The 55,368-nt window shown below is 72.7% G+C and carries 57 protein-coding genes and 1 riboswitch (2 of these 58 cut by a window edge); of the genes, 26 read left to right on the top strand and 31 right to left on the bottom strand.

Annotated features, from left to right (window positions below; all coding sequences use genetic code 11):
- Together FH608_RS25390 and FH608_RS52945 are read right to left on the bottom strand one after the other, a co-directional pair.
- Window positions 1–464, bottom strand: the beginning of a protein-coding gene (locus FH608_RS25390) for a VIT domain-containing protein (protein ID WP_139633085.1). It extends 1,954 nt beyond the left edge of the window; the window shows 464 of its 2,418 coding nt (coding positions 1–464); the start codon lies at window positions 462–464; its stop codon lies beyond the left edge, outside the window.
- Entirely contained in the window at window positions 461–1,564 is a 1,104-nt protein-coding gene (locus FH608_RS52945) for a helix-turn-helix domain-containing protein (RefSeq protein ID WP_226899873.1), read from the bottom strand. Before FH608_RS52945 ends, FH608_RS25390 begins: the two co-directional genes overlap by 4 nt.
- Window positions 1,565–1,675: 111 nt before the next feature.
- Here FH608_RS52945 and FH608_RS25400 point away from each other — a divergent pair, with 111 nt between their 5' ends.
- The 4 genes from FH608_RS25400 to FH608_RS25415 all read left to right on the top strand — a co-directional run bounded on the left by FH608_RS25400 (window position 1,676) and on the right by FH608_RS25415 (window position 4,747).
- On the top strand, window positions 1,676–2,143 hold the full coding sequence (locus tag FH608_RS25400) for a Dps family protein (RefSeq protein WP_139633086.1): 468 nt from the start codon (window positions 1,676–1,678) through the stop codon (window positions 2,141–2,143).
- Between the two features lie 124 nt (window positions 2,144–2,267).
- Complete coding sequence (locus FH608_RS25405; protein WP_139633087.1) at window positions 2,268–3,005, top strand: TIGR04282 family arsenosugar biosynthesis glycosyltransferase; 738 nt, start codon at window positions 2,268–2,270, stop codon at window positions 3,003–3,005.
- Window positions 3,002–3,613: a class I SAM-dependent methyltransferase gene (locus FH608_RS25410; protein ID WP_139633088.1), complete on the top strand. Its 612-nt coding sequence runs from the start codon at window positions 3,002–3,004 to the stop codon at window positions 3,611–3,613. Before FH608_RS25405 ends, FH608_RS25410 begins: the two co-directional genes overlap by 4 nt.
- 111 nt (window positions 3,614–3,724) lie before the next feature.
- Entirely contained in the window at window positions 3,725–4,747 is a 1,023-nt protein-coding gene (locus tag FH608_RS25415; RefSeq protein WP_139633089.1) for an alkaline phosphatase PhoX, read from the top strand.
- A 36-nt stretch (window positions 4,748–4,783) separates the two neighbouring features.
- On the opposite strand, the gene FH608_RS25420 is transcribed toward FH608_RS25415, so the two are convergent.
- Window positions 4,784–5,377, bottom strand: coding sequence for a TetR/AcrR family transcriptional regulator (locus FH608_RS25420; RefSeq protein WP_139633090.1), 594 nt, complete (start codon window positions 5,375–5,377; stop codon window positions 4,784–4,786).
- A gap of 97 nt (window positions 5,378–5,474) precedes the next feature.
- On the opposite strand from FH608_RS25420, the gene FH608_RS25425 reads away from it, so the two are divergent.
- Both FH608_RS25425 and FH608_RS52950 read left to right on the top strand, forming a co-directional pair.
- A complete protein-coding gene (locus tag FH608_RS25425) occupies window positions 5,475–7,376 on the top strand; it encodes an MMPL family transporter (RefSeq protein ID WP_226899874.1) in 1,902 nt (633 codons plus the stop codon).
- Entirely contained in the window at window positions 7,366–7,680 is a 315-nt protein-coding gene (locus FH608_RS52950; protein WP_226899875.1) for an MMPL family transporter, read from the top strand. Before FH608_RS25425 ends, FH608_RS52950 begins: the two co-directional genes overlap by 11 nt.
- Here FH608_RS52950 and FH608_RS25430 read toward each other — a convergent pair.
- Entirely contained in the window at window positions 7,649–8,497 is an 849-nt protein-coding gene (locus FH608_RS25430; protein ID WP_226899876.1) for a bifunctional helix-turn-helix transcriptional regulator/GNAT family N-acetyltransferase, read from the bottom strand. The genes FH608_RS52950 and FH608_RS25430 overlap by 32 nt on opposite strands.
- A 94-nt stretch (window positions 8,498–8,591) precedes the next feature.
- Between FH608_RS25430 and FH608_RS25435 the strand changes: the two genes are divergently transcribed.
- Window positions 8,592–9,494, top strand: coding sequence for a lactonase family protein (locus FH608_RS25435; protein WP_193318613.1), 903 nt, complete (start codon window positions 8,592–8,594; stop codon window positions 9,492–9,494).
- A gap of 53 nt (window positions 9,495–9,547) precedes the next feature.
- A complete protein-coding gene (locus FH608_RS25440) occupies window positions 9,548–10,912 on the top strand; it encodes a N,N-dimethylformamidase beta subunit family domain-containing protein (protein WP_139633093.1) in 1,365 nt (454 codons plus the stop codon).
- A gap of 54 nt (window positions 10,913–10,966) precedes the next feature.
- Here FH608_RS25440 and FH608_RS25445 read toward each other — a convergent pair whose 3' ends face one another.
- Window positions 10,967–11,692, bottom strand: coding sequence for a Clp protease N-terminal domain-containing protein (locus tag FH608_RS25445; protein ID WP_139633094.1), 726 nt, complete (start codon window positions 11,690–11,692; stop codon window positions 10,967–10,969).
- Window positions 11,693–11,774: 82 nt separating this feature from the next.
- Here FH608_RS25445 and lepB point away from each other — a divergent pair, with 82 nt between their 5' ends.
- Window positions 11,775–12,314 carry a signal peptidase I gene (gene lepB, locus FH608_RS25450; RefSeq protein WP_139633095.1) on the top strand — a complete coding sequence of 180 codons (540 nt, stop codon included), beginning with the start codon at window positions 11,775–11,777 and terminating at the stop codon, window positions 12,312–12,314.
- Here lepB and FH608_RS25455 read toward each other — a convergent pair.
- A complete protein-coding gene (locus FH608_RS25455; protein WP_139633096.1) occupies window positions 12,301–13,776 on the bottom strand; it encodes an FGGY family carbohydrate kinase in 1,476 nt (491 codons plus the stop codon). The genes lepB and FH608_RS25455 overlap by 14 nt on opposite strands.
- Window positions 13,777–13,897: 121 nt before the next feature.
- Here FH608_RS25455 and FH608_RS25460 point away from each other — a divergent pair, with 121 nt between their 5' ends.
- Complete coding sequence (locus FH608_RS25460; protein ID WP_139633097.1) at window positions 13,898–14,923, top strand: 6-phosphofructokinase; 1,026 nt, start codon at window positions 13,898–13,900, stop codon at window positions 14,921–14,923.
- A gap of 396 nt (window positions 14,924–15,319) precedes the next feature.
- On the opposite strand, the gene macS is transcribed toward FH608_RS25460, so the two are convergent.
- Complete coding sequence (gene macS, locus FH608_RS25465; RefSeq protein WP_139633098.1) at window positions 15,320–16,417, bottom strand: MacS family sensor histidine kinase; 1,098 nt, start codon at window positions 16,415–16,417, stop codon at window positions 15,320–15,322.
- 113 nt (window positions 16,418–16,530) lie between these two features.
- On the opposite strand from macS, the gene FH608_RS25470 reads away from it, so the two are divergent.
- The 3 genes from FH608_RS25470 to thiI all read left to right on the top strand — a co-directional run bounded on the left by FH608_RS25470 (window position 16,531) and on the right by thiI (window position 19,570).
- Window positions 16,531–17,400, top strand: a complete 870-nt coding sequence (locus FH608_RS25470) for an MHYT domain-containing protein (RefSeq protein ID WP_193318614.1) — start codon at window positions 16,531–16,533, stop codon at window positions 17,398–17,400.
- Between the two features lie 268 nt (window positions 17,401–17,668).
- Window positions 17,669–18,310, top strand: coding sequence for a response regulator (locus FH608_RS25475; protein WP_139633099.1), 642 nt, complete (start codon window positions 17,669–17,671; stop codon window positions 18,308–18,310).
- A 63-nt stretch (window positions 18,311–18,373) separates the two neighbouring features.
- Complete coding sequence (gene thiI / locus FH608_RS25480; RefSeq protein WP_139633100.1) at window positions 18,374–19,570, top strand: tRNA uracil 4-sulfurtransferase ThiI; 1,197 nt, start codon at window positions 18,374–18,376, stop codon at window positions 19,568–19,570.
- 3 nt (window positions 19,571–19,573) lie between these two features.
- Here thiI and FH608_RS25485 read toward each other — a convergent pair whose 3' ends face one another.
- Window positions 19,574–19,861 carry a YiaA/YiaB family inner membrane protein gene (locus FH608_RS25485; RefSeq protein ID WP_139633101.1) on the bottom strand — a complete coding sequence of 96 codons (288 nt, stop codon included), beginning with the start codon at window positions 19,859–19,861 and terminating at the stop codon, window positions 19,574–19,576.
- Between the two features lie 164 nt (window positions 19,862–20,025).
- Between FH608_RS25485 and FH608_RS25490 the strand changes: the two genes are divergently transcribed.
- From FH608_RS25490 to FH608_RS25500, 3 genes are all read left to right on the top strand, one after another.
- A complete protein-coding gene (locus tag FH608_RS25490; protein WP_226899877.1) occupies window positions 20,026–20,622 on the top strand; it encodes a molybdopterin-dependent oxidoreductase in 597 nt (198 codons plus the stop codon).
- A 55-nt stretch (window positions 20,623–20,677) separates the two neighbouring features.
- Window positions 20,678–21,838 carry a sensor histidine kinase gene (locus FH608_RS25495; protein WP_139633103.1) on the top strand — a complete coding sequence of 387 codons (1,161 nt, stop codon included), beginning with the start codon at window positions 20,678–20,680 and terminating at the stop codon, window positions 21,836–21,838.
- A 66-nt stretch (window positions 21,839–21,904) separates the two neighbouring features.
- Window positions 21,905–22,645, top strand: a complete 741-nt coding sequence (locus tag FH608_RS25500) for a LytR/AlgR family response regulator transcription factor (RefSeq protein ID WP_139633104.1) — start codon at window positions 21,905–21,907, stop codon at window positions 22,643–22,645.
- Between the two features lie 581 nt (window positions 22,646–23,226).
- Here FH608_RS25500 and FH608_RS25505 read toward each other — a convergent pair.
- From FH608_RS25505 to FH608_RS52955, 15 genes are all read right to left on the bottom strand, one after another.
- Window positions 23,227–24,066: a deoxyribonuclease IV gene (locus FH608_RS25505; RefSeq protein WP_139633105.1), complete on the bottom strand. Its 840-nt coding sequence runs from the start codon at window positions 24,064–24,066 to the stop codon at window positions 23,227–23,229.
- A gap of 72 nt (window positions 24,067–24,138) precedes the next feature.
- On the bottom strand, window positions 24,139–25,098 hold the full coding sequence (alc, locus tag FH608_RS25510; protein ID WP_139633106.1) for an allantoicase: 960 nt from the start codon (window positions 25,096–25,098) through the stop codon (window positions 24,139–24,141).
- Window positions 25,099–26,403 (bottom strand): allantoinase AllB, encoded by a 1,305-nt coding sequence (gene allB / locus FH608_RS25515; protein WP_139633107.1) that lies wholly within the window; start codon window positions 26,401–26,403, stop codon window positions 25,099–25,101.
- A complete protein-coding gene (locus tag FH608_RS25520; RefSeq protein WP_139633108.1) occupies window positions 26,403–27,653 on the bottom strand; it encodes a glycerate kinase in 1,251 nt (416 codons plus the stop codon). Before FH608_RS25520 ends, allB begins: the two co-directional genes overlap by 1 nt.
- A gap of 127 nt (window positions 27,654–27,780) precedes the next feature.
- Entirely contained in the window at window positions 27,781–27,993 is a 213-nt protein-coding gene (locus tag FH608_RS25525; protein WP_139633109.1) for an EF-hand domain-containing protein, read from the bottom strand.
- 23 nt (window positions 27,994–28,016) lie between these two features.
- The gene (locus FH608_RS25530; protein WP_139633110.1) at window positions 28,017–29,453 is read right to left on the bottom strand and encodes an 8-oxoguanine deaminase; all 1,437 of its coding nucleotides are present in this window, start codon (window positions 29,451–29,453) and stop codon (window positions 28,017–28,019) included.
- 56 nt (window positions 29,454–29,509) lie between these two features.
- A complete protein-coding gene (locus FH608_RS25535; RefSeq protein ID WP_139633111.1) occupies window positions 29,510–29,983 on the bottom strand; it encodes a (2Fe-2S)-binding protein in 474 nt (157 codons plus the stop codon).
- A complete protein-coding gene (locus FH608_RS25540; protein WP_139633112.1) occupies window positions 29,983–30,843 on the bottom strand; it encodes an FAD binding domain-containing protein in 861 nt (286 codons plus the stop codon). Before FH608_RS25540 ends, FH608_RS25535 begins: the two co-directional genes overlap by 1 nt.
- 6 nt (window positions 30,844–30,849) lie before the next feature.
- Complete coding sequence (gene pucL / locus FH608_RS25545; protein ID WP_139633113.1) at window positions 30,850–31,710, bottom strand: factor-independent urate hydroxylase; 861 nt, start codon at window positions 31,708–31,710, stop codon at window positions 30,850–30,852.
- A complete protein-coding gene (gene uraH, locus FH608_RS25550; RefSeq protein ID WP_139633114.1) occupies window positions 31,711–32,010 on the bottom strand; it encodes a hydroxyisourate hydrolase in 300 nt (99 codons plus the stop codon).
- Window positions 32,007–32,507 (bottom strand): 2-oxo-4-hydroxy-4-carboxy-5-ureidoimidazoline decarboxylase, encoded by a 501-nt coding sequence (uraD, locus tag FH608_RS25555; protein ID WP_139633115.1) that lies wholly within the window; start codon window positions 32,505–32,507, stop codon window positions 32,007–32,009. The genes uraH and uraD overlap by 4 nt, the downstream gene beginning before the upstream one ends.
- A gap of 163 nt (window positions 32,508–32,670) precedes the next feature.
- The gene (gene pknB, locus FH608_RS25560; RefSeq protein ID WP_139633116.1) at window positions 32,671–34,698 is read right to left on the bottom strand and encodes a Stk1 family PASTA domain-containing Ser/Thr kinase; all 2,028 of its coding nucleotides are present in this window, start codon (window positions 34,696–34,698) and stop codon (window positions 32,671–32,673) included.
- 127 nt (window positions 34,699–34,825) lie between these two features.
- Window positions 34,826–35,581 carry a thiazole synthase gene (locus FH608_RS25565; protein WP_139633117.1) on the bottom strand — a complete coding sequence of 252 codons (756 nt, stop codon included), beginning with the start codon at window positions 35,579–35,581 and terminating at the stop codon, window positions 34,826–34,828.
- Complete coding sequence (gene thiS, locus FH608_RS25570) at window positions 35,574–35,774, bottom strand: sulfur carrier protein ThiS (protein ID WP_139633118.1); 201 nt, start codon at window positions 35,772–35,774, stop codon at window positions 35,574–35,576. Before thiS ends, FH608_RS25565 begins: the two co-directional genes overlap by 8 nt.
- Window positions 35,771–37,180: an FAD-dependent oxidoreductase gene (locus tag FH608_RS52955; protein WP_226899878.1), complete on the bottom strand. Its 1,410-nt coding sequence runs from the start codon at window positions 37,178–37,180 to the stop codon at window positions 35,771–35,773. The genes thiS and FH608_RS52955 overlap by 4 nt, the downstream gene beginning before the upstream one ends.
- A riboswitch (TPP riboswitch) is annotated at window positions 37,170–37,285 on the bottom strand. (Overlaps the previous gene by 11 nt.)
- Window positions 37,286–37,338: 53 nt before the next feature.
- Here FH608_RS52955 and FH608_RS25585 point away from each other — a divergent pair.
- Genes FH608_RS25585 through thiE form a run of 3 tightly spaced genes read left to right on the top strand, consistent with a single transcriptional unit; the run spans window position 37,339 to window position 39,541 of the window.
- A complete protein-coding gene (locus tag FH608_RS25585; protein ID WP_317135582.1) occupies window positions 37,339–38,508 on the top strand; it encodes an NAD(P)/FAD-dependent oxidoreductase in 1,170 nt (389 codons plus the stop codon).
- Window positions 38,509–38,538: 30 nt separating this feature from the next.
- Entirely contained in the window at window positions 38,539–38,913 is a 375-nt protein-coding gene (locus FH608_RS52960; RefSeq protein WP_226899879.1) for an Rv2175c family DNA-binding protein, read from the top strand.
- Window positions 38,891–39,541 (top strand): thiamine phosphate synthase, encoded by a 651-nt coding sequence (gene thiE, locus FH608_RS25590; protein WP_226899880.1) that lies wholly within the window; start codon window positions 38,891–38,893, stop codon window positions 39,539–39,541. Before FH608_RS52960 ends, thiE begins: the two co-directional genes overlap by 23 nt.
- A 241-nt stretch (window positions 39,542–39,782) precedes the next feature.
- Here thiE and FH608_RS25595 read toward each other — a convergent pair whose 3' ends face one another.
- Window positions 39,783–40,850: a polyprenyl synthetase family protein gene (locus FH608_RS25595; RefSeq protein WP_193318616.1), complete on the bottom strand. Its 1,068-nt coding sequence runs from the start codon at window positions 40,848–40,850 to the stop codon at window positions 39,783–39,785.
- 180 nt (window positions 40,851–41,030) lie between these two features.
- Between FH608_RS25595 and metF the strand changes: the two genes are divergently transcribed.
- A complete protein-coding gene (metF, locus tag FH608_RS25600) occupies window positions 41,031–42,011 on the top strand; it encodes a methylenetetrahydrofolate reductase [NAD(P)H] (RefSeq protein ID WP_139633121.1) in 981 nt (326 codons plus the stop codon).
- A 431-nt stretch (window positions 42,012–42,442) separates the two neighbouring features.
- Window positions 42,443–43,786: a sensor histidine kinase gene (locus FH608_RS25605; RefSeq protein WP_139633122.1), complete on the top strand. Its 1,344-nt coding sequence runs from the start codon at window positions 42,443–42,445 to the stop codon at window positions 43,784–43,786.
- A gap of 292 nt (window positions 43,787–44,078) precedes the next feature.
- Here FH608_RS25605 and FH608_RS25610 read toward each other — a convergent pair whose 3' ends face one another.
- Both FH608_RS25610 and FH608_RS25615 read right to left on the bottom strand, forming a co-directional pair.
- Window positions 44,079–44,639 (bottom strand): GNAT family N-acetyltransferase, encoded by a 561-nt coding sequence (locus FH608_RS25610; RefSeq protein ID WP_139633123.1) that lies wholly within the window; start codon window positions 44,637–44,639, stop codon window positions 44,079–44,081.
- A gap of 10 nt (window positions 44,640–44,649) precedes the next feature.
- On the bottom strand, window positions 44,650–45,126 hold the full coding sequence (locus FH608_RS25615; RefSeq protein ID WP_139633124.1) for a YbaK/EbsC family protein: 477 nt from the start codon (window positions 45,124–45,126) through the stop codon (window positions 44,650–44,652).
- A gap of 122 nt (window positions 45,127–45,248) precedes the next feature.
- On the opposite strand from FH608_RS25615, the gene FH608_RS25620 reads away from it, so the two are divergent.
- Both FH608_RS25620 and FH608_RS25625 read left to right on the top strand, forming a co-directional pair.
- Window positions 45,249–46,079: a L,D-transpeptidase family protein gene (locus tag FH608_RS25620; protein ID WP_139633125.1), complete on the top strand. Its 831-nt coding sequence runs from the start codon at window positions 45,249–45,251 to the stop codon at window positions 46,077–46,079.
- A gap of 112 nt (window positions 46,080–46,191) precedes the next feature.
- Window positions 46,192–47,925: a hypothetical protein gene (locus FH608_RS25625; protein WP_139633126.1), complete on the top strand. Its 1,734-nt coding sequence runs from the start codon at window positions 46,192–46,194 to the stop codon at window positions 47,923–47,925.
- On the opposite strand, the gene FH608_RS25630 is transcribed toward FH608_RS25625, so the two are convergent.
- Window positions 47,922–48,443, bottom strand: a complete 522-nt coding sequence (locus tag FH608_RS25630; RefSeq protein WP_139633127.1) for a hypothetical protein — start codon at window positions 48,441–48,443, stop codon at window positions 47,922–47,924. The genes FH608_RS25625 and FH608_RS25630 overlap by 4 nt on opposite strands.
- A 48-nt stretch (window positions 48,444–48,491) precedes the next feature.
- Window positions 48,492–49,112 carry a TetR/AcrR family transcriptional regulator gene (locus FH608_RS25635; RefSeq protein WP_139633128.1) on the bottom strand — a complete coding sequence of 207 codons (621 nt, stop codon included), beginning with the start codon at window positions 49,110–49,112 and terminating at the stop codon, window positions 48,492–48,494.
- 96 nt (window positions 49,113–49,208) lie between these two features.
- On the opposite strand from FH608_RS25635, the gene FH608_RS25640 reads away from it, so the two are divergent.
- The 3 genes from FH608_RS25640 to FH608_RS25650 all read left to right on the top strand — a co-directional run bounded on the left by FH608_RS25640 (window position 49,209) and on the right by FH608_RS25650 (window position 51,438).
- Window positions 49,209–50,390: a cytochrome P450 gene (locus tag FH608_RS25640; RefSeq protein WP_139633129.1), complete on the top strand. Its 1,182-nt coding sequence runs from the start codon at window positions 49,209–49,211 to the stop codon at window positions 50,388–50,390.
- Window positions 50,391–50,396: 6 nt separating this feature from the next.
- Window positions 50,397–50,588, top strand: a complete 192-nt coding sequence (locus tag FH608_RS25645; protein ID WP_139633130.1) for a ferredoxin — start codon at window positions 50,397–50,399, stop codon at window positions 50,586–50,588.
- A gap of 463 nt (window positions 50,589–51,051) precedes the next feature.
- Window positions 51,052–51,438 (top strand): SAV_6107 family HEPN domain-containing protein, encoded by a 387-nt coding sequence (locus FH608_RS25650; protein ID WP_226899881.1) that lies wholly within the window; start codon window positions 51,052–51,054, stop codon window positions 51,436–51,438.
- Between the two features lie 694 nt (window positions 51,439–52,132).
- Here the strand turns inward: FH608_RS25650 and bldD are convergent.
- The 3 genes from bldD to arcC all read right to left on the bottom strand — a co-directional run.
- Window positions 52,133–52,627, bottom strand: a complete 495-nt coding sequence (gene bldD, locus FH608_RS25655) for a transcriptional regulator BldD (protein ID WP_055503136.1) — start codon at window positions 52,625–52,627, stop codon at window positions 52,133–52,135.
- Between the two features lie 322 nt (window positions 52,628–52,949).
- On the bottom strand, window positions 52,950–54,404 hold the full coding sequence (locus FH608_RS25660; RefSeq protein ID WP_226899882.1) for an amino acid permease: 1,455 nt from the start codon (window positions 54,402–54,404) through the stop codon (window positions 52,950–52,952).
- A 51-nt stretch (window positions 54,405–54,455) separates the two neighbouring features.
- Window positions 54,456–55,368, bottom strand: the 3' portion of a protein-coding gene (gene arcC, locus FH608_RS25665) for a carbamate kinase (protein WP_139633133.1). Its footprint extends 23 nt past the window's final position; the window shows 913 of its 936 coding nt (coding positions 24–936); its start codon lies beyond the right edge, outside the window — the gene reads right to left on this strand; it ends in the stop codon at window positions 54,456–54,458.

Genomic DNA, 55,368 nt, shown 5'->3' on the forward strand with positions numbered 1-55,368 from the left:
CTGAACGTGGCGGCGCCGTCCTCGTACGGCAGCGGCTGGCTCATCGTCAGCCTGACCGAGACGCGCTCGCCGGGCAGGATGTTGCCCACCCGGATCGTGAACACGTCCGGCCGGTCCTCCTCGGCGATGGCCGCCCGCCTGCCCTCGCTCAGCGCCCGGTCGTAGTCGGCCCTGGCCTGGGCGCGCTCCTTCAGCACGCCCTCGATCACCCGGTCGTCGGCCTCCATCCTGAAGCCGGTGACGGCCGCGCGGTCGGGCAGCGGGAAGACGTACGTGGCCTCCAGGGTGACGTCGAACGGGTTCCTGAACCCCTGCGTGACCTCGACCCCGGCGATGAGCCCTGAGATGTCGGCGGCCACGTCCACGCTCTCCAGCGGCAGGTTGCCGCGCTCCGTCAGCAGCGCGCCGAACCCGGCGTCCGGCACCGGCAGGCACCGTGCGGGCTCCAGCGAAGTGATCTTCATGTCAGCTCCCTCTCTTCGAGCACCGCGAGCAGCGGCGCCGCCGCCGCCAGCACCGCCTGAACGTCCTCCTCGGACGGGGCCCGGCGGGCGTCCAGCACCAGCCGCACCCCGCCGGCCAGCCTCACCCCTGTGACGGTCCCGGCCTCCACCTGCCTTGCCGCTTCACCATGTGCCGCGTCCGGCCGCTCGCCCACCCGCGCCGCCGTGACGCGCCGCCCGGCCACGCGGGCTTCCCTGTCGGCCGCGTGACCGCTCGTCTCGTGCGCCCCCGCCGCCGGCCGCTCAGCCCAGAAACGCTCCCGCACCTGGCCCCGTACATCCGCGTCGCTGTCCGAACCTGCACCGTGCCCTGGAATATCAGCTGTTCCCGCACCATCTCGCGAAATGTCGGCCGAGACCGCGCCCTGTCGCGCTGGCCCATGTCGGGAAATGTCGGTCGGTCCCGCACCGCCGGTCGTCCCGGCGCCATGTCCGGAACCGGCGGTCGTCCCGGCGCCGTGCCCCGAGCCACCGGTCGTTCCCGCGCCGTGCCCGACCCCGTCTGCCGTCCCCGCGCCGATGGCCGGTGGGCCGGGCGGTGGTGCGCCATGGTGCGGCGGGTCCGGGTGCGACGCGGAAGGGACGGCCGGCCGTCGTGGGCCGGCGGGGACGCCTGGCCTCAATGCCGGGGAGGGGTCCGGGCCTGGCCCGTCCCGCATCCCGGTGCCAGGCCCGCCCCGAGCGCCGGTGTCAGGAGTGCCGCGCGCGCCGGTGCCAGGTCCACCGCGCGCCCCCGTGGCCGGGGGGAGGCCGGCGGCCGTTTCGAGCATGCGGTCCGTCGCGCCCGCCAACATCACCTGGATGTCGGCGATCGAGTGGCCGGACGCCTGCAGCCGCTTCACGGCCACGAGTTGCAGCAGGTGCCTCCGACCGTACTGCGCGATCCTGCCGCGCCGGGTCAGCGGCGGGTCCACCAGCCCGATCGTCGTATACCACCTGATCAGCCGCTCCCCGGGCACGTCGCGGACCCGGCCGTTGACGGGCGCCGCGCCGTCCGCGCCCCGGCGCAGCGCGAGGGCGGCGCGCTCGGCCAGTTCGCCGATGGTCCAGGTCTCGCTCATACCTCGACAATGACACTGTCACTATTACACTGTCAACAAGAAGGAAGAATGCCCGCCGTCATGTCGTTCTAAATAACGAAAAGTCCGACCGACGGGGAGGAACGAGAACACATGGCCACGATCACTGGCCCGCTTTCGGGAGACGCCAAGAACACCGTCGCGGAGGCCCTGCAGGGCGCCCTGGTCGATCTCATCGACCTCTCGCTCGTCGCCAAACAGGCACACTGGAACCTCATCGGCCCGCACTTCCGCCCGATCCACCTCCAGCTCGACGAGCTCACCGACCTCGCCAGGACCCACATGGACGCCATCGCGGAGCGCGCCGTGGCGGTCGGCGTCAACCCGGACGGCCGCTCCACCACCGTCGCCAAGTCCACCAAGCTCCAGCAGCTCGAGTCCGGCTGGCTGGAGGACGGCAAGGTGGTGGCGACGATCACCGACCTGCTGGACGGCGTGAGCAAGCGCATGCACGAGCGCGTCCGGGCCACCGACGAGCCCGACCCGGTCACCCAGGACCTGCTCATCGCGGTCGCGCAGGACATCGACAAGCAGCACTGGATGTTCCAGGCCCAGTCCTGACCGGCCCGAACACGATCCGAACGGTGCCGGGGAGCCCGGGTACCCCCACGGGGGCCCGGGCTCCGGCATGACGTAAGCGGCACGTAAGAGCTGGCCGCCCCTTGTGGATCTAGCGTGCCGGGATATGAACGACCGCACGCAGATCGTGGTGCTGGCCAAGCGGCCGCGTCCCGGGCACGTGAAGACGCGCCTGACGCCCCCGTACACGCCGGAAGAGGCGGCCGATCTGGCCGCGGCGGCACTGGCGGACACCCTGGACGCCGTCGCCGCGACCCCCGCCGCCGCCCGGGTCCTCGCCGCCGACGCCGGCCCGGACGACATCGGCCCGGACGACCTGCCCCCGGGGTTCGAGCTGGTACGGCAGCGCGGCGGCGGCCTGGACGAGCGGCTCGCCTGGGCCTTCCACGACGTCCACGCCCGCCGCCCGCTTCCCGTGGTCCTCGTCGGCATGGACACCCCCCAGCTCACCGCCGGCCTCCTCACCCGGGCCGCGGCGGCGCTGGAGGAGCACGACGCGGTGTTCGGCCCCGCCGCCGACGGCGGGTTCTGGCTGCTCGGCCTGCGCCGCCCCGATCCGGCGCTGCTGCTCGGCGTGCCCATGTCCAGGCCGGACACGGGCGCGGCCCAGCTGCGCCGGCTGAGCGGGCTGTCGGTCGCCATGCTGCCCGCGCTGATCGACGTGGACGACGCCGCCGACGCCCGCGAGGTCGCCGCGCTGGCCCCGTACACCCGCTTCGCCGCCACCCTCGCCCGCTTCGGCACCCGGCCGCCCGCTCCTCTCGATGTCCCGCCCGGTGATCCGCACGATGCCCCCCCAGGGGTCGCCCTCGCCGCACGTCTCGGTGCGGGAGCCGCCAGGTGATCGGTGAGCTGTACGAGGAGTCGCTGCAGGGCGCCGAGATCGACATCGAGTACGCCGACGGCCGCCGCGAACCCCTCCGGGCCATGCGCTGGCTGCGGCCCATCGACGGCGACGAGGCCATGCTGTCCCGCTGCACCGGGCCCACCCTCGACGTCGGCTCCGGTCCGGGACGGCTGACGGTGGCGCTGGCCGCCCGCGGCGTCGCCGCGCTCGGCATCGACGTCACCCCGCACGCCGTACGGCTGACGCTCCAGGCCGGCGGGATGGCGCTGTGCAGGGACGTGTTCGGACGGGTGCCCGGCGCGGGCCGGTGGGCGACGGCCCTGCTGGCGGACGGCAACATCGGCATCGGCGGCGACCCGGTGGCACTGCTGCGCCGCATGCGCCAGCTCGTCAGGCCGGGCGGCGAGGTGATCGCGGAGGTCGCGCCCCCGGGCACCCCGAGCAGGATCGACCGGGTGCGCCTGCGCCAGGGCGAGGTGGCCGGCGAGTGGTTCGGGTGGGCGGACGTCTCGGCCTCCGACGCGCCGTGGCTGGCCGGGGAGAGCGGGTTCGAGGTGACGGAGTGCCACGAGGAGGCGGGCCGCTGGTTCGTGTACGCCCGTTAGCGCGCTGATCGCGCGGAGGGGCCTCGGGGTTTGCGCAGAGTTTGATGTCGCGAGTCCTTGCCATTCATGTCCGTGCGGTCGACTAGCGTGGCACCTAGAGGGAGGCCCACGATGTCCCACAAGACTCTCCTCCGCACGGGCCCGCTCTTGCGGGGCGGCACCAGCCCGTACGGCCCGCTCGGGTTGCCGGGCGCCTGCGGTCTCGCGCTGCCCTCCGGCTTCACCGGCAGGGTCGTGGCGCGCTCCGGCCACAAGGTCGCCGGGCTGACCTGGCACGCCGCCCCTGACGGAGGCGCCTGCTTCCCCGACGGCGCCGGCTGGATCTACGTCTCCAACTCCGAGCTGCCGCTGCTCGGCGGCGCCTCGGCGCTGCGGTTCCGCGGCGACGGCAGCGTCGGCGACGCGTACCGCATCCTGTCGGGCACGGACCTCAACTGCGCGGGCGGCGCCACGCCGTGGCACAGCTGGCTCTCGTGCGAGCTGGGCGACCGCGGCCGGGTCTTCGAGTGCGACCCCTACGGCGCGCGGGCCGCCCGTCCGCGCCTGGCCATGGGGCGCTTCCGGCACGAGGCCGCCGCGTGCGACCCGGAGCGGCGCGTGGTCTACATGACGGAGGACGAGCACGACGGCTGCTTCTACCGGTTCAGGCCGGGCGACTGGGGCGACCTGACGGAGGGCACGCTGGAGGTCCTGTGCGCGTCGGGCCGCTGGCAGGCGGTGCCCTCCCCGGCGGCGCTGCGCACGGCGGCCCGCCACCAGGTCGACGACGCCCGCCACTTCGACGGCGGCGACGGCTGCCACTACGCGGGCGGGGTGTGCTACTTCACGACCAAGGGCGACACGGGCCTGTGGGCCTACGACACGCAGGCAGGCACGCTGGAGCGGCTGTGCGAGGGCGTGCGCGCGATCACCGCCGCTCCCTCCGGCGACCTCTACGTGGCCAGGGAGACGACCGAGATCGACGTCATCGCCCCCGACCGCGCGGTCACGCCGTTCCTCAGGCTGACCGGGCACGCCGGGGCGGAGCTGACCGGGCTCGCCTTCTCGCCGGGCGGCGAGCGCCTCTACTTCTCGGCCAGGCGCGGCCGCACCGAAGGCCACACGTTCGAGGTGGCGGGGCCGTTCCGCGCCTGACCAGGTGAGGCCGATCAGGTCGGACACCGCGCCTGATCAGGCCAGGTAGCGCACCAGCGCGAGCTTCAGCTCGGCCACCAGTTCCTCGCCGCGCTCCGGCGGAGCCGAGCTGACCAGCGGCATCACCGCCTTCACCATCGCCACCGCCATCGTGCCCATGAGCGTCGCGCGCTCCTCGGGCAGGCCGGGGGAGCGGCGGCGCAGCAGGCCGGCCACCTGCCGGGCGATCTCGGCGTGGATGTGCTGCGCCGCCTCGGCCAGCCGGTCACCCGTGGCCGACCCGTACAGCAGCGCCCAGTACGCGGGCGACGCGCTCTTGAAGCGCACGCTCTCGTCCACGAACCGCCCCACCAGATCCTCCAGCGGCACCTCCGGGGTGACCGCGGCCAGGCGCGCGGCCCAGAACTCCTGCCGCTCGACCGTGTAGCGCGCCACCAGCCCGTCGAGGATCTCGTCCTTGTTGCGGAAGAACTGGTACAGCGACCCCGGCGACATCCCCGCCCGCGCGGCGACCTGGTTGGTGGTCAGGTCCGGATATCCCACCTCGGCGATCACCGACTCGGCGGCGTCGAGGATCTCCGCCATGCGCTTCAGGCCGCGCGCCTGCCGGCGGACCGTGCGTTCAGGCATGGGTCTCCTCGTTGACAAATGCGAGCATTTACTTGTATTTCTGGGCCGACAGCAAAACACGAGCAGTTTACCGAGTTTCGCTCGGGGGGAGTCACACATGGCGGTGAACACGCGGGTACGGCCGGCGCGGGAGCAGACGGGCGGGCCGCCGCTGCGCAGGCTGGGATTCCTGCTCGTACGGCGCCGCAAGGTCGTGCTGGCCCTGGCCGCCGCCGTGCTCGTCCTGGCCGGGGCGCTGGCGGCGGGGGCGGTGCCGCGGCTGTCGCTGTCCAGGTTCGAGGCGCCGGGCAGCGAGTCGGACCGGGCTCAGGCCGAGCTGGCGGAGCGGTTCGGCACCGGCAGCCCCGACATGGTGTTCCTGGTGACCGCCCGGTCGGGCACCGTGGACGACCCCGCCGTCGAGGCCGAGGGCAGGGAGCTGACCGCGCGGATCGCCGGGTGGGAGGGGGTCGCCGAGTCCGCCTCGTACTGGACCCGGGGCGGGCCCGCCACACTGCGCAGCGAGGACGGCCGGCACGCCCTGATCGTCGTGCGCATCCCCGGGGACGCGGGCCACGTGCGGCAGGAGGTGCTGCCCGCGCTCGTGCCCGAGATCACCAAGGGCACCCGGCTGCTCCAGGTGCGGGCCGGGGGAGGGGAGGAGGTGTTCAGGGAGACGGTGCCGCTGGCCAGGCAGGACTTCGTACGGGCCGAGCTGGTCATCTTCCCGCTGGCCTTCGTGCTGCTCTGGTTCTACCAGCGGCGGGTCATGGCGGCGCTGGTGCCGATCCTGGCCGGGGTGTTCGCGATGGTGATCGGGCTGGGGCTCCTGCGCGGAGTCCTGATATTTGCTGAGATATCGACGTTCGCCCTGAACCTGACCCTGGCCATGGGGCTCGGCCTCGGCATCGACTCCTGCCTGTTCGTGATCCAGCGATTCCGCGAGGAGACGCGGCGCGGCGCGGACCGGGCCGGCGCGATCGCCACGGCCGTCGAGCACGCCGGGCGGACCGTGCTGTTCAGCGGGCTCACCGTGGCCACGTCGCTGGCCGTGCTGTTCGCGCTGCCCTTCGACTTCCTGCGCTCCTTCGCGTACGCGGGCATCGCCGTCGTCGCCGGCGGCCTGCTCGCGGCGGTCGTCGTGCTGCCCGCGGTGCTCGCCTCGATCGGCGGCACGATGGTGACCAAGCGGGACAGGCCCGAGCGGGACAGGCCCGAGCGGGACGGGCACGAGCGCGCCGCCGGCTTCTGGCACGCGCTGGCCACCCGGGTGATGCGCCGGCCGCTGGTCTTCGGCGGGCTGGCCACGGCGGTGCTGCTGCTGCTCGCCTCGCCGTTCCTGGGCCTGCGCTTCGGCGTGGCCGACGACCGCGTCCTGCCGCCGGAGGCGTCGTCGCGGCAGACCCAGGAGGTCATCCGCCGGACGTTCCCCGCGGAGGAGACCGACGCCATCCAGATCGTCTCGAAGGACCGCGCGGCGGGGGAGGCCACGCGGTACGCCGAGACGCTGTCCGCCCTGCCCGGGGTGGCCCAGGTCGACTCCGCCGCGGGCTCGTACGCCGGCGGCCGGCGCGTCGGCGACGGCGATCCGGAGCGGTTCCGCGGACGGGGCGCCTGGCTGTCCGTGGTGCCGTCCGCCGAGGCGCTGGCCGGCGACCCCGTGCGCCTGGTCGCGGCGGTGCGCGCGGTCGAGCCGCCGTTCGAGGTGCTGGTCGGCGGCTACCCGGCCGAGCTGGCCGACTACCGCTCCTCCGTCGTGGACCGGCTCCCCCTGGTGCTGGCCCTCATGTTCGGCGTCACGTTCGCGGTGCTGGCCGGCATGACGAGGAGCCTGGTCATCCCCCTCAAGGCGTCCCTGCTGAACCTGCTCAGCCTGGGCGTCATGTTCGGCGCCCTCGTCTGGGTCTTCCAGGAGGGCCACCTGTCCGGCCTGCTCGGCTTCACCCCGACCGGCTCGCTCGACCCGAGCATCCCGATCCTGATGCTGTGCGTCGCGTACGGCCTTATCCATGGACTATGAGGTGTTCCTGCTCTCCCGGATCAAGGAGGAGTACGACAGGACGGGCGACACGGGGGAGGCCGTGGCCGCGGGCCTGCAGCGCGGCGCGCCGCTCATCACGGCCGCCGGCGGCATCCTGGCGCTCACGTTCGCCGCCTACGCCACGGCCCAGGTGGCGTTCGTGCAGATGCTGGGCGTCGGCATGGCGGTGGCCGTGCTGGTGGACGCCACGGTGATCAGGGCGGTGCTGGTGCCGAGCCTGATGCGCCTGGCGGGCCCGCTCAACTGGTGGCCTAGAGGTCGCGCGACCACACCTGGTCGGTGACCTCGAGCCCGTTCTCCGTGGCCTTCTCCTCCGACTCCAGCTCGAACCCGGCCGCCTGGTAGATGCGCCGCGCGCTCACCAGGCAGTCGCGGGTCCACAGCGTGATCCGCTTGAAGCCCGCCGCCTTGGCGTGCAGCAGGCACTCCTCCACGAGCCGCCGCCCGATGCCGAGCCCACGGGCGGACGGCTCCACCAGCAGCATGCGCAGCTTGGCCGTCGTGTCGTCCTGCCGCACGCAGAACACGCATCCGGCCCGCTCGCCGTCCACCTCGGCGATCCAGCCGGCGTCCCGCGAGAAGTCCAGCTCGCCCACGATCGTGGCGACGAGCTGCTCGAAGTCGGTGCCCCAGCCGTATTCGCGGGCGTACAGGTCGCCGTGGCGGAAGACGACCCAGCCGAGGTCGCCGGTGCGGGGCGGCCTGATCACGTACGGCGCCCGCCCGCCGTCGTCCCCGAGCAGCCGCCTGATCGTGGCCATGCCGGCGACCAGCCGCTCCTGGCCCTCGTCGGGCAGCCGCGCCAGCAGCCGCTCGATCTCCTCGGCCGAGCGCTCGTCGAGCTTGCCGAAGGTCTCCGCGCCCGCGGGCGTGAGCCGTACGAGCTGCTTGCGCGCGTCGGACGTGGAGCGCTCGCGCGCGACCAGCCCGTCGGCGTCGAGCCGGGTCAGGATCCGGCTCAGGTAGCCCGCGTCGAGGTCGAGCACGGCGCGCAGCCGCCCGGTCTCCATCGGCGCGTCGTGCGCCAGCTCGAACAGCACCCGCACCTCCGCCAGCGAGTACGGCGAGTCGAGCATGCCCGCCTGCAGAACTCCGATCACCTTCGTATAGAACCGGTTGAAGGCTCGGACCTTGGAAACCCTTGCCTTTGTCAAAGAGTCCATTGCTCTAGTCAACCATGAGAGGACCCCGGCTGTGAAGCAGGTCTACGTAGGCGGGTACGGCCCCGGCATCGTCACCCTCGGCGGCGAGCCGGCCAGAGTGGCGTCGCCGTCGTTCCTGGCCGCTCACCCCACCCTGCCGGTGCTGTACGCCGCCGGCGAGCTCGGGCGCGGCTGGCTGACCGCCTTCAGGACCGAGCCGGCCCTGAGCCCGTTCGACGAGCGGCCGAGCGAGGGCGACAGCCCCTGCCACGTCGCCGTCGACCCGGCGGGCACCGTGCTCGCGGCGGCCAACTACGGCGACGGCACGGCCGTGATCCAGCGCCTCGACGACCGCGGCGCGTTCGAGGGCGACCCGATCGTGCTGCGCCACGAGGGCTCGGGGCCGAACCGCTCCCGCCAGGAGGGCCCGCACGCCCACCAGGCGGTCTTCCACGAGGGCATCCTGCACGTCTCCGACCTCGGCACCGACGAGATCCGCCGCTACCGCCTCGACGGCACGCCCCTGGAGCCCATCGCGATGCACCCGGGCACGGGGCCGCGCCACTTCGCGTTCGCCGGATCCCGCCTGTACGTGGCGGGTGAGCTCGACGGCTCCGTCACCCTCATCGAGGGCGAGCGCCGCACCGTCGCCCCCGCCTCCCGCTGCGAGGGCGAGAACCACCCCTCCCACCTCCAGGTCGAGGGAGATTTCGTCTACGTCGCCAACCGCGGCCCCAACACGATCTCGGTGCTGCGCGCCGCCGACCTGTCGCCGGTGGCCGAGGTGCGGTCGGGCGGCGACTGGCCCCGGCACTTCGCCATCGACGGCGCCACCATGTACGTCGCCAACCAGCAGTCCGACGCCGTCACCGTCTTCAGCCTGAAAGAGGGCGTTCCCGAGCCTTCCGGGCAGGCGTACGGGGTCGAACGCCCGGCCTGCGTGCTGATCATGTAAGGAGTTGGCCAAGTCGCGGGCCCGCCGGGACGGCCGGTCATGACCATGGGCCTGTGCGAAAGGTCCTCGTCCTGCTGCTGGTCGTGGCCGGGTGCGGCAGTGTGCCCCCGGCCCCCTCCCTGCCCGCTCCCGTCACCGTGTCTTCGGCGCCGTCCACGGCGCAATCTTCCGCGCCGTCGCCCGGGCCGTCCCCGGTGGACGTGCAGGAGTCGTGGCGGATCACCCGGCGCGGCGCGGAGCACGAGATCGAGGGCTACGCCGACCAGGTGAGCGTCCTGCCGGGCGAGAGCTTCCGGCTGCGCGTGTCCACCACCGCGCCGCGCTTCACCGCCGCCGCCTTCCGCATGGGCGCCAACCCGGCCAAGGTCTGGCAGTCACGGGAGGTCAAGGGGATGCGCCAGGAGCCCATGCGGCTCGTGGACGGCATGGCGAGCGCGGCGCACTGGCGTCCCTCGCTCACCGTGGAGACGGCCGGCTGGCCGGAGGGCGCGTACCTGATCAGGCTCGACGCCTCCACCGGGGCGCAGCGCTACGTCCCGGTCACCGTGCGCTCGGCCACCACCGCCGGGCGCGTGGTCATCGTCAACGCGGTCACCACCTGGCAGGCGTACAACCTGTGGGGCGGCCGCAGCCTCTACAAGGGCCCCGGCGGGTTCGCGGGCCGCTCCCGCGCGGTCACCTTCGACCGCCCGTACGACCACGACGGGGCCCGGCTCTTCCTCGACTTCGAGAGGGCCGCGCTGGCCGTGGCCGAGCGGAGCCACGTGCCGCTGGCGTACCTGACCGACCTCGACCTGAAGCCGGGCGCGCTCGACGGCGCCCGCGCGGTGGTGTCGCTCGGCCACGACGAGTACTGGTCGCCCGCCATGCGCGACACCGTCACCAAGGCCAGGGACAGCGGCACGAACCTGGCCTTCCTCGGCGCCAACGCCGTCTACTGGCGGATCGCGATGCACGGCAGGACGCTCGCCTGCGACAAGGAGCGGCTGTGCCGGCTGTGGCGGGACTCGGAGCCGGAGAGCGGGCTGGTGGGGCAGATGTACGACTGCTTCCCCGCCGACGGCGTCTACCGGGTGACCCGGCCGGGCCACTGGATCTTCGCCGGCACCAAGGGCAGGAGCTTCCCCGGGATGGTCGGACCGGAGAGCGACAAGGTGTCGCGGGGCTCGCCGCGGAACGTGCGGGTGCTGGCGGAGTCGCCGTTCTCCTGCGGCGGCCGGGCGACCGTCTCGCACACCACCTACTACGTGGCGCCCAGCGGGGCGGGGGTGTTCGCGTCCGGCACGATGCGCTGGGTGTGCGCGATGCGGGGGAGGCGCTGCGGCCACGGCGTGCCGGCGGGCGCCGCCGCCTTCACCCGCCGCGCGACGACCAACGTGCTGACCCGCTTCGCCCAGGGCCCGGCCGGCGCCGCCTGACCCGCGCCGCCTGACCCCCGCCGCCTGGCCCCGCGCGCCGTCCGGCCCGCGGGGTCAGCCGTCCGTGTCGTGCAGGATCTCGTCGAGCGCTCGCAGGATCTCGCGCTCGGCGGGCTCCTTCGTCACGCCCAGGCCCGCCAGCGCCCGCGCCGCCGGCTCCTCCTCCGCCGACAGGACGCCCAGCAGCAGGTGCTCGGTGCCGACGAAGTGGTGGCCCAGTCGCAGCGACTCGCGCAGCGTCAGCTCCAGCACCTTCTTGCTCTGCGCCGTGAACGGCACGGCTGCGGGCGGAGTCCCCTCGCCCGGCCCGAGCACGGCCGTGATGGCCTGCTTGGCGGCGTCCAGCGACGCGCCGAGGGCCACGACGGTCTTGGCGGCGAGCCCGTCCCGCTCGCCGAGCAGGCCCAGCACCAGGTGCCCCACCTCGATGTGGCCGTGCCCCGCCGTCTGCGCCTCCCGCTGCGCGAGCACGACCACGCGGCGGGCGCGGTTGGTGTAGCGGGCGTACGCGCGCAGGTCGTCGCCGAGCGAGCCGCCCTCCTTGGGCACGAACCGCTTCTGCGCGGCCTGCTTGCTGACGCCCATGCTGCGCCCGATGTCGGTCCAGGACGCGCCGGACCGCCTGGCCTGGTCGACGAAGTGGCCGATCAGGTGGTCGGCCACCTCGCCGATGTGCTCGCCCAGGGACACGGCGTCGGACAGTTCCCCGAGCGGGTCGCCCTCGGGATGACGGGTTTTGATCACGCTGATGAGGTCGTCGAGACGAACGGTGCTGTTCATGCGTCAACCATAGGTTGACGCTCTGGAATCGTCAACCCTTGGTTGACGCCAGGGTGGCCGGCGGGTCCGGCAGAATGCCGTGATGATCCGTACGCGCTTACCCGCGCTCGCCCTGCTCCTCCTGCTGCCGGCCTCCGGCTGCGGGCTCGTCGAGTCGGCCCTCGGCGGTTTCGCCATCACCGTCCCGAGCGAGTCGATGGAGCCGACCATCAAGAAGGGGTCGCGCCTGACGGTCCGGCGGACCGACGACTACGTTCCCCGCGTCGGCGACATCGTTGTCTTCCGCACCCCCCAGGGCTGGTCGGGCGCCACGGCGGGCGCGCAGCGCGTGGGGCGGGTCATCGGCGTGCCGGAGAGCACGGTGAGCTGCTGCGACGACAAGGGGCGGGTGGAGCTGAACCGCGCGCCGCTGGAGGAGCCGTACCTGATGTCCCCCCCGGCCTCCTATGTCGCCTTCGAGGTCAAGGTGCCGCGGGGACGACTGTGGATCATGAACGACAACCGCCACGTCGCCCTCGACTCCCGCCGCTACAGCGACGCTCCGGACGGCGGGACCGTCGGGGTCGCCGACGTCATGGGCGTGGTGGACGCCCCGGCCCGGCAGGAGGTCAGCGGTGGGTGACCGACGAGGGCCGGCCGGCGAGCTCGACCGCCGCGCGCCACCGGTCGTAGGCGTCGTCGTCGCGCGGTCCGGGCTCGAAGCGCCGTTCGAGCTGCCACGTCCTGCGCAGCTCGGCCTGCGACGCCCACACCCCCGAGCCCAGCCCGGCCAGGAAGGCCGCCCCGAGCGCCGTCGTCTCCTCCAGGGCGGGCCGCTCCACCGCCGCCCCGATCTGGTCGGCCTGCAACTGCATGAGCAGGTCGTTGGCGCTGGCCCCGCCGTCGGCCTTGAGCACCGGCACGGCTCCGCTCGTCATGGCCTCCACCACGTCCCGCACCTCGAACGCGATCGCCTCCAGCGTGGCCCTGGCCAGGTGAGCGCGGGTGGTGCCGCGCGTGATGCCGGTGATCAGCCCGCGCGCCTCCGGCTCCCAGTGCGGCGCGCCCAGCCCCGTCAGCGCCGGCACGAACACCACGCCGCCGCTGTCGGGCACCGTGCGGGCCAGGCTCTCCGACTCGGCGGCCGTACCGATCATGCACAGCCCGTCACGCAGCCACTGCACCGCCGCCCCGGTCACGAAGATCGAGCCCTCCAGGGCGAACGTGCGCTCGCCCGACGGCGTCTGCCAGGCCACCGTCGTCAGCAGCCCCGACTCGGACCTGACGATCTCCCCGCCCAGGTTGGCCAGCACGAACGAGCCCGTGCCGTACGTGCACTTCACGTCGCCCACGTCGAAGCAGATCTGCCCGAACAGCGCCGCCTGCTGGTCGCCGGCCATCCCGCTGATCGGCAGCTCCAGCCCCATGAACGCCGACGGCGCGGTGCGGCCGATCGGCCCGTAGTTGGGCCCGATCTCGGGCAGCGCGTGCTGGGGCACCCCGAACAGCTCGCACAGCTCAGGCTCCCACTCGCCGGACGCGAGGCCGTACAGCAGCGTGCGGGAGGCGTTGGACGGGTCGGTCACGTGCAGCGCGCCGCCCGTGAGCCGGGCCACGAGGTACGAATCCACCGTCCCGACGGCCACGTTGCCGGTCTCGACGCCCTCCCAGACACCCGGCTCGTGCTCGGCCAGCCACGTGAGCTTGGTGGCCGTGAAGTAGGGGTCGAGCCGCAGCCCGGTCAGCTCCGACACGCGCGGCTCGTGGCCGCCCTTGCGCAGCTGGTCGCAGATCCCGGTGGTGCGCCGGTCCTGCCAGACGATGGCCCGGCACGGCGCGGCCAGCGTGCGCCGGTCCCACAGCACGGCGGTCTCGCGCTGGGTGGCGAGCCCGACGCAGGTCGGCGAGCCGGAGGCGCCGCCCAGCGCCGCGCTGCACGCCGACAGTGTCGCCTGCCAGATATCCTCGGGATTGTGCTCGACCCAGCCGGGAGACGGGAAGTGCTGCCGGAACTCCTCGTAGCCTCTGGACTCTATCTGCCCGTCTTCCGTGACGACGAGCGCGGTAACACCTGTCGTCCCGGCGTCTATGGCCAACACACTCACGAAATCTCCTCACAATCCAGGTTTATGTCGTGCGGCTGGGCGTTTGGTCTAGACCACTGCCCGTGACGGCGGGCACAATGCGAGTCTGACATCAGGTGACCCCCATCGGGAGGAACCCGCCATGCGTATAGGAGTGCTCACCGGAGGCGGCGACTGCCCCGGTCTCAACGCCGTTATCAGGGCAGTGGTGCGTAAGGGGGTGAGCGTTTACGGCCATGAGTTCGTCGGCTTCCGTGACGGCTGGCGTGGCCCACTCGAAGGCGACACGATGCCGCTCGACATCCAGGCCGTGCGGGGCATCCTGCCGCGCGGCGGCACCATTCTCGGCTCCTCCCGCACCAATCCGATCAAGATCGAGGGCGGGGTCGACCGCATCAAGGAGAACCTCGCCGCCACCAGTGTCGACGCGCTGATCGCCATCGGCGGCGAGGACACGCTGGGCGTCGCCAAGCAGCTCTACGACCGCGGCGTCCACGTGGTCGGCGTGCCCAAGACCATCGACAACGACCTGTCGGGCACCGACTACACCTTCGGCTTCGACACCGCCGTCAACATCGCGACGGAGGCCATCGACCGCCTCCACACCACCGCCGAGTCCCACCACAGGGCGCTCATCTGCGAGGTCATGGGCCGCCACGCCGGCTGGATCGCGCTGCACGCGGGCATGGCGGGCGGCGCGAACGTCATCCTCATCCCCGAGCGGCCCTTCGACATCGACCGCGTCTGCGAATACGTCGAGTCCCGCTTCCGCACCCGCTACTCCCCGATCATCGTGGTCGCCGAGGGCGCCCACCCGATCGAGGGCCAGATGGAGCTGCAGACCGGCGAGCTCGACGCGTTCGGCCACGTCAGGCTGGGCGGCATCGGCGAGATGCTGGCCAAGGAGATCGAGAAGCGCACCGGCAAGGAGGCCCGCACCACGGTGCTCGGCCACATCCAGCGCGGTGGCACGCCCACGGCGTACGACCGGGTGCTGGCCACCAGGTTCGGGCTGCAGGCCATCGACGCGGCCCACGAGGGCGACTACGGCACGATGGTGGCGCTGCGCGGCACCGAGATCGTCCGCGTCGGCCTCGACGAGGCGACGGCCGAGCTGAAGACCGTCCCCGTCTCGCGCTACTCCGAGGCGGAGGTCTTCTTCGGCTGAGCCGGCCTCCCGGCCCCGCGCCCGCGGCCCTTGCCGTGCGTGGCGGGTATGGGAGCTCACGTCCGGCCGCCGCCCTGCTCCACCGCTCTCCGGGCGCGGCCGGATGGGGCCACCGCCTCCTGAGCGGGGCCGGACGGTCCGCCGCCTCCTGCGCGCGGCCCGGATGGGCGGCCGCCGGAAGGGCCCGGAGCGGGTGGGCATCGCCAGGCAGGCACGGACGAGCGGACGCCGCCGGGCGGGTGGAGCTCTGAGGAAGGCCGGAGACCCCGGCGCGAAGGACCGGAGGTGAGACCGGGCGTCCTAGCCGAGCCGGACCTAGCCGAGCCGAGCGGAGTCGAGCCGGGTGGAGCCGAGCCGGTGGAGTCCGGCCGGTGAGACCGCGGGTCAGGCGGGGGGTCAGGCGGGGAAGGTGATCTCCACCTCGGTGCCCTGGCCGGGGACGCTCACGATCGACACCTGCCCGCCCAGCTCCGCCACCCGTCCCCGGATGGACCGGGCGACGCCCAGGCGGCCGCCGGCCGCCGCCTCGTCGAGACGCCCGTCCGGGATGCCCGGCCCGTCGTCCCTGACGCTGAGGATCAGCGGGCCGTCGCCCCACTCCGCCAGTACCCAGGCCCGGGCCCCGGGGCCGCAGTGGGCGCGGACGTTGTCCAGCGCCGCTCCGACCGCCGCCGCGGCGGCCTCGGCCACGGCGGCCGGCAGGGCCGGCGGGGTGGCCGGAGTGGAGACCGTCACCTGGGGCGAGGCGTGCCGCAGCAGCAGGGAGCGCAGGTCGGTGGCGCCCTCGTCCGGCGGCCGGCCGCTGATGAGATCGCGCAGGGCGGCCTCCTGCTCGCCGGCCAGGCGCCCCAGCTCGGCCGCCTCGCCGCCGATCTGCCGCCCGCGCCGGTGCACCATGGCCAGCACCTGTAAGACCGAGTCGTGGATGTCGCGGGCCAGCCGGTCGCGCTCGCGCTGGGCCGCCTCCATCCGGGTGGCCCGCTGCAGGCGCTCCTCGGCCTGCGCGGCCAGCCGGGCGACGTGGCCGACCACGACGCCCGCCATGAAGAGCAGGACGGCACCGTTGATCAGGATGGGCGACTCGTGGGCGCGGACGCGTACCCACAGGTCGGCCGCCGCCACGGCGGCGGCCGCCACCGCGCCCAGCCGCCGGCCCCCGTGCACGGCCCAGGCCAGCACGGGACCGGCCACCCAGGTGGCGGGGACGGCCATGGTGCCGCGCACGCTCTGGGCCGCGCCCTCGACGTACGGGGAGACGAGCAGGCAGGCCATCGCGATCGCCAGGTCGGCCGCCAGCAGCGGGCGGCGGCGCGGCGAGCGGGCCGAGTAGGCGAACGTGGCCACGGCCGTCCACAGCGCCATCACCCCGATCACCAGCCAGCCCAGGACGGGCCGCTCGTAGCCGCCGGCCTGGGCCATCAGCGCCGCGGCGTACACCAGCGACGCGACGCGGAAGACCGCGATCGCCCGCCAGAACGGACCCTCCAAAGCCATGAACCTTTCTCATGTTTCCGACTGGTGAGTTGACAGATAGTCGTGTTATCCATGCGAATAGGACATCCCGGATGACACAATCCGGGAACCCCTAATCCCCAAGGAACCGACAAATGACCACTGTGAACCATTTCGCCTATGGCCTGCTGACGCCGCTGCTCGCCTACGCGATGTCCTGCATCGGATCGATGCTCGGGCTGAGGCTCACCGCTCAGGCGCACGCGTCGCGCGGCGGTTCCCGGATACGCTGGCTGCTCGGCGCGGCCATCTCGATCGGCGGCACCGGCGTCTGGGTCATGCACTTCATCGCCATGATGGGCTTCCAGGTGGACGGCACGCAGATCAAGTATGACGTGTGGCTGACCGCGGCCTCGGCGCTGGTGGCCATCGTGGTCGTGGGCACCGGCCTGTTCCTCGTCTCCTACGGCGGCGGCCGGATCCTGGCGCTGCTCGGCGGCGGGCTCCTGACGGGCCTCGGCGTGGCCTCCATGCACTACCTGGGCATGTACGCGATGAACATGTCCGCCCACGTCTCCTACGACCGCCTCACCGTGGCCGCCTCCGTGGTCATCGCGGTGGTGGCGGCCACGGTGGCCCTGTGGTTCGCGCTCCGGGTCAAGAAGCCCATCTGGATCACGCTCGCCGCCCTCGTCATGGGCGTGGCCGTGTCGGGCATGCACTACACCGGCATGTACGCGATGCACGTCACGGTCGACGCCGAGCCCGGCATGGTCTCCGGGGCCGACGCGCTGGACTTCCTGGTGCCGCTCATGACCGTGATCAGCCTGATCACGCTGACCATGCTGCTCATGGTGATCCTCTCGCCGTCGGAGGAGGAGCTGCACGAGGACGCGGAGCTGGTGGCCAAGCTGGAGCTGCGCCGCCGTACGGCCCAGCAGCAACAGCAGCTCACCTACCCGGCGCCGGTCGTCGAGATGCCCCAGCCGCAGGCGCGCCGGCCCATGCAGGCCCGCCGGAGGTAGCGGCCTCCTGCACAGCGGAAGGCGCGCCGGGTGACCGGCGCGCCTTCGCTGTCTGGCTATCTCCTGGGTACGGCTTGCGACGCGCGGTGGGCCGCCTACTCGACGCGGCGCAAGCCGTACCCTTGAGGGGGGTTTCAGCGGTAACCCCGCTGGATCAGAAGGTACGCCCGCGCGCTTGCAGGCCGCTTGCAACGCTGACCTGCAAGGAGCCCCGGGTGATCCCCCGGCGGGGCCGGGGCGGGGGAGGGCGCGCGGTTAGAGTGGCGCCATGGTGCGGGTGATGGTGGTGGACGACCACCCCATGTGGCGCGACGGCGTGGCCAGGGATCTCGCGGAGGCCGGTCACGAGGTCGTGGCCGCCGTGGGGGAGGGCCGCCAGGCCGTACGCGTGGCCGCGGCGGTGCGCCCGGACGTCGTGGTGCTCGATCTGCGATTACCGGACATGCCGGGCCCGGAGGTGGCCGCCAGGCTGGCCGCCCTGGAGCAGCCACCCGGCGTGCTGGTGCTGTCGGCCAGCGCCGAGCAGGACGACGTGCTGGAGGCCGTCAAGGCAGGCGCGTCAGGATATTTGGTGAAATCGGCCGGCCGGGAGGAGTTCCTCGATGCGGTCCGCCGTACCGCCGCCGGCGACGCCGTCTTCACCCCCGGACTGGCCGGCCTGGTGCTCGGCGAGTACCGCCGGCTGGCCGCGCGGCCCGCCCCCGCGGAGGGGCCGCGGCTCACCGAGCGCGAGACCGAGGTGCTCAGGCTGGTCGCCAAGGGCCTGACCTACAGGCAGATCGCCGAGCGGCTCGTGCTCTCCCACCGCACGGTCCAGAACCACGTCCAGAACACGCTGGGCAAGCTCCAGCTGCACAACCGGGTGGAGCTGGTCCGATATGCGATCGAGCGCGGGCTGGACGCGGACTAAACTCGATGGGGCGCGACGTTCCCATCAACGCGCGCATTTCCCCGTCTTCCCGGAGGTTCCACCATGACGATGTCCGCCCTGGGCGAGCCGTGCGTTCTGCTCAAGCTGGGCGAGATCGTTCTCAAGGGCAAGAATCGCGAGCTGTTCGAACGACGTTTGATCAGCAACATCCGCGACGCTCTCCAGCCGCTCGACCTCAAGGTCGACGTGCGGAAGCGGCACGGGGTCATCGCGATCTTCCTGCCCCAGGGCGCCACGGCCGAACAGGCCGACGTCGTGGCCCAGCGGGTCGCCGACGTGCCGGGGCTCGTCTGGATCCACCGAGCCTGGCGGGTCGCCAAAGACCCCGACACCGTGCTGAAGGCCGGTCTGGAGCTGGTGGGCGAGAGCGAGGAGGCCAAGCGGGGCGCCCGCTTCGCGGTCCGCTCCCGCCGCCGCGACAAGCGCTTCCCGCTGCGCTCCAACGAGCTCGACCGGCTCGTGGGCGGCGCGATCAACGACGAGTACGGCCTGCCCGTCGACCTGAGCAACCCCGAGCTGACGGTGTTCATCGAGGTTGACAGGGACGAGGTGTTCGTCTTCACCGGCGGCATCCCCGGCCAGGGCGGTCTGCCGGTCGGCAGCAGCGGCCGGGCCCTCGTGCTCATGTCGGGCGGCATCGACTCGCCCGTGGCGGCGTACCGGATGATGCGGCGCGGCCTGCACGTCGACTTCCTGCACTTCTCCGGCATCCCGTTCACCACCTCGGAGTCGATCTACAAGGCGTACGCGCTGGTCAGGAAGCTCGACCGGTTCCAGGGCAGGTCGCGGCTGTGGGTCGTGCCGTTCGGCAAGGCGCAGCAGTCGATCCGCACCTCGGGCCAGGACCGCCTGGCGGTGATCGCGCAGCGGCGCCTCATGCTCAAGACGGCCGAGGAGGTCGCCCACCGCATCCACGCCGGCGCGCTGATCACCGGCGACGCGCTGGGCCAGGTCTCCTCCCAGACCCTGGCCAACATCACCGCCCAGGACAACGCGGTCGACATGCCGATCCTGCGCCCGCTCGTGGGCTGGGACAAGACGGAGATCATGGCCGAGGCGCGGCGCATCGGCACGCTGGAGATCTCCGAGCTGCCCGACGAGGACTGCTGCACCCTGCTGGCCCCCAAGCGGGCGGAGACGCGAGCGAAGATCGAGGACCTGAAGCTGATCGAGAAGCGGCTCGACGCCGAGGAGCTGTGCGTGCAGCTGGCCGACTCGATCCAGGAGTACACCCTCTAGCCGTCAGCCGTTGACCTGGAACGGGTCGTGCTCGGCCAGCAGCTTGTCCAGCCGGGCCTGATCCACGCGGTTGGTGACCTCCGACTGCTCCTGGCGGTCGCGTACGACCTTGCACAGCGTGACGGTCGAGGTGACGACGTAGAGCAGTCCGAGCCCGAGGAACGCCCTGACCCAGCCCTCGACGGGCAGGTAGATCAGGGCGATCACCAGGGAGGACAGCGAGACGGCGAACGACAGGATCGCCTGGACGTAGAACGCGGTGGTCTGGGTGGGCTGGATGGGCTTCGTCATGCGGCCATCGTGCCGCCGGGCCGAGGGCGGGCGCATGGGGTCACGTACTCAAGTTACTCATGAGTACGTGACCTCCGTCGCATGCGTGCCGCACCCGCCCGCGAGGCGGCCGCGGCGCGATGGCAGGATGGCCCCAGACGGCGAGCCCGGTGAGGAGAGTGATCGTGGAGGAGTCGCGCCTGCCTCCAGGCCAGTACGTGCCGCGCGGCCAACCCGTGATCCACTATGGCAGGGTGCCCCGGTTCAAGCCGGAGAGCTGGGACTTCCGGGTATTCGGCGCCACCGCCGGGGGCGCGGACCACCGCTACACGTGGAGCGAGTTCGAGGGCCTGCCGCGCACGACCCGCATCGCCGACTTCCACTGCGTCACCAAGTTCTCCGTGCTGGGAAACGAGTGGCGCGGCGTCGCCCCGGCCACCATCATCGCGGCGGCCCCGCCCGACCCCGGCGTGCGCCACGTGATGATCTGGGCCGAGTACGGCTACAGCGCCAACGTCCGCCTGTCCGACTTCACCGCCGCAGACACGCTGTTCGCCCTGGAGTTCGACGAGAAGCCGCTCAGCGCCGAGCGCGGGTTCCCGGTGCGGCTCGTCGTGCCCCACCTGTACGCGTGGAAGAGCGTCAAATGGGTGCGCGGCATCGAATACCTTCTCGAAGATCGCCGCGGCTTCTGGGAGGAGCGCGGTTACCACAACCTCGCCGACCCCTGGCGCGAGCAGCGCTACTCCTACCAGGAAGAACCCGGCGAGGGGCCCCCTTAGACTTCACTCCGGGTTTTCCCCCGGACACCCTGCGTTTTTGGCTACGGTTGCCCGCATGCTGACCACCGCATGCGTGGCGCTGTCCTCCCTGTCCCTCCTCGCCGGGTCCTTCATGGCCGGCTACGGGCTTGCCCGGGCCCGGTGGCGCGGCCCCGCGCTGCCGGAGGGCCGCGGGGCGGACGAGCCGACGTTCACCGCGCTGCACATCGCCGCGATGGCCGCGCCCGCCCTGCGCGGCGGGCTCAACCGCGACTCGGCGCGCGGAGCCGTACGGCACCTGCGCGTGCTGCTCGGCACCCGGGCCGTCGCGATCACCTCGACGGAGGCCGCGCTGGCCTGGGAGGGGCCGTGCAGCGACGACGTGCTCACCTACGCCCGCACGGCGCTCGGCGCGGGCCGGGCGCAGGTGTTCGCGGGGGAGCCGTACGGAGCCGTCGTGGTGCCGCTGACCGTGGACGGCACGGTCGTCGGCACGCTCGCGGCCTTCGACGACGAGGTCAGCGCCGCGCTCGTGCGCACCGTCAGCGAGGTCGCCCGCTGGGTGTCGGGCCAGCTGGAGCTGGCCGACCTCGACGCCTCGCGGCGGCGCGCGCTGGAGGCCGAGATGCGCGCGCTGCGGGCGCAGATCTCGCCGCACTTCGTCTACAACGCGCTCACCACGATCGCCTCGTTCGTCCGCACCAACCCCAAGCGCGCCCGCGAGCTCCTGCTCGACTTCGCCGACTTCTCCCGGTACGCCCTGCGCAGGGCGCACGACTTCACGACCCTGGCCGACGAGCTGACCTGCGTCGACCGCTACCTGCTGCTGGAACGTGCCAGATTCGGCGACAAGCTGCGCTTCAGCATGCAGGTGGCGCCCGAGGTGCTGCCCGTGCCGGTGCCGTTCCTGTGCCTGCAGCCGCTCGTCGAGAACGCCATCAAGCACGGCATGCGCGGCCAGGGCGGCAGCGGCGAGGTGCGGGTCGTGGTGCGCGACGCCGGCCCCGAGGCGCACATCACGGTCGAGGACGACGGCGCCGGGATGGACCCGGAGTGCGCCCGGCGGATGCTGGACGAGGACCCGGCCCGCGAGGGCAGCGGCATCGGGCTGGCCAACGTGGACCTGCGCATGCGCCAGATCTACGGCGACGGCTACGGGCTCGTCGTGGAGACCGCGCTGGGCGCCGGCACGAAGGTCCGCCTGCGCGTTCCCAAAGCGAAGGTAAGCGCAATGTAGCCGAATCATTACTCCACGCTGGCGTGTCGCTTGTGGACCTTGCCTCCATACGGCAGCGTAAGCGTCATGCTGAGAGTCCTGGCGGTCGACGACGAGGTCCCCGCGCTGGAGGAGCTCGCCTACCTGCTGCGCCACGACGACCGGATCGAGCACGTCGCGACCGCCGCCGACGGCATCACGGCGCTGCAGGACATGGTGCAGATGATCGGCGGCGGCGAGCGGCTCGACGGGATCTTCCTCGACATCCGCATGCCGGGGCTCGACGGGCTCCACCTGGCCAGGCTCGTCGGCGGGTTCCCCAGCCCGCCGCGGCTCGTGTTCGTGACGGCGCACGAGGAGTGCGCGGTGCAGGCGTTCGAGCTGGAGGCCGTCGACTACCTGCTCAAGCCGGTCAGGGCCGAGCGCCTGGCGGAGGCCGTGCGCCGGCTGGAGGCCGCCTCGCTGCCCGCGCCCGAGCCGGGCCAGGACGAGGTGATCCCGGTCGAGCTGGGCGGGCGCACCCGGTTCGTGCCGCAGCAGGCCGTCTGGTTCGCCGAGGCCAAGGGCGACTACGTGCGGCTGCACACCGTCGACGGCAGCTATCTCGTCCGCATGTCGCTGGCCGCGCTGGAGCGGCGCTGGTCGGACGCCGGGTTCATCCGCATCCATCGCAGCACGCTGGTCTCCGGCCGGCACGTCAGCGAGCTGCGGTTCGAGGGCGGGCGGGTGACGCTCACCGTCGGCACCGAGACGCTGCAGGTCAGCAGGCGGCACAGCCGGCAGGTGCGCGAGCAGCTCGTACGCCAGCACCGCGGCGTGATCTCCTGACCGCCCGCCACGGCGTGGACGAGGGGCGAGTCCGGCGGGTGTGAAGGCCGGAGGGCCGCGCGCGGGCCCGGCACCGGCGGATCTCCCGGGCGTGGTGATGATGTGCCTGGTCACACGGGGTCGCCGTACAACGGGCGTCATGAAGGGCGCCGGCAGGGGCCGGCCCCGGCGTCGCGCGAGCCCGGCAGCCGACCGCTCGTCGCGGCACAGTGACCGCTCGTCGTATCACCACTCTCCGTATGGCGATGACTACCCACCGTTCAACGAGCTGCCCCGCAACGGGGTTTCCCCCGAAAGATCGCGACCGTAGTGTTTCGGCATCGGACAAGCCACAACGGCGCATCGGGGGGGACGAGCCGGGGGGCTCATTACAGGCCTGATGCGCCGGCTTCACCGGTGACCGCGCTGGTCACCACGGCTGCCGGGCCCTCAACCGGGGGGTGGGGCCCGCCATGCCGATCATGTGAAGGGGCGCCTGCTGAGGCCCGCAGCCGGCCCCGCGATCCGGCCTTCGGGGGCGGCCGGATCGCGCGAGCAGGCGCCCCTGTCACGGATCGCGGGACACGCGGGTGCCGGGCGGGTCAGCCGTCGCGGAGCTTCTTCAGCAGCGCGATGTCCTCGGCGTGCTTGGGCGCCTTGCCGGGCGTCTCGATGCAGATCGGCACCCCCGCCACGGCCGGGTGCCGCATCATCTCGGCGAACGGCCGGCTGCCGATGTGACCGGCCCCGATGTTCTCGTGGCGGTCCTTCTTGGCCCCGCACACGTCCTTGGAGTCGTTGGCGTGGATCAGCTTGAGCCGGCCGGGCGCGATCTCGTGCAGGGCGTCGAACGTCTCCTCCACCCCGCCCTCGGCCGCGAGGTCGTGACCGGCGGCGAAGGCGTGGCACGTGTCGAGGCAGACGCAGGCCCGCGGGTGCCACTCGAGCGCCGCCAGGTAGGGCTCGAGGTCCTGGACGGTGGCGCACAGCATGGCGCCCTGCCCCGCCATCGGCTCCAGCAGCAGGTCGGGCCCGCCGTCGGGGATCTCCTCCAGCAGCGGCAGCAGGTTGTCGTGCACCTGGCGCAGCGCGTCGTCGCGCGACTGCGTGACCGCCGAGCCCGTGTGCACCACGACGCCCTTGGCGCCGATCTCCGCGCCGCGCCGCAGGGTGTGGCGCACGATCGCGATGGAGTTGGCCAGCGTCTCCGGGCTGGGCGAGCCGAAGTTGGCGAGGTAGGGCACGTGGACGTACGTCTCGACGCCCGACTCGGCGAGCCGGGCGTCCTGCTCCGGTTTGCCCTCGGTCAGGGCCCAGCCGCGCGGGTTGGTGACGAACACCTGGATCATCTCGGCGCCGATCTCGGCCATATAGGTGAGGCCGCCCGTCGCCAGGCCGCCGGAGACGAGCACGTGCCCGCCGATCAGGGATGTTGGGGTCATGATGGCTTTCAGTCTAGGCATGGCGCTCGCCCGGTCCGCACGGACCGGTCGTCACGGAGGGTGAGCGCCAGACTACCAAGATCCGGCTGCCGCCAGGTGGCCGTGCAGGCGGACGCGGGCCAGGCCGCCGTCGGGGTAGATGTCCACCCGCACGTGCGTGACCGGGTCGTGGTGGCCGAGGCGGAAGCGGTGCGGGGTGTCGGGCTGGAGCCGGGTGCGGGGCAGCAGCTCCACCTCTCGGTCGCCGTCCAGGCCCGTCAGCGCGACCGCGCCGGGCGCGTTGAACAGCAGGTTCGTGGTGTCGATCTCGGCCAGCCTGATCACGCCGCGCCCGGCCAGGCGGATGACCAGCCAGTCGTTGCCGCCGTCACGGCGGCGGGCGGTCTCCCAGCCCTCGGCCTGGTGGCGGGCGAGCCCGGGGGCGATGACGTTGTTGGGCGCGGAGTAGAACTCGTCGGAGCAGGCGGTGACCAGGCCGCCGTTGGCCAGCGCGGCCAGGTCGAGTCCGAGCCCGTCCCACATCGACAGGTCGGGGCGGGCCTCCCCGTGCACCCGGAGGCGGGCCACGCCGCCGTCGGGAAAGATGTTCAGCCGCACGTGGGTGAAGCGGCCGGGCGCGGTGACCGCGAACCGGTGCTCGGCGTCCCCCTTCAGCTCCGACCGGGGCACGATCTCCGTCCACTCGGCGGCCGCCAGCTCGTCCGGTGCGGGATGCCCCTCGACGGCGGCCGCCTCGACGGAGGCGTGCGGCGGGTAGTTGCCCTTGAACCACGCCGTGTCGACCACCACCCCGCGGATCACGCCGGGCACGCCGAGCCGGACCACGGCCCAGTCGTGGCCGGGGGAGCGGCGGCGGCGCGTCTCCCACCCGTCGTAGACCTGGCCCTTGCTCCCGAACGTCTCCGCCTGGAAGCCCGGCCGCCCCGGCCGGATGAGGCTCTCCTTCTCGGCGAACGACTCGTCGCTGGCCGCCACGACGGACCCGCCCATGCTGCGCAGCGCGAGGTCCGGCAGGGTGATGAAGTCTGGCATCTACCGCTCTCCCCACAGAAAACGTCCATGCGGCACGCCGTCCACCGGCCGGCCGCGCAGCCAGGTGGTCAGCACCGCGCCCTTGAGCCTCCGGCCGTCGTACGGGGTGACCGGGTGCCGGTGGTGCAGCCGCGTGGCGTCCACGACGGCGCCGGCCGCGGGATCGAAGGCCACCAGGTCGGCGTCCTTGCCCGCCGCGATCGCGCCCTTGCCGGAGATCCCGGCCATCGAGGCGGGGCCGGCGGACATCCAGCGGGCCACGTCGGCCAGCGCGTACCCCCTCGTGGACGCCTCCGTCCAGACGGCGGGCAGGCCGAGCTGGAGCGAGGCGATGCCACCCCAGGCGGCGGCGAAGTCCGGCACCTTGAGATCGGCGGGCGAGGGGGAGTGGTCGGACACGACGCAGGTCAGCACGCCCCTGCCCAGGCCGTCCCACAGCAGGTCGCGATTGGCGCCGGAACGGATGGGCGGGCAGCACTTGTACGCCGTCGCCCCCTCCGGCACCTGCTCGGCCGCCAGCGTCAGGTAGTGGGGGCACGTCTCCGCCGTGACCGCCACGCCGTCCTGCCGGGCCCGCTCCAGCACGTCCAGGCAGGCGGCGCTGGAGACGTGCAGGACGTGCACGCGGGCGCCGGTCTCCCCGGCCAGCCGCACGACCGCCGCGACGGCGCTGCGCTCCGACTCCCCGGGCCGGGAGTCCAGGAACTCCCGGTACGTCGGCCCGCCCGGCTCCGAGAGCAGCGCCGGGTCCTCCGCGTGCACCACCATCACCCCGCCGACGGCGGCCACCTCCGACAGCGCCTCCCGCAGCTCCGGAAGGCTCAGCGGCGGGAACTCGTCCACCCCCGACGGCGACATGAAGCACTTGAACCCGTGGACGCCGCGCTCGCGCAGCGGCCCCAGGTCCTTGACGTTCCCCGGGACGGCGCCGCCCCAGAAGCCGACGTCCACGTGGCACCGGCCCCGCGCGGCCGCCAGCTTGGCCTCCAGGGCGGGCACGTCCACGGTGGGCGGGACGCTGTTGAGCGGCATGTCGATGATCGTGGTGACCCCTCCGGCCGCCGCCGCCCTGGTCGCCGAGTCGAACCCCTCCCAGTGCGTCCGGCCCGGCTCGTTGACGTGCACGTGCGTGTCGACCAGGCCGGGCAGCAGCGCCAGGTCGCGCAGGTCGACGTCCTCGGCGGCGCCGAGCGGCGCGGCGTAGTCGTACAGGGCGGCGATCTTCTCACCCCGTACGGCGACCGCCGCCGCCCGCTCGCCCTCCGGCGTGACGGTCCTGCGGGATCGGATCACCAGGTCGATCATCAGCTACCCCCGCTGTCTCCCTGCCGGTCTCCCTGGAGGTGGATCGCGGCCAGGCGGGCGGCGAGGCGTTCGAGCAGCGGCCCGGCCTCCGCCATGCAGCGCTCGGGGTCGGGCTCCAGGTCCGTCAGGGCGTAGGCGGCCTCGATGCCGGCGGCCCGCAGCGCGTCGTCGGACAGGGTACGGCGGCCGCAGACGGCCACCACGGGCACGCCGGCCCTGGCCGCGGCCTGCGCCACGCCGATGGGCGCCTTGCCGCGCAGGGACTGCTCGTCCAGCGACCCCTCGCCCGTGATCACCAGCCGCGCGTCCTTGACCAGGTCGCCGAAGCCGAGCAGGTCGAGCAGGTAGTCGATGCCGGGCCGGATCTCGGCGTGCAGGAACGCCAGCGCGGCGAACCCGACCCCACCCGCGGCCCCGGCCCCCGGCGCGCCCGCCACGCCCATGGCCCGGGGCGTGTCATCATGCTCGTGCTCATGGTCGCGCCCGCTTCGCTCCTCGTTGGCTCGTCCCTCGCTCTCTCGTCGCGAGCTCCTGCGCTCCGGCGCCCCCATCAGCCCGTGCGTCGCGGTCCCGACGGCCGCCAGCCGGGCCAGCGCCGCCTCCAGCGTCCTGACGTCCTCGGCGGTGGCGCCCTTCTGGGGGCCGTAGACGGCGGCGGCACCGTGGGGACCGAGGAGCGGATTGTCCACATCGCTCGCCACCACGAACTCAACGCCGGAAATATCCGTGAAGTCCGACAAGTCAATGCGGTCGAGGTCCTTCAGCGCGGCCCCGCCCCGCGCCAGCTCGTTCCCGTCGGCGTCCAGCAGGCGGGCGCCGAGCGCCTGCGCCAGTCCCGCGCCGCCGTCGGTGCACGCGCTGCCGCCCAGCCCCAGGACCACCCGCTTGGCGCCCCGCCGCACGGCGTCCGCGATCAGCTCGCCGGTGCCGTAGCTGGTGGCCGTCAGCGGCTCCCGGCCGCCGGGCAGGCGGCGCAGCCCGGACGCCTCCGACAGCTCCACCACCGCCGTAGCGCCCGACTCCTGCCACGCGTACGAGGCCGGGATCCGCTGCCCGGTGGGCCCGGTCACCTCGATCGTGACCCGGCCGAACCCGCCGGCCACCGCCGCGTCCACGGTGCCGTCTCCGCCGTCGGCCACCGGCAGCTCCACCGTGGGAACGCCCAGGCCGGCCGACACGTGGGCGCTCACCTCGGCCGCCGTCAGGGACCCCTTGAACTTGTCAGGGGCGACAAGAACCTGCTGAACCACTACGAACCCCTACACGATGGTGAACAATGTTCTGACACGCCTTCCTGCCCGGTGCGAGCGGGCAGGAAGGCGTGACTCATCATCACATTTCCGGCTGGGCCGTTGCGCAGGCGGTCGGGGATGAATCTCAGGGCACGGCGCGGATGAACTCCTCCAGCGAGTACCGCCCGTCCTGGTCCGAGTCGGCGGCCTGGCTCATCGCGCCCAGCGCCTCCGCGGGCAGGTCCGGGAAGTGCCGCCGCAGCTCGGCCTCGCTGATGTAGCCGTCGCCGTCGGTGTCGATCGACGCGAAGGTGCTCTTGAGCCGCGCCAGCCGCTCGTCCGGGAGTTCCTCCGACACGGGACCGCCCTTTCCTCATCACTTCAGGACATGTCCACCCTAGTCGTCCCGCCATCGTGGACCGCGGGCCGCCCGGTGCCGTGGACCTGTCTCGCGGCGGTGACTCCGCGCTCCTCCGCCAGCCGGATCAGCCGCCGGTGGGCCTCGGCTCCGGCGCGCCCGGCCGCGTCCTGGGAGACCGTCCTCAGCTCTCCGTCCTCGACCACGGTCCGCCCGCCCACCAGCACCCGCGCCAGCGGCGGAGGCGGGCCGAAGACCAGCGCGCAGACCGGGTCGGCGACCGCCGAGGTGAACGGGCCGCCGACGCGCCACAGGGCGAGGTCGGCCAGCTTGCCGGGTTCGAGCGAGCCCAGCTCGCTCTCGCGGCCGAGGTTGCGGGCCCCGCCGAGCGTGGCGAGCTCCAGCGCCTGCCTGGCCGTGAGCGCGCCGGGGCCGTAACGGGCGCGCTGGAAGAGCAGCGCCTGGCGCATCTCCCCGACCAGGGGCGTCAGCTCGGACGAGGCGCTGCCGTCCACGCCGAGCCCCACGTTCGCGCCGCGCCGCAGCATCTCCGACACGCGGGCGATCCCGGCGCCGAGCCGGCCGTTCGAGGAGGGGCAGTGCGCGCTGCCGGTGCCGGTGGCGGCGAGCTTGCCGATGTCGGCGTCGCTCAGGTGCACGGCGTGCGCGAGCCACACGTCCGGCCCCAGCCAGCCCAGCTTCTCCATGTGGTCCACCGGACGCACCCCGAACTGCGCGAGGCAGTGCTCGTCCTCGTCCAGGGTCTCGGCGAGGTGCGTGTGCAGGCGCACGCCCTTGGCCCTGGCCAGGGCGGCGGACTCGGTCATCAGCCGGCCGCCGGCCGAGAACGGCGAGCACGGCGCGACCGCGACCCGCAGCATCGAGGAGAACGACGGGTCGTGGTAGGCGTCCACGGCCTGCTCCGTGGCGGCCAGGATGTCGTCCAGCTCCTCGACCACGACGTCCGGCGGCAGCCCGCCGTCCGACTCGCCCCGGTCCATGGAGCCGCGGGCCGGGTGGAAGCGCAGGCCCACCTCGCGCGCCGCCTCGATCTCGGCCGCGAACAGGTCGCCCCTGCCCTTGGGGAAGATGTAGTGGTGGTCGCTGGAGGTCGTGCAGCCCGACAGGGCCAGCCAGCTCAGCCCGGCGGAGGCCGCGCCCTTGACCACCTCGGCGTCCATGGCGGCCCAGACCTGGTAGAGGGCCACCAGCCACTCGAACAGGGTGGCGTCCTGGGCCAGCCCCTGCGAGGCCCACTGGTACAGGTGGTGGTGGGTGTTGACCAGGCCGGGGGTGGCCAGGCAGCCGGTGCCGTCGATCCTCGTGACGTCCGGTCCCGTGTCCGGCGCGGGGCCGGGGCCCAGATCGGCGATCCGGTCCCCCTCAATCCGGATATATCCGGATTGGATCTCGGGGCCCGCGACCGGGGCGACGTACACGTTCTCGATGAGCAGGCTCACGGGGTGGCCTCCTGCGCGGCTCTCTAGGCGGCTCTCTGCGCGGCTCTCTGGGCGGCTCACGGGGTGGCCGCCTTTCGCGAGGCCGCCAGCCGTACCGCCTCGATGATCTTCTCGTAGCCCGTGCACCGGCACAGGTTGCCCGCCAGCGCCTCCCTGATCTCCGCGTCGGACGGCCGCCCCACCCGCTCGATCAGGTCGTGCGCCTGGACCACCAGCCCCGGCGTGCAGAACCCGCACTGCACGGCCCCGCACTCCGCGAACGCCTCCTGCACCGGATCCAGCCGGTCGCCGTCGGCCAGCCCCTCGATCGTGCGCACCTGGCGCCCCTCCGCCTGCCCGGCGGCGACCAGGCACGAGCAGACCGGCACGCCGTCCAGGTAGACCGTGCAGGAGCCGCACTCGCCCTGCTCGCAGGCGTTCTTGGAGCCGGGCAGCCCCATCCGCTCGCGCAGCACGTACAGGAGGCTCTCGCCCTCCCAGACGTGGTCGGCGCTCTCCTCGCGGCCGTTCACGGTGAACGTGACACGCATCAGGCCGCCCTCCTTCCGAGATGGTCGTTCCAGGCCCAGGTCAGCGTCCGGCGCGCCATCACGCCGACGGCGTGCACCCGGTAGGCGGCGGTGCCGCGCACGTCGTCGATCGGCGCGGCGGCGGCCGCGCACAGCTCCCCGAACCGCCTGACCAGCGCCGGGTCGAGCGGCGAGGTCCAGTCGAGCTCCTCGGCCAGCAGTTCCTCGGCCTCCAGCGCCCGGCGCGGGGTGGGCGCGGCGGAGCCGATCCCCGTGCCGACCCGCCGCCGGTCAGGATGGAGCGCGATCGCGAACGAGCACACCGCGATCACCATGGCGTTGCGCGTCCCGACCTTGGAGAAGTACTGGGGGCCCGTCGCGGGCCTGACGTGCACGGCCCTGATCAGCTCGTCCGGCTCCAGCGCGTTGCGCTTGACCCCCAGGTAGAACTCCGTGGCCGGGACCATCCTGACGCCCCGCTCCCGCGAGGCCACCTCGACCACGGCGTCCGCCGCCAGCAGCGGCGGGTGGCTGTCACCGGCGGGGGAGGCCGCGCCCAGGTTGCCGCCGACCGAGCCGCGGTTGCGGATCTGGGGCGAGCCGACCGTGCGGGCCGCCTGCGCGAGCCCCGGCAGCGGCCCGCCCAGCTCCTCGATCACGGTCGCGTACGGCACCGCCGCCCCGACCCGGCACATGCCGTCCACCATGGCCCACTCCCGCAGCTCGGCCACCCGCCCCAGGTCGAGCAGGCCCGCCGGCCTGCGCACGTCCATGTTGATCTCCACCATGACGTCGGTGCCGCCCTGGATGGGCACCGCGTCGGGCCGGTCCGCCTTGGCGGCCAGCGCCTCGTCCCACGTCGTGGGCCGCAAGAAGTCCATGTCCGCTCACTCCCAGGCGAATCCGGCGTCGGGTGCGTCCTCGCGCAGCACGCTGCCCTCGATCAGCCCGTACGGGCGGTCGGCGGCGTGGAAGACCTCGTTCTCGTTGGGCAGGCCGAACGGGGACAGGTCGACGGCGAAGTGGTGCTTGTTGGGCATCGCGAGCCGGATCTCGCAGATCTCCGGGCAGGCGGTCAGGGCGCGCTCGCCCATGGCGTACAGGGTCTGCTGGAGCGAGCGGCTGTGGGTGCCGGCGAACGCCTCCAGCAGGCACTCCCGTACCCGCTCGTACGACGCGCCGTGATCGGGCGTGTCACCGGCGTGCCGCCAGTGCGCGACCACGGCGGTGGCGAGGACGCGGTCGGTGGTCGGCTGGAGGGTGGTGTAGTCGTCCACGATGAAGCCGTGGAACTCCGAGCCGGTCGTGTTCATCAGGACCAGGTCCTTCAGCCCCGACACCACGCTGGAGCGGCCGTCCCTGTCGTGGTGGACGACGCACGTGCGCACCTCGCCGCCGTCGCGCACGAACGAGTGCGGCCCGCCGCGCCGCCACGCGTACTCGTCGATCTCGACCCTGGCGTGGTGGATCGTGGGCTGCGACTCGACGAAGCGCCGGGCCAGCAGCAGCGCGAAGTCCTCGATCTGGCCGACGCCGTGCTTGCCGGCCAGCGCGTACACCGCGTTCTTCTGGCTGTCGGTCGGCAGGACGGCGGCGTTGTCGCCGGTCAGGTGCACGGCCTCCATGTCGCCGGAGAGCGAGGTGCTGACGTTGAGGTCCTTGACGTGGTGCACGGGCCCGTCGCGGACGACCCGGACGAGCCTGATCTCCGCCTTGCCGTAGCGGTTGGGGCCGAGCTTGACGGTCATCTAGTTTCCTCGGTACGTGGAGTAGGCATACGGGCTGAGCAGCAGCGGCACGTGGTGATGCCGCTCCGGATCGGTGATCGTGAAGGTGACCACCACCTCCGGGTAGAACGTGTCCTCCAGGTAGGAGCCGGTGTCGAAGACGACCCGGTGCACCCCGGCTCCCGGGCTCCAGCCCGCGATGCGCCCGTCGCCGTCGGTGCGCCCCTCGGCCACGACCCGTCCCTCGTGCTCCAGGCGTACGCGCAGGCCCTGGGCGGGCAGGCCGGTGACCGCGTCGAGCACGTGGGTCGAGAAGCTCATGTCCCCTCCTTCATGAGCTTGCCCAGCCGCAGCCGGGTGATCCCGGCGAGTTCGTCCCGCACGACCTCGCGCTCGGTCGCGGCGTCGTTGCGCAGCCGCGCGCGCAGCCGCTCCAGCATGTCCTCGGCGCTCAGCCCGGTGGCACAGACCAGGTAGACGTGCCCGAAGCGCTCCTCGTACACCCGGTTGCCCTCGGCCAGCGGCTCCCGCAGGTCGTCGTCCACCCCGGACTGCTCCTGCCGCGACCACGCCGCCGCCCTGCCGCCCCCGGTGGCCCGCTCGCCGATCCTCGGGTGCGCCTCCAGCGCCTCCAGCACGTCGTCCCACGCGAGGTCCCGCACGGCCGCCTCGGCCGCCGCGGAGAGCTCCACCAGGTCGCGGTACGGCCGCAGGGCCGCCACCTTCGCGGCGAAGGCCCGCGAGGCGCAGCAGGAGAGCAGCGCCTTCTCCGCGTCGGCCGGGGACCGCGCGTTGAAATCGGTCAGCGTGTCGCGCATGTCAGAAGTACACACATGCGCTTCGTGCCCGGTCCATCCGCAAGAACTCCGAAGAGCCCGCCCTCATGGCCGGGACTTTTCGTGTCATGCTCCAAGCCGGTCGGACCGGGCGGCACTACGACGGGGCCTCGCCGGAGGCAGACCGCGCTGCCCCGCGGCGGGGTCACTGCCAGAGGTAGACCGTGCTGCCCTGCGGCCGCTCGCTGTTGGGCAGCGGCCGCTGGAACTGCACCACGCCGCGGTTGCCCAGCCGCTGCACCCGCACCTTGAACCCCTGCGCCTCCAGCTCAGCCTTGGCGTCCTTGGCGTTCTTGCCGATCACGCCCGGCACGACCACGAACTGCTGGTCGTCGCGGGCCTCGTTGTCGCCGCGGAACCAGTCCCAGAAGTCGGTCTGGCACCGCGCCACCGTGATCGAGGCCTGCGCGCCCCTGTCGACCTCGGACTTGGCCTTGGGCGTCTGGGCGATGACCGTGCACGGCTCGGCGTCGTCGTCGACCTCGTTGACCTGCACCTGGAAGCCCTGGTTGCCCAGATAGGAGGCGGCCTCGTCCTTGGGCATGCCGCTGACGTCCGGCATGAGCAGCCCGGCACTGACGTAGATGTCGACCTTGGCGCCCTCGCGCACCTTCTCGCCCACCCGCGGCGAGGTGCGGATCACCTTGTCGCGCTCGACCTCCTCGTTGGCCAGCCGCTTGACCACGCCGACGGTCAGCCCGGCGGCGGCGATCGCGGCGCGGGCGTCGTCGCCCGTCATGCCGGCGGTCTTCGGCACGACGATCCGCTTGGGACCGAGCGAGGGGACCAGCGTGATCGTGGTGCCCTTCTCCACCTCGGTCTCGGCGAGCGGGTCGGTGCGCAGGACCAGGCCCGCGGCCATCTCCTCGTCGTTGAGGCCGGCGGCCTCCTTGACCTTGAGCCCGGCCGCGACGGCGTTCCTCTTGGCCAGCTCCAGGTTCTTGCCGACCAGGTCGGGGACGGTCACGGTCTCGGGCTGGGCGAAGTACCAGCCGGTCAGCCCCACCGCGACCACCATCACGGCGGCCAGCGCCACCAGGAACCAGTTGGGCCTGAACCCCCCGCGCCGCCTCGGCGCCTCCTCGCGCGGCTGGATCAGCGTGTGGGCCGGCGCGGCCTGCGGCACGGAGGGCGCGGCCTGCGGCATCGAGGCCGTCGCGTGCGGCATCGAGGCCGCTCCGTGCGGCGTGGAAGGCGCTCCGTGTGGGGAGGAAGCCGTTCCGTACGGCGTCGAGGGCGCGCCGGGGCCCATGGGGGAGTGCGGCATCGACGATGCGGCGGAGGTCATGGGGGACTGCGGCCGGGGCGCCGACGGGTCGGTCGTGCGCGGCAGCATGCGGTGCGTGTCGACGGCCACCACGAGCATCGCGGTGGCGTCGGCCGGGCGGTCTGCCGGCTCGCGCGCCGTCGCCTGCGCGACCAGCGTGTCGATCAGCTGCGGCACCTCGGCCACCAGCGACGACGGCGGGGGCACGGTGTCGTGGACGTGCCGGTAGGCGACCGCCATCGGCGTCTGGCCGTCATAGGGCTGCCGGCCCGTGACCAGCTCGAACAGCATGATGCCCGCGGCGTAGACGTCGCTGCGCACGTCGGCCGCGCCCAGGGTGACCTGCTCGGGCGCCATGTAGCCGACCGTGCCGATCAGTACGCCCGTACGGGTCTGGTTGGTGGCCTCGATCGCCCTGGCCAGGCCGAAGTCGACGACCTTGACCCGGCCGTCCTCGGTCATCAGGACGTTCTCCGGCTTCACGTCGCGGTGGACCATGCCCGCCTGGTGGGCGGCGCCCAGCGCGGCCAGCACCGGGATCATGATCTCGAGCGCCTCGCGGGCGGGCAGCGGGCCGCGCTCGCGCAGGATGTCGCGGAGCGTCCTGCCGGGCACGTACTCCATCGACAGGTAGACGATGTCGTTGTCGGTGCCCTGGTCGAAGACGTGCACCACGTTGGGATGCGAGAGCCTGGCGACCGCCTTGGCCTCGCCGATGAACCTTCTGACGAACGCCGGGTCCTCGGCGAGCGAGCGGTGCATGACCTTCAGCGCGACCGTCCGGTCGAGCCGGATGTCCAGCGCCAGGTAGACGGTCGCCATACCGCCCCGGGCGATCCGGCTCTCGATGCGGTAGCGCCCATCGACGAGCCGTCCGACCAGGGGGTCCGCAGTCGTCGTATCCACCCGGTTGAGTTTACGGGCGTTTTGCCGCTGACAGGGTCGCGCTGCCCGAAACCGATGCCGAGACGTGCTCGTCGCGCCGTCCCGGCTCCCCGCACGTCACTGCCGTCACGGTGCCACCCATGAGGCGTCACGGCGTCATCGGTGAGGACGCCTCCGCGTAGCGCCTGCGCGGGATGCGGCCCGCCAGCCGCGCCTGCCGGCCCGCCGTCACGGCCCCCTTCATGGCCTCCGCCATGAGGTCGGGTCGCTGCGCCCGGGTGACCGCCGTGGCCAGCAGCACGGCGTCGCAGCCCAGCTCCATCGCCAGGGCGGCGTCGCTGGCCGTGCCGATGCCCGCGTCGAGCACCACCGGCACCGAGGCGGCCTCCACGATCAGTTCGATGTTGTGCGGGTTGCGGATCCCGAGGCCCGAGCCGATCGGCGCCCCCAGCGGCATCACCGCGGCGCACCCGGCCTGCTCCAGGCGGCGTGCCAGGGCAGGGTCGTCCCCGATGTACGGCAGCACCACGAACCCGTCGGCCACCAGCCGCTCCGCCGCGTCGAACGTCTCGATCGGGTCGGGCAGCAGCGTGCGCTCGTCGGCGATGACCTCCAGCTTGACCCAGTTCGTACCGAGCGCCTCCCTGGCCAGCCGCGCCGTCAGCACGGCCTCACCCGCGGTGAAGCAGCCCGCCGTGTTGGGCAGCACCTTGATGTCGCGCTTGCGCAGCACGTCGAGCACCGAGCCGCGGGCGCCCGGGTCGAGCCGCCGCATGGCCACCGTGGTCAGCTCCGTCCCCGACGCGGCCAGCGCCTGGTCGAGCACCTCCAGCGACGGCGCGCCGCCCGTGCCCATGATGAGCCGGGAAGTGAACTTCTCCCCGGCGATGATCAGCTCATCCACCTTGCACCGCCGTCAGAACCTCCACCCGGTCACGGTCGCTGAGCGCCGTCGTCTCCCACGAGCTCCGCGTGACCACCTCGTCGTTCACGGCCACCGCCACTCCGGTGGTGGCCGCGGTCAGTGTGCGTACGGCCTGCGCCACGGTCGTGCCGTCGGCGACCTCGTGCGCGGCCCCGTTGATCGTCACAATCATGAAATTTCCCGAAACCTCCCAGGCGCGCACAATGCCGCCAGCTCGCCTTCCTCGCCCAGCAGGATGTCCGCCGTCAGCGGCGCCATCAGCACGCCGCCCCGGAAATGGCCCGTGGCCAGCGCGAGCCCCGGAGTGCCGCTCGGGCCCACGAGCGGCAGGTTGTCCGGCGTGCCCGGCCGCAGCCCGGCCACCACGTCGGCCACCTCCAGCTCGGTGACGCCCGGCACCAGCTCCCTGGCGTCGCGCAGCAGCTCGTAGAGCCCGCCCGCGGTCACCCGCCGGTCGAACCCCAGCTCCTCCTGGGTCGCCCCGACCACCAGCTCGCCGTCGCCCCGGGGGACCAGGTAGACGGGCGTGCCGTGCACGGTGCCCCGGACGCACCGGCTGAGCAGCGGCTCGGGGGAGCGCAACCGCATGATCTGCCCCTTGACCGGCCGCACGGGCACCTCCGCCAGCCCGGCACTCCACGCCCCGGCCGCCAGCACCACCCGCTCGCCCCTGATCTCGCCCAGCCCGCCGGCGATGCCGGCCCGCGCCGCGGTCCGCTCGCCCGCCCGTATGCCGGTCCCCGTCCCGGTCCGCCCGGCCTCCCAGGCACCGCCGTGGCCCGCGCGCTCCCCGCTCCCGGCCCCCGCGCCTTCCCCGGCGCCCGCGTTCACGCCCTCGGCGGCGACCGCGCTCCAGCCGTCCCAGGCACCCGCGGCTTGGCCGGTGGCTCCGCTCGGACCCGCGAGTCCGCTCGTGCCCTGGCCGGCGAGCCCGCTTCCGCCCTCGCCGGTTGCCGCAGGCGCGGTCGTGCCGGGGGAGGGTGCCGTGTCGCCGGGCGGCTCAAGGCGTACCCCGACGACCCGGTCGCCGTCGCGCAGCAGCTCGGCGACGCGCGCCCGCACCAGCGGGACCTCCAGCCGGTCGAGCGCGGCGAGCAGCGCCGCCGTGACGCGGCGCGGGTCGACCCAGGCGTCGCCAGGAGCCAGCAGCCCGCCCCGCACCGACGGCGCCAGCATGGGCTCCAGGCGGCGGCACTCGCGCCCGGTCAGCCGCTCGACGGGCAGCTCCAGCTTCTCCATGTACGCCGCGAGCTCGTCCAGCGCCGCCAGGTCGTCGGAGCCGAACGCCACGTCGAGCGTCCCGTCGGCTCGCAGGTCGAGGTCACGCGTCCCGGCGAGCCCCGCGTCGGCGGCCAGCTCGGCGGCGAAGGCGGGCCAGCGCCGCAGCGACGCCACGCCCAGCCGCAGCAGTGGGGCCTCCGTGTAGGTGACCTCGCTGACCGGCGCCAGCATCCCCGCGGCCGCGTGCGAGGCCCCCGAGGCGGGGGCCGGGTCGACCACGGTGACCGGACGCCCCGCGCGGGCCAGCCGCCACGCCGCCGACAGCCCGACGACCCCGCCGCCCACGATCACATCCATCCGCGCTCCCTTCGCCGGCATGATCCGGATCAGGTGTCTTGCGGTCGAAGGCCCGTCAAGCCTTCCTCTCAGCCCGGTAACGGCCGGACTCCCGCGCGTCTCAACGTCACCAGCCTACGGCCTCGGTGCGGCGGCACGACACCGGCCCCGTTATGGTCATGAACGTGAACCATGTCGTGGTGGTAGGAGCGGGCCTGGCCGGAGTGCGCACCGTGGAGGCGCTGCGCGCCCGGGGCTTCGGCGGCCGGATCACGCTGATCGGCGAGGAGCGCCACCGTCCCTACGACCGCCCGCCGCTGTCCAAGGCCGTGCTGTTCGGCGACGCCGACACCAGCTACGTCGGCACCGACCTCGACGCCATCGAGGTGGACTTCCGCCCGGGCGTCAGCGCGAAGTCGCTGCGCGAGGGCGTCGTGGAGACCACCGAGGGCGAGGTCCGTTACGACGGCCTCGTCATCGCCACCGGCGCCGAGCCGATCAGGCTGCCCGGCGACGGCCCGCAACACGTGCTGCGCACCCTCGACGACGCCCACGAGCTCCGGGCCATGCTGGTGCCGGGCGCCCAGGTCGCGGTCATCGGGGCGGGCTGGATCGGCGCCGAGGTCGCCACCGCCGCCCGCCGCGCCGGCTGCTCGGTGACCGTGATCGAGTCCGGCCCCGCGCCGCTCGCCACCGCCGTCGGCGCCGGGATCGGGGCCCGCACCCAGCACTGGTACGACGGCATCGACCTGCGGCTCGGCACCATGGTCGACTCCGTGGACGAGGGCGGCGTGCGCCTGGTCGGCGGCGAGTTCGTCGAGGCCCACGTCGTCGTGACCGGGATCGGCGTGAGACCGGCCGTCGAATGGCTCACCGGCGCCGACATCGACCTGCACAACGGCGTGGTCGTGGACGAGCACCTGCGCGCCTCGCTGCCTAACACCGTGGCCGTCGGCGACTGCGCCGCCTGGTGGTCGCGCCGCTGGGAGATCCGGCTCCGGGTCGAGCACTGGGACACCGCGCTCAACGCCCCCGAGGTCGCCGCCGCGAGCCTGCTGGGCGAGGACGTGGCCTACGACCCCGTGCCGTACTTCTGGTCGGAGCAGTTCGGGCACATGGTGCAGTACGCCGGCCACCACCCGGCAGGGGACCGGCTGATCTACCGGGGCGACCCCGAGGGCAAGTGGTCGGCCGTCTGGCTCACGGCCGGCGACGTCCCGGCCGCGGTGCTCGCCGTGGACCGGCCGCGCGACCTCGTCCAGGGACGCAGAATCATCGCCGCAGGACACCGCGTCGACGCGGAACGCCTGGTAGATCCAGATGTCCCCCTACGAGATTGTGTTGTTTGAGCAAGCACGCCATGTGGTAGTTGTGGTTTCGTGACGCTTTCTGTTGCACAGATCGACCGGGAGACCGAGCAGCTCATCGACGAGTGGCTCACACTCCCCGAAGTGGCCACGCGCCTCGACCTTTCGATCGGGCGGGCCAAGCAACTCCTCAAGGACCACAAGCTGCTCGGCGTGCGCCGGGAGAGCGGCGGGCCGCAGGTGCCCGCGGTGTTCCTCGACGGAAAGGACGTGATGAAGGGCCTGCCCGGCACGCTGACCGTGTTGCAGGACGCCGGCTACGACGATGTCGAGTCGCTGCGCTGGCTCTTCACCCCAGACGACTCGCTGCCAGGTTCGCCCATCCAGGCGATCAAGGCAGGCCGTCACACGGAGGTCAAGCGGCGTGCCCAAGCCCTCGCTTTCTGAGGCACGCCTCTATCTCTGCACCGACGGCCGCCGCGACCGCGGCGACCTGGCAGAGTTCCTCGACTCGGTGCTGGCCGGCGGCGTGGACATCATCCAGCTGCGGGAGAAGGGCCTGGAGGCACGCGACGAACTCGCACTCCTCGAAGTCTTCCGCGACGCCTGCGACCGGCACGGCAAGCTGCTGGCCATCAACGACCGGGCGGACATCGCCTTCGCCGCCCGGCCCGACGTGCTCCACCTGGGGCAGGACGACCTTCCCGTGACGGTCGCGCGAGAGATACTCGGCGACGACATCGTCATCGGACGGTCCACCCACTCCACCGCCGAGGCTTCCGCCGCGGCCGTGGAGCCGGGCGTCGACTACTTCTGCTGCGGCCCCATCTGGCCCACCCCGACCAAGCCCGGCCGCCCGGCCCCCGGCCCGCCGCTGCTCCGGCACGCGGCGGCGCTGGAGAGCCCGCGGCCGTGGTTCGGGATCGGCGGCATCGACCTCGCCAACCTGGACGAGGTGATGTCGTACGGGGCCAGGCGGGTGGTGGTGGTGCGCGCGATCACGGACGCCGAGGACCCGGGAGCGGCGGCGGCGGAGTTCGCCAAGCGCCTCTCCTCGGCCCCGCCGCCTCCCTGACACGCTGCTGCGGAGGCCCGGAGGCCCGGAGGCCCCACCTCCGGGCCCCGATCATCTGGGAGCCGCGCCCGACGATTCCGCCCTGCGCGGATCCGCCTCGGAACCCACGCCCGGGGGCCCGCCGTCTTCGAGCGCGGTCTCTGAGTGCTGCCTGGGAGCGCGGTCTCCGAGTGCGGTCTTCGGGTGCGGTCTTCGTGTGCGGTCTTCGGGTGCGGGTGGAGCGGGTGCCTCGGACGGGGCGTCAGGTCTTGCGGGAGGTGGCCGCGATGGCCAGGTCCGTCAGGGCCGAGCGCGCCTCAGCCGTCACGGGCGCCTGGTCCAGCGCCGCCAGCGCCTCACCCAGGTAGTCGCCGATCAGGTTCTCGCACTCCTGCAATGCCCCGGTGTCGTCGATGATCTGCCGCAGCGTGTCCACCCCGCGTCCGTCCAGGTCAGGGTCCCCGAGCAGGTGCCGGACGGTCGCCGCGTCGCCGGGGGACGCGGCCGCCAGCGTGCGGGCGACCAGCATCGTCCGCTTGCCCTCCCGCAGGTCGTCCCCGGCCGGCTTGCCCGTCTGCGCCGGGTCGCCGAACACCCCCAGGATGTCGTCGCGCAGCTGGAACGCGATCCCGACGCGCGTGCCGTACCCGGTGCACAGCTCGTCCATCCACGGCGCGACCTCGCCGGCGGCGAGCACCAGCCCGAGCCTCAGCGGCTGCTCCACCGAGTATTTCCCGCTCTTGAACAGCGCCACCCGCAGCGCCGACTCGAACGTGTTCTCGCCGTGCGCCTGCTCCAGCAGGTCGAGATACTGGCCGCACATCAGCTCGGAACGCATGTGGTCGTGCACCGGCTGGGCCGCCGCCAGCGACTCGGGCGGCAGGCCGCTGTTGCGCCACATCTCGCCCGACCAGATCAGCAGCAGGTTGCCCAGCAGGATGGCCGCGCCCTCGCCGAACTGCTCCCCGGAGCCGTGCCAGCCGGACTTCTCGTGCAGCGCCTGGAACCGGCGGTGCGCCGACGGCATGCCCCTGCGCAGGTCGCTCTTGTCCATCACATCGTCGTGCACGAGCGCGCTGGCCTGCAGCAGCTCCAGCGAGGCCGCGGCGGTGAAGATCCCGGGCACGTCCGTGCCGCCCGCGCCGCGCCAGCCCCAGTAGCAGAACGCGGGGCGCAACCGCTTGCCGCCCGACAGCAGCTCGTCGGCGGCCGTGCGCAGCGGCGCGAACTCGGACTCGCCCGAGGCGGGCAACCGCCGTTCGACGAACTCTCCGAGGGCACGCTCCACCTGGGTGCGCAGGGTGTCCATGCGGGCGGCGTCAGTGGTCATGACTTGAGCGTAGTGGCCGAGGCCCCGAACCAGGCTCCGCAGGTGTCCCGAAACGGCGCTCGGGCCGCGGAAGCGCGACGGCCGCGGGGCGGTGCGGGCGTGGGGCGGTGCGGGCGTGGGGCGGTGGCGGGCGCGGCATCGGTGACCTTGGGCCGGGGACGTGCCCTGTAACCTTGGGCCATGGCCCTTGGTCGACCCTCCGTCCTGCCCGATCGTGTCCCCACCGTCCGAGACCTGCTCGCCGCCGGTGGCCGGTCGTTCTCCTTCGAGTTCTTCCCGCCGAAGACCGACGAGGGAGCGCGGCAGCTCTGGAAGGCGATCAGGGAGCTGGAGTCGTTGCGGCCGACGTTCGTGTCGGTGACCTACGGCGCGGGCGGCTCCACGCGCGACCGCACGGTCGGCATCGTCGAGCGCATCGCCCACGACACGACGCTGACGCCCGTGGCGCACTTCACGGCGGTCAACCACTCGATCCGCGAGCTGCGCCACCTCGTGGGGCGGTTCGCCGACGCCGGGGTGCGCAACATCCTGGCCGTGCGGGGCGACCCGCCGGGCGATCCCATGGCCGAGTGGGTGCAGCACCCCGACGGGGTGCTGTACGCCGAGGAGCTGGTGCGGCTGATCAGGCAGGCGGGCGACTTCTGCGTCGGCGTGGCGGCCTTCCCCTACAAGCATCCGCGCTCGCCGTCCATCGACGCCGACACCGAATACTTCGTCCAGAAGTGCCGGGCGGGAGCCGACTACGCGATCACACAGATGTTCTTCCGCGCGGAGGACTACCTGCGGCTGCGCGACCGGGTCGCGGCCAGGGGCTGCGACACGCCGATCATCCCGTGCATCATGCCGGTGACGCAGATGAGCACGATCGCGCGCTCGGAGCAGCTGTCGGGGGCGCCCTTCCCGCCGGAGGTGGCGGCCCGCTTCGAGGAGGTGGCGGACGACCCGGAGGCGGTGCGCCGCCTCGGCATCGAGCACGGGGCCGAGCTGTGCCGCCGGCTGCTCGACGAGGGCGCGCCGGGGATCCACTTCATCACGTTCAACCGCTCCAGCGCGTCCCGTGAGGTGTTCCAGCGGCTGAACGTCCCATCATCTGTTACGGCAGGGCCGGCTGGGCGCCACCCGCTGCCCGTGGCCGGGGGCCTCCAGGGGGACGCTCGCTGACCCGCACGTGGCCGGCCGCCGCAACGCCGCCCCCTTGGCCCTCCCGGTGGTTCACAAGCATTGCCCGGAGGCCCACGCCGCACGTGAGCGTCCGCACGCGGAGGCGGCCGGAAGACCCCTGCGCCCGCGCCTGACCTGCCGTCATGGCGGTGCCCATGTCGGCGCGGACACCGCCATGACGGACCCGGGGCAGCTGTCTGGCCCGGCTCCCGTTCGATCCGATGCGTTCTGTTCCGGATCGCGTTCGGGGCGATCATCGCCGGCGTGCCTGACCCGCCGAGTGGACTTCTCAGGGAGAGATTTGGTGGCTGCTTAGCCCTCAGCATTCCTTTCGCCAGACTTGTCATGATGCGTCGTATTTAGCCTGGTCGTTGGGGGGTGAGGGGTTGACAAATGTATGGCGTCGATGGTCGATACGAAGGCGCTTGACCATGATCACGGCAGTGGTGATGACCATCCTGTGCCTGAGCATCAGCGGGCTGATCCTGATGAGGGTCCACGACGAGCGCACCATGGAGCGCAATCACCTCAATCACGACGCGGCCATGCGCGCGGCCGCCCTCCTCGCCCGTGGCGACCTTCCTCCGGTCCACGCCGACCCCTCGGTGACCGCCCTCCAGGTCATCGATCCCACCGGCCGGATCGTCTCCACGAGCCCCAGCATGGAGGGCCGGCCGCCCCTCGCCTCCTTCGCCCCTCCACCTGGCCGCCTGGGCGCCGAGCGCACCCTGTGCCGGGTGCCCGGCTCCGGCGACGCGTGCTTGCTCGTTTCCGTCCAGCGCGCCCCCAGGAGCCACGGTGACTGGATGATCTACGCCGCCGCCCCGGCGTACCCCTGGTACGTCAGCGGCCGCCTTCTCGCACCCCTGCTCCTGAGCTGCGCGTTGATCGTCGCCTTCACGACCCTGGGCGCGCGCCGCATCGTCATCACCTCGCTCAGACCCGTCGAGGCCATCCGGGCGAAACTCTCCAAAATCACCACAACCGAACTCGGGCATCGGGTGCCCGTCCCTCAGCCTCGGGACGAGATCCATGACCTGGCCGGCACCGTGAACACCACTCTCGACATGCTGGACGCCGCCCTGACCCGGGAGCGGCGGTTCACCGCCGACGCCTCGCATGACCTGCGCAGCCTCGTCACCGCCATGCGGACCCAGGTCGAAGAGGCGCTGTTGCACCCGGACGAGACCGACTGGCCCGCCGTCGCGCGAGCCCTGCTCGCCAGCCTCGAACGGCTGCACGCCATCGTCGCCGACCTGATGGAGCTCCGCCGACTGGACGCGGACGCGGGCGCCCCGATGATGCCCGTCGACCTGAATGAACTGATCGTCCGCGAACTCGCGCGCCGGCCCCAGGCCAAGACCATCGTCTCCGACTGCCGGCCCGCTCTCGTTCGGGGTGACCGCGTACAGCTCCTCCGGTTGCTCACCAATCTCCTGGACAACGCCGAACGCCATGCCACCTCCACCGTTCACGTCACCCTGCACTGTGAGCAGGGCGAGGTCGCGCTGGTGGTGCACGACGACGGCTCCGGGATCCCGGTCCACCAGCGTGAGGTGGTCTTCCAGCGCTTCGCCCGGCTCGACGCCGCGAGGAACAAGGACGCCGGAGGTTCCGGGCTCGGCCTGCCGATAGCCCGGGAGATCGCCCGGCATCACGGCGGCACGCTCACCATCGAGGACTCCAGCCGAGGCGCGCGTTTCGTCGCGCGCATCCCCCTGTATCGGCCGCCGCACCGGCCGGGCACGATCCGGGGCCATCTCGATCCCGCGTGACGGGATGGGTGCGCCCGCCGAGTTGATCGGCGTCTCCGGTCCGATGGCTCAGGGGACGGCCTGATCGTCCACCACCCCCCGCGGCGGCCTTTCGTGATGGCCGGCCGCGCCCCGGCTCGTCCTCGGCGGGTCGGCCGGGGTGACCCGCCACCCGCCCGCAGGGGGACCGGGCGGGTGGACGGGCAGGGGGCAGTAGACGCTGGGTAAAGGAGCGGATACCTTACGTAATGAATGGTGCCCGAAGCCATCCCCAGGCAAACCCATCCGTCACCGGGGCCCCCGAAGGTCGCCCTCAGGTCAAGGGCAGGGGGCGGCCCACGATGGCGTAGTCCTCGTAGCCGCCCGGGAAGACGAACCTCGTGAGGAGGTCCGTGAAGCCCATGCTGGCGTAGAGGTGGCGGGCGGCGGTGGGCTGGTCGTGGGTCGACAGGATGGCCGAGCGCTCGGGGCGGCCGGCGCAGAGCGTGCGGATCATCGCGCGGCCGATGCCCTGGCTCTGGTGGTCGGGGTGCACGTGGATCTCGGCCAGCTCGAAGACGTACCCCATCCAGGCGTTCGCGGCCTCCTCGCCGAGCCGGTCGGTCACGGCTCGGAGCACCACGTCGTGCCACCACTGCCCCGGCGCGCCGCGGAAGCCGTACGCGAAGCCGACGGTCACGGGGCTGGAAAGGGACGAATCACGCAATTCCGCGAAATAACACTGGAAATGCGGATAAGTCGCGTGATTTCGCATGATGGTCTTGCGGCCGTTGATCTGGTCCGCGGGCGGCTTCATGGCAGCCGTGTAAATGTCGATCACCGTCTCCAGCCGTTCGGCGAACTCGGCCGGACCCGCACCGCGAAACTCGATCACCCGACGCACACTACTCGACGTCCACGGCCGCGCCCCCGGTGATCCGGACAAGCTCGTCGAACGTCGTCGGGAACACCGTCAGCGGATGCCCCCCGGCCGCCCACACCACCTCGTGCTTGCTCAGCCAGTTGTCCACCAGGGTCCGCACGGGCGCCGGGTGCCCGACGGGGGCCACGCCGCCGATCGGCTGGCCCGTGGCCGCCCGGACGAACTCCGGCGTCGCACGGCGTACCTTCCCCACGCCCACCGTGCGGGCGATCAGCTCCACGTCCACGCGGTGGGCCCCGCTCGTCAGCACGAGCAGCGGCGCGCCGTCCGCGTCGAATATCAGGCTGTTGGCGATGGCCCCGACCTCGCACCCGAGCTGGGCCGCTGCGGTGGCGGCGGTGGGCGCCTTCTCGGGCAGGACGACGATCTCGCCGCCCGCCCCGAGCTCGCGCAGAGCGGATTGTACGACGACGGCATTCGACGGCAACTTCTCAGGCATGGACACACTCTAAACAGGTTGACCGCGTCATTACCGATTCATGGTGAGTGGTGTAGGGTCCTCTGATCTATTCAATAATGGTATGAGAGGTGATACGCGTGGGGGCTCGACGGGTGCCCGGGATGGCTGCTCTCCTGACGGCCGGCGCCGTCGCACTCTCGGGCTGCGGCACGCAGGCGCCGCAACGACTCACGACGGCCGCACCGGCCGCCGCCACCGCGCAGGCCGCACCGGCCGCGACGGCGGCGTCCCCGTCCGTCACCCCCGGCGCGGCGGGCGCGCGGTCAGGCCCCGCCGCCACGGTCACCGCCCCGCGTAAGACGCTCAAGCTCGGCGCCAAGGGCGAACCCGTCGAATGGCTGCAGAAGCGCCTGATCCAGCTCGGCTACCGCCCCGGCAGGGTCGACGGCCGCTACGGCAACACGACGCTGGCCGCCGTGTGGGCGTTCCAGAAGGTGAACGACATCAGGCCGACCAGCACCATCGCCAAGCGCACGTGGGAGGCCCTGGAGACCCCGAAGGCGCCCAGGGTCCTCGTCAAGAACGGCAGGCCGACCCGCGCCGAGGTCAACCTCACCAAGCAGATCATGGTCATGTACGTGGACGGCGAGGCGAAGCTGATCACCCACATCTCGTCGGGCAGCGGCATCCCTTATTGCGAGACGGCCAGCTGGCAGGGCAAGCGGCAGCGGTTCTGCGGCTCGGCCACCACGCCGACGGGCAACTACCGGACCACGTGGCGGGTCCACGGCTGGCACCGCTCCTACCTGGGGCAGCTCTACAACCCGATCTTCTTCAACGGCGGCATCGCCCTGCACGGGGCGCTGTCGGTGCCGCTGTATCCGGCCTCGCATGGATGCGTGCGCATGCCGATGAACGTGGCCGAGGTCCTGCCGGGGATGCTCGGCAAGGGCGTGCCGGTGCACGTCCGGGGCAAGTTCCGGCGCGCCTGAGCCGCTCCGCCCCGGCCTCCGGGGCGGCGTAACGTCCGCATAACCGCATCGGGTGACGGCCCGGTTATGGGCTCCCTGCTGGACTCCCTCCTGACGTTCTCGGGGGGAGTCCATGACGACGGTGCTCACTGTGTCCGCGCCCGCGCCGGCGCGGCGGTCCCGGCTGCGGTGGCTGCTCGCGGCCGGGTGGGTCGCGCACGTGGTGCTGCGGCTGTGGTTGTACCGGTACCACGCGGGTCCTGTGGCCAATCCGGACGAGACCGGCTACCTGCTCGCCGCCCGCTGGCTGGCGGGCGGTCCCGGCGCCGACCTGTCGGGCTCGACCTTCTACCGGGGCGGGTACCCGCTGCTGCTCGTCCCGATCTTCCGGCTCACCTCCGACCCCGTCCTGGCGTACCGGCTGGTGGTCGTGGCGGGGTCCATGGCGGCGGCGGGGGCGTACCCGCTGGCGTACCTGCTGCTGCGGCGGTTCGGCGTGGGCCGGAGGGTCGCGCTGGTCACGGCGTTCGTGGCGGGGCTGTCGCCGGCGCTGCTGGTGTTCCCGGGGCTCGCGCTGGCCGACGCGATCCTGCCCGCGCTCGTGCTCGCCTGGCTGCTCGCGGTGCACGATCTGGTCGCGTACGGCTCCGCCAGGGCCGGGGCGGCGGCGGGCGCGCTGTCGGCGTTCGCGATGGCGGCGCACCTGCGCGGCACGGTGCTCCTGGCGGTCTGCGTGCTCGTCGCGGTGGCCGCGATGTCGTCACGGCGGGAACCACGGGTGCGGCTGCGCCGGGCCGTGCCGTCACCGCGGCCCTGGGAGGCGCTGTACCGCCGCGTGCGGGCGATGGCGTACCGGCGGAGGACGGCCCTCGTGGCGACGGCGGTGGCCGGCGTGGTGGCGGCGGCCGGGCAGGCGCTCAACGGGCCGCTGGCGGCGGCGCTGTACCCCGGCGGGACCCGCGATCTGTCCGGGCTGCTCCTGACCAGGCTCACGAGCGCCGACGGGCAGGCGTGGGCGCTGTCGGGCGCGGCCGGGCAGCTCTGGTACCTCGTCGCCGGCACCTGGGGGCTGGCCGGCGTGGGGCTGGCGGGCGCGGCGGCCCTCCTCGTACGGCGGTCCGCGCCGTACCCCCACCGCGTCCTGGCCGCCGCGCTGCTGCTCACGACCCTCGGCATCGCCTACGCCTCCTCGGCCGCCCTGCCGGACGAGCACCGCGTCGGCAACTACGTCTATGGCCGCTACCTGGCCTGCGTCGCGGTGGCCTGGACCCTGGCCGGGCTGGTGGCGCTGCTGAAGGGCGGCCGCCGCGCCGTCGTGCGGCTCGCTCTCGCCGCCGCCGCGCTGACGGCGGCGACCGGAGGGGTGGCCGCGTGGTACGCGGGGGACCGGCTGCGGCGCTACCACTTCATCGCCTTCGACTTCCCCGAAGTGATCTTCCTCACCGGCGACGGCGACTCGCTGGACCTCATCTCGGCCTCCGTGCCCGCGCTGATCATGCTGTCCTGCCTGGCGGGCGCGGCGTTCGTCACCACCGGCCGCGGCCGGATCCTGGTGGTGGGCGTGCTGGCGCTGATCGACGTGGCGTTCGCGGCCGGGCAGGCGCCCGCGCGCCCCTCGGGGGCGGACTGGCTGCCCGACCCGCCCCCTGGGCGGGTGGCGGTGGATCGCCGGGTGAGGTGGAACCTGTGGGTGCCGCTCGCGTACCGGGTGTCGTGGACCGAGATCGAGCTGTACGACGGGGGCCCGCCGGACGGCGCCTGCACCGCCGTCGTCCCGTACGGCACCGCGCCGCCGCCCGGCTGGGCCGCGACCGGGCGCGGCGGCGCCGGGACGGGCTGGACGAGCTGGTCGAACGAGCGGTGCTAGCCGGACTCTGCGGCGAGGGCGCGCCTGCCCTCGCCGGTGGCCGCCGACAGGCCGATCGCCTGCGACAGCGCCGCCACCACGAGCAGGACGACCGTGCCCCCCTGCCACCCGGGGAGCCCCGCGGTGAAGCCGGGCGTGTCGTAGAGCGCCGCCAGCCCCGCCACCGGGTTGAGCAGCGCGACGAACACGGCGAGGGCGTACGGCACCATCAGGACGCCCGACAGCACGAACAGGAACGTGCGCTTCCTGCTCCCCCTCCGCAACAGCAGGCCGATGACGGCGTAGGCCACCGCGAGAGCGCCCGCCAGCAGTGCGGTCATCAAGACCACCCGCCAGACGTCGGTGCCGAGCGCGGTCATCTCGTCGGGGCCGGGCAGGGCGCCCTCCCACTCCGGGCTCGCGACCTGCGCCCGCACGGCCGCCTTGATGGCCACGAGGTTGGCGCCCGCGTACGCCGCGGCCAGGACCGGGCCCAGCGCCAGCAGGTAGAGCGTGATCGGCCGCCTGCTCCCCGTCATTCGGCTTCCCCTCCGCTCAGAACGGACCCCGGACGCGCGCGGACCAGCCTAACCGAGTGAGCACAGGCCGGACAGCGTCAGCTCGGCCGCGCGCCGCGCCGTCTCCGCCATGTCCTCCACAGAGGAGCCGGAGTCCATGTTCGCGATGATCGCGAGCTTCACCGCCCCGAACACCGCTCCCACGGCGGCGGCCGCCTCCACCGGGCCGAGCTCGTCGGGGTAGCTCTCGTGCAGCGCCCGCGCCAGCCGGACCTGGCTCTCGATCAGCATCATCAGCGCCCGCGCCTGCAGGGTGGGCTCCTTCAGCACGAGGCGCAGCCGCAGCCCCGCGTCCTCGAACGAGAACTCCTCGTACGTGGTCAGCCAGCACATGCTGTCGCGCACCAGCCTGCGCAGCACGTCGGCCGGCGACTCCCCGGGCGCCCGGCCGGCCAGGGTGGCGACCGCGAGGTCCATCCGGCGGGCGGAGTCGTAGAAGACGACGTCCTCCTTGCTCGCGAAGTAGCTGAAGAACGTGCGCGTCGACACCTCGGCCTCGGCGGCGATCTCGGCGAGCGTGGTCTCCTCGTAGCCCTTCTCGTCGAACAACCGGAACGCGGCCTCGACCAGCGCCCGGCGCGTGCGCTGCTTCTTGCGCTCCCGCAGTCCGGCGCCACCGCTCTGCACCATGACGGCACTATACGTCAGCCGTGGATCTTTTTCATGCATTGAAGTTTTGCAACCGCTGAGGTTTTCTGGGGGTCAAGCTCGGAAAGGAGCAGCGGCATGTCCGACGTCACGTTTCCCATCGCCCGCCAGCGCCCGCTCGACCCGCCCGACGAGGCCACCGAGCTGCGGCAACGGGCGGCCATGCATCGCATGACGTACGCCGACGGACACCGGGGCTGGCTGGTGACCGGCTATTCGGCGGCCCGCGCCATCCTGGCGCATCCGCACTTCAGCAACCGGGCGGAGGTCTCGCACCCGCCCATTCCCGGCAGGTTCGAACGGCTGAGGACCAAGACCCCGCCGGGGTTCTTCATCCGTGCGGACGCGCCCGAGCACACCCGCTACCGCAAACTGCTCACCGGGCAGTTCACCGTGCGCAGGATGAAGGCGCTGGAGCCGAGGATCGAGGAGATCACCAACGCCTGCCTCGACGACATGGCCGCCGCGGGCGGCCCCGTGGACCTCGTGCAGGCGTTCGCGCTGCCGATCCCGTCGCTGGTGATCTGCGAGCTGCTCGGGGTCCCGTACGCCGACCGCGAACAGTTCCAGGAGGACACCAAGCTGCTGGTCAACCTGGAGACCAAGGCGGAGGAGTCGATCGCCGCGCTCGGCCGGAGCATGGCGTACCTGGCGGGGCTGATCAAGCGCAAGCGCGAGGAGCCGGCCGACGACCTGCTCAGCGGCCTCATCGAGGGCGGTGAGCTGGACGACGAGGAGCTCACCGGGGTCGGGTTCCTTCTGCTGGTGGCCGGGCACGAGACGACCGCCAACATGCTGGGGCTCGGCACGTACGCGCTGCTCACCAACCCCGACCAGCTCGCCGCCATGCGCGACGACCCGTCGGTGGTGGACAACGGCGTCGAGGAGCTGCTGCGTTACCTCACGATCGTCCACCTCGGTCCGGTACGTACCGCGCTGGAGGACGTCGAGATCGAGGGCACCACGATCAGGGCGGGCGAGTCCGCCACCATCCACCTGCCGTCCGTCAACCGCGACGCCGAGCGCTTCCCGGGCGGCGACCGGCTCGACCTGGCCAGGCCCGCGACCGGCCACATGACCTTCGGCCACGGCATCCACCAGTGCCTCGGTCAGCAGCTCGCGCGTACGGAGATGCGCATCGCCTACCCCGCACTGCTGCGCCGCTTCCCGGGTCTACGCTTGGCCGTAACACCCGAGGAGGTGCCGATGCGCTCGGACATGAGCATCTATGGAGTGCACCGCCTCCCAGTCACTTGGTAGGTCACCATGGAAATCAAGGCAGATACGACGGTGTGCATCGGCGCGGGCATGTGCGCTCTTACGGCCCCGCAGGTGTTCGACCAGAGCGAGGACGAGGGCACGGTGGTGCTCCTGCAGAAGGTGCCGTCGCAGGAGCTGGAGGAGGCCGCCCGCCGGGCCGTGACCCTGTGCCCGTCGGGCGCGATCTCCATCGTCTGACGCTCGCCTGACCACCGTCTGAAACGGCGGGGCCGTCGCCGCGTTCGCGGTGGCGGCCCCTTTTTGATCACGACTCGTCGAACCTGTGTTCGTGGATTCGGTTGACACAGAGGATGATCGAAATTATGTTCGACCTAGTGACGGCTGAGGCTCGCGGCTCACCGTCACCTGGACCTGGTCGCGGGCCGTTCGCTTCCCCAAAGCGATTCCCGCGGCCAGGATCCATGGGCGAAGGGCGCGTCCTCGTCGTCGGCGGAGACGAGTGGGCGTGTCCTGGCCGGACGGGGAGAGGGGAAGCTCCTCGTCCGGCCAGCCCGGCGGAAATGTCGGTGGCGTCTGCGATTGTTGACTCAACCGGCGGGCACGCCGGCGGCCGCCCACGACTCCCAAGGAGGCGCGCAAGATGGCACCACGGCCTAGAGACACGCCCGGGCCCCGGCTGTCGCCTGCGGTTCGGGCACACTTGAGCGATTCACGATCCTGCCTGGCGGAGGCGGCGACCGCCCGCACCCCGGCATCCCGATATGTGGCGGCCCACCTGGCGGCGCTGCGAGCGGCGGCGGCGATGCTGGCCGCCCGTCCCCGTCCCATGGAGGGCCGCAGGCGCCGCCTGCGCAGCGCCTGGGACCTGCTGCCCGAGGCCGAGCCGGAGCTGGCCGAGTGGGCGGCCTACTTCGCGGTGAGCGCCGACAAGCGGGCCGCCGCGGAGGCGGGCATGGTGAGCCGCGTCAGCGCGGCTGACGCCAACGAGCTCCTGGCGGAGGCGCAGACGTTCGTCTGCACGGTGGAGGGCCTTCTCGGGGTGCCCGCCCAGCCCCAGCTCCCGGTGGAGGTCCCCCTGGCGGGCTGAGGCCCCGCCGCCCCACCCCCTGTCGCAGAGCGCCGGTGCGACGGGCGGTGAGACACGCCTGAGCGCTGGACGGTGAGACTGAGCGCCGGGCGTGAGACGCGCCTAAACGCCGGATGAGCGCCGGGCGTGGGACGCGTCCGAGCGCGGGATGAGCGCTGGGTGATGAGGTGCGCCTGAGCGCCGCCTGAGCGCTCGGTGCCATGCGATACGACTCCGCCGTGCCGCTCCAGCCGGAGCCGCCGCGGCGCTCCCCGTGGGTTGAGACATGTCGCGCCGACGGCCACGGTACGCGGCTGCGCGTTCCGCGCCGTGAGGTGCCGGCCGGCCGCGCACCATGCCCCCCCGATGCCGGCAGATGCCGCTGATGCGGTCAGGGGCCGGAGACGCCCCCGGCAAGCGTCGGGCGCACCCCGACAAGGGCGGGACACCCAGCAAGGGCCGGACACCCAGCAAGGCCGGACGCTCGGCAAGAGCCAGCACCGGGCATGGGGCGGGACCGCACAAGAGCAGCCAGGACGCACAAGAGCCAGGACCGGGGGAGGAGCCGAGGTGGGCCGTGCCCGGTGCCTGGTCTGGTGGCGTGCCTGGCTTCTGGTGCCTGGGCCTGGTGGAACGGCCGGAGCCGGTGGGCTCGCCGGACGCCGGGGCGGCGGCGAGCCCGAGGGCCGATGGGACAAGCCTCAGGAAACGGAGCTCAGAACGACTCGACGGCCCGGCGCGCCTCGGCGTCGAGCACGCCCCAGCTGATGAGCTCCTCGGTCAGCTCGCTGGGCGACTTGTCATAGATGACGGCCAGGGAGCGCAGGTCCTCCTGGCGGATGGACAACACCTTGCCGTTGTAGTCACCCCGCTGGCTCTGGATCGTGGCGGCGTAGCGCGCCAGCGCCCCCGCCTTCTCCTTCGGCAGCGCCGCCAGGCGTTCCAGGTCGATCACAAGCTTGGGCGTCGGCCCGAGCGGGCTGGGCGCGGCGCCGCCCGGCAGCAGCTCGGAGACGGGCACCCCGTAGAAGTCGGCAAGCTCGGCAAGCTTCTGCACAGTCACCGCTCGGTCGCCACGCTCGTAGGAGCCCACGACGACGGCTTTCCACCTGCCGCGCGACTTCTCCTCGACTCCGTGCAGGGACAACCCCTGCTGGGTGCGGATGGCGCGCAGTCGTGCACCCAGCGACTTTGCGTACTCAGACGGCATTGTGTGGCCCCCCGGCTCTCGTATGTATCGCTCTCAGTAGATTGTGCTCCCTTGTGGCGTATGCCCTAGCCACCGGGGGGTCTGGTGCCACGCTCGGCACCAACGGTAGCCATGGCCCCGGGTTTACCCCGGAACGCCACGAGGTGTGGTTACGGACAGTGACGGTAAAGGGGCGGACGCCTTAGGTCAAGCTGATTGGAAAAAAGATGCCGAATCCGGTCCGGTAGAGAACGCCACAAACGCCCCTCTTGTCTCAGTTGTAACAGTACTTCGTCAGAGTTTGCCGAGGAAATTCCACCCGAGCGCCCCGAAGCGCATATGATCATCCCTGCGGGGAGGTCGTGCCGGGTTTCGCCTGGCTGCCTGCTTCCACGTGCAGCCGTGAATGGCGGAAGCCGTAGACGAAGTAGCAGACCAGTCCCGCGAGCATCCACAAACCGAACGCCACCCAGGTGACCCCCGACAGGCCCGCCATCACGACGACGCAGAGAACCGCGCCGAGCACCGGCGTGAGAGGGAAGAGCGGCGTGCGGAAGCCGCGCGGCAGGCCGGGGCTGCGGCGGCGCAGCACGAGGACGCCGATGTTCACGAGCGTGAAGGCGAACAGGGTGCCGATGCTGGTGGCCTCGGCGAGCCGGCCGAGCGGCACCAGCCCCGCCAGCACCGAGATGAACGCGGCGACGAGAAGGGTGTTGGCGACGGGCACCTGGCGGCGCCCGCCGATGCGCTGGAAGACGCGCGGCACGAGCCCGTCGCGGGACATCGCGAAGAGGATGCGGGTCTGGCCGTAGATGACCGTGAGCACGACGCTGGCGATGGCGATCACCGCGCCGAACGAGACGGCCAGGCCCGGCCAGGAGGCGCCGGCGGCCAGGTCGGCGATGCGCGCCAGCCCGGCCTCGGTCCGCTCCGCGTCGAACGCGGTCCACGGCATCGCGCCGACGGCGGCCAGGGCCACGAGCACGTAGACGGCCGTCACGACGGCGAGCGACAGGATGATCGCGAGGGGCAGGTCTCGCCGGGGGTTCCTGGCCTCCTCGCCGGCGGTGGAGGCGGCGTCGAAGCCGATGTAGGAGAAGAACACCTGCGAGGCCGCCCCCGCGATCCCGGCCACCCCCATGGGGGCGAACGGCGCGAGGTTGCGGGACCGGAAGGCCGTGAACGCGACCGCGCAGAAGAAGAGCAGGACCACGATCTTGATCAGGACGAGGACCGCGTTCGCCGTGGCGCTCTCGGAGGCCCCGTAGAGCAGCAGCCAGGTGGCGAGCAGCACGATGAGGATCGCGGCGACGTTGACCACGCCGCCCTGGCCGGGGGAGCGGGTGATCGCGTCCGGCAGGGTGACGCCGAGCAGGGAGCGCAGGAACGCGTTGAGGTATTCGCCCCAGCCCACGGCCACGGCCGCCACGGACACGGCGTACTCCAGCATGAGGCACCAGCCGCAGACCCAGGCCACCAGCTCGCCCAGCGTCGCGTACGCGTACGAGTAGGACGAGCCGGACACCGGGATGGTCCCGGCGAGCTCGGCGTACGACAGGGCGGAGAACAGCGCCGTGATCGCCGCCAGCACGAACGCCAGCACCACCGCCGGGCCCGCCTTGGGCACCGCCTGCCCGAGGACGACGAAGATGCCGGTGCCGAGCGTGGCGCCGACGCTGAACAGCGTGAGCTGCCACAGCGACATCGTGCGCCGCAGCTCGCCGCCCTCGCCGCGGCCGCTCTCCGCGACGATGCGCTCGGTGGGCTTGGTACGCAGCAGCCGCCGCGCCAGGTTCACGGGCGGCACCCCCCATGCGGCGGCCACCGGGCCGGAGTCACGCGGCCCTCCCTAAAGGGTGCTCGTCAGCGGCCACCTGCCGTTGGGGGTGACGATCGTGCCCGCCGAGCCGTCGAGTATGCGCTCGGCCTCGTCGAGCCGCCCGATCGCGGCCATGTCGCCGGTCGTCTCCACGAACCGGCAGACCGCGTCCACCTTCGGCCCCATCGACCCCGCGGGGAACTCCAGCGCCCGCAGCTCGTGCGGCGTGGTGTGGGCGATCTCGGTCTGGTGCGGCGTGCCGAAGCCGCGCATGACGCGCGGCACGTCGGTGAGGATCAGGAACGCGTCGCACTCCAGCGACTCGGCCAGCAGTGAGGCCGTGAGGTCCTTGTCGACGACCGCCTCCACCCCGGCCAGCCGGCCGCGCTCGTCGCGCACGACCGGGATGCCCCCGCCGCCCGCGCAGATCACGACCACGCCCTCGCGGATCATCTGGCGGATCAGCCGGGTCTCGACGATGCGGCGCGGCACCGGCGAGGGCACCACGCGCCGCCAGTGGGCGCCGTCGCGCCCGACCGTCCAGCCGTGCTCGGCGGCCAGCTTCTCCGCCTGCTCCCGCTCGTAGACCTGGCCGACGAACTTCGTCGGGTGCTCGAAGGCGGGATCGACGGCCGTCACCAGGGTCTGCGTGACCACGGCCAGCACCTGGCGGCCGGGCAGCGCGTTCTGCAGGGCCTGCTGCATCCAGTAGCCGATCATGCCCTGCGTCTGGGCGCCCAGCGTGTCGAACGGGTACGGCCTGGTCAGGCTGGGGTCCGCGGCGCTCTCCACGGCCAGCAGGCCGACCTGGGGGCCGTTGCCGTGGGTGATGACCAGCTCGTGCTCCAGCGCCAGCCTGGCGAGCGTCCTGACGGCCGTACGGATGTTGGCCTGCTGGACGTCCGCGTCGGGCGCCTGGCCGCGCTTGAGCACCGCGTTGCCG

It is taken from the genome of Nonomuraea phyllanthi, from assembly GCF_006334985.2.
GTDB lineage: Bacteria > Actinomycetota > Actinomycetes > Streptosporangiales > Streptosporangiaceae > Nonomuraea > Nonomuraea phyllanthi.

Coding starts and splice junctions, on each gene's coding strand:
- macS (WP_139633098.1), bottom strand. CDS start 16,417: ATGGCTTTGGAGGGTCCGTTCTGGCGGGCGATCGCGGTCTTCCGCGTC.
- FH608_RS25485 (WP_139633101.1), bottom strand. CDS start 19,861: ATGACGAAGCCCATCCAGCCCACCCAGACCACCGCGTTCTACGTCCAG.
- FH608_RS25585 (WP_317135582.1), top strand. CDS start 37,339: ATGAACGTGAACCATGTCGTGGTGGTAGGAGCGGGCCTGGCCGGAGTG.
- FH608_RS25625 (WP_139633126.1), top strand. CDS start 46,192: ATGACGACGGTGCTCACTGTGTCCGCGCCCGCGCCGGCGCGGCGGTCC.
- FH608_RS25635 (WP_139633128.1), bottom strand. CDS start 49,112: ATGGTGCAGAGCGGTGGCGCCGGACTGCGGGAGCGCAAGAAGCAGCGC.
- FH608_RS25620 (WP_139633125.1), top strand. CDS start 45,249: ATGGCTGCTCTCCTGACGGCCGGCGCCGTCGCACTCTCGGGCTGCGGC.
- FH608_RS52945 (WP_226899873.1), bottom strand. CDS start 1,564: ATGAGCGAGACCTGGACCATCGGCGAACTGGCCGAGCGCGCCGCCCTC.
- FH608_RS25605 (WP_139633122.1), top strand. CDS start 42,443: ATGATCACGGCAGTGGTGATGACCATCCTGTGCCTGAGCATCAGCGGG.
- FH608_RS25535 (WP_139633111.1), bottom strand. CDS start 29,983: ATGCGTGTCACGTTCACCGTGAACGGCCGCGAGGAGAGCGCCGACCAC.
- FH608_RS25495 (WP_139633103.1), top strand. CDS start 20,678: ATGCTGACCACCGCATGCGTGGCGCTGTCCTCCCTGTCCCTCCTCGCC.
- FH608_RS25500 (WP_139633104.1), top strand. CDS start 21,905: ATGCTGAGAGTCCTGGCGGTCGACGACGAGGTCCCCGCGCTGGAGGAG.
- metF (WP_139633121.1), top strand. CDS start 41,031: ATGGCCCTTGGTCGACCCTCCGTCCTGCCCGATCGTGTCCCCACCGTC.
- pucL (WP_139633113.1), bottom strand. CDS start 31,710: ATGACCGTCAAGCTCGGCCCCAACCGCTACGGCAAGGCGGAGATCAGG.
- allB (WP_139633107.1), bottom strand. CDS start 26,403: ATGATCGACCTGGTGATCCGATCCCGCAGGACCGTCACGCCGGAGGGC.
- bldD (WP_055503136.1), bottom strand. CDS start 52,627: ATGCCGTCTGAGTACGCAAAGTCGCTGGGTGCACGACTGCGCGCCATC.
- FH608_RS25540 (WP_139633112.1), bottom strand. CDS start 30,843: ATGGACTTCTTGCGGCCCACGACGTGGGACGAGGCGCTGGCCGCCAAG.
- FH608_RS25415 (WP_139633089.1), top strand. CDS start 3,725: ATGTCCCACAAGACTCTCCTCCGCACGGGCCCGCTCTTGCGGGGCGGC.
- FH608_RS25405 (WP_139633087.1), top strand. CDS start 2,268: ATGAACGACCGCACGCAGATCGTGGTGCTGGCCAAGCGGCCGCGTCCC.
- FH608_RS25475 (WP_139633099.1), top strand. CDS start 17,669: ATGGTGCGGGTGATGGTGGTGGACGACCACCCCATGTGGCGCGACGGC.
- FH608_RS25645 (WP_139633130.1), top strand. CDS start 50,397: ATGGAAATCAAGGCAGATACGACGGTGTGCATCGGCGCGGGCATGTGC.
- thiS (WP_139633118.1), bottom strand. CDS start 35,774: ATGATTGTGACGATCAACGGGGCCGCGCACGAGGTCGCCGACGGCACG.
- FH608_RS52955 (WP_226899878.1), bottom strand. CDS start 37,180: ATGGATGTGATCGTGGGCGGCGGGGTCGTCGGGCTGTCGGCGGCGTGG.
- FH608_RS52950 (WP_226899875.1), top strand. CDS start 7,366: ATGGACTATGAGGTGTTCCTGCTCTCCCGGATCAAGGAGGAGTACGAC.
- uraD (WP_139633115.1), bottom strand. CDS start 32,507: ATGCGCGACACGCTGACCGATTTCAACGCGCGGTCCCCGGCCGACGCG.
- FH608_RS25425 (WP_226899874.1), top strand. CDS start 5,475: ATGGCGGTGAACACGCGGGTACGGCCGGCGCGGGAGCAGACGGGCGGG.
- FH608_RS25630 (WP_139633127.1), bottom strand. CDS start 48,443: ATGACGGGGAGCAGGCGGCCGATCACGCTCTACCTGCTGGCGCTGGGC.
- lepB (WP_139633095.1), top strand. CDS start 11,775: ATGATCCGTACGCGCTTACCCGCGCTCGCCCTGCTCCTCCTGCTGCCG.
- FH608_RS25420 (WP_139633090.1), bottom strand. CDS start 5,377: ATGCCTGAACGCACGGTCCGCCGGCAGGCGCGCGGCCTGAAGCGCATG.
- FH608_RS25505 (WP_139633105.1), bottom strand. CDS start 24,066: ATGACCCCAACATCCCTGATCGGCGGGCACGTGCTCGTCTCCGGCGGC.
- uraH (WP_139633114.1), bottom strand. CDS start 32,010: ATGAGCTTCTCGACCCACGTGCTCGACGCGGTCACCGGCCTGCCCGCC.
- thiI (WP_139633100.1), top strand. CDS start 18,374: ATGACGATGTCCGCCCTGGGCGAGCCGTGCGTTCTGCTCAAGCTGGGC.
- FH608_RS25595 (WP_193318616.1), bottom strand. CDS start 40,850: ATGACCACTGACGCCGCCCGCATGGACACCCTGCGCACCCAGGTGGAG.
- FH608_RS25400 (WP_139633086.1), top strand. CDS start 1,676: ATGGCCACGATCACTGGCCCGCTTTCGGGAGACGCCAAGAACACCGTC.
- FH608_RS25460 (WP_139633097.1), top strand. CDS start 13,898: ATGCGTATAGGAGTGCTCACCGGAGGCGGCGACTGCCCCGGTCTCAAC.
- FH608_RS25640 (WP_139633129.1), top strand. CDS start 49,209: ATGTCCGACGTCACGTTTCCCATCGCCCGCCAGCGCCCGCTCGACCCG.
- FH608_RS25470 (WP_193318614.1), top strand. CDS start 16,531: ATGACCACTGTGAACCATTTCGCCTATGGCCTGCTGACGCCGCTGCTC.
- alc (WP_139633106.1), bottom strand. CDS start 25,098: ATGCCAGACTTCATCACCCTGCCGGACCTCGCGCTGCGCAGCATGGGC.
- FH608_RS25615 (WP_139633124.1), bottom strand. CDS start 45,126: ATGCCTGAGAAGTTGCCGTCGAATGCCGTCGTCGTACAATCCGCTCTG.
- FH608_RS25445 (WP_139633094.1), bottom strand. CDS start 11,692: ATGAACAGCACCGTTCGTCTCGACGACCTCATCAGCGTGATCAAAACC.